The 57,671-nt window shown below is 57.2% G+C and carries 53 protein-coding genes (2 of these 53 only partly in view); 27 read left to right on the top strand and 26 right to left on the bottom strand.

What is annotated here, in order from left to right; translation table 11 throughout:
• The 12 genes from G5306_RS03270 to G5306_RS03215 form a co-directional block, all read left to right on the top strand.
• Positions 1-699, top strand: partial view of a beta-ketoacyl-ACP synthase III gene (locus G5306_RS03270; protein WP_421312377.1) — the 3' portion only. It extends 261 nt beyond the left edge of the window; only the last 699 of its 960 coding nucleotides appear in the window; its start codon lies beyond the left edge, outside the window; it ends in the stop codon at positions 697-699.
• A 71-nt stretch (positions 700-770) separates the two neighbouring features.
• Positions 771-1,706 carry an ACP S-malonyltransferase gene (gene fabD, locus G5306_RS03265; RefSeq protein WP_255912249.1) on the top strand — a complete coding sequence of 312 codons (936 nt, stop codon included), beginning with the start codon at positions 771-773 and terminating at the stop codon, positions 1,704-1,706.
• Positions 1,707-1,719: 13 nt separating this feature from the next.
• Entirely contained in the window at positions 1,720-2,454 is a 735-nt protein-coding gene (gene fabG / locus G5306_RS03260) for a 3-oxoacyl-ACP reductase FabG (RefSeq protein ID WP_005333159.1), read from the top strand.
• A gap of 158 nt (positions 2,455-2,612) precedes the next feature.
• Positions 2,613-2,849, top strand: coding sequence for an acyl carrier protein (gene acpP / locus G5306_RS03255; protein ID WP_005300909.1), 237 nt, complete (start codon positions 2,613-2,615; stop codon positions 2,847-2,849).
• Positions 2,850-2,931: 82 nt separating this feature from the next.
• Positions 2,932-4,173: a beta-ketoacyl-ACP synthase II gene (fabF, locus tag G5306_RS03250; protein ID WP_139459412.1), complete on the top strand. Its 1,242-nt coding sequence runs from the start codon at positions 2,932-2,934 to the stop codon at positions 4,171-4,173.
• Between the two features lie 68 nt (positions 4,174-4,241).
• Entirely contained in the window at positions 4,242-5,048 is an 807-nt protein-coding gene (gene pabC, locus G5306_RS03245) for an aminodeoxychorismate lyase (protein ID WP_421312376.1), read from the top strand.
• Complete coding sequence (mltG, locus tag G5306_RS03240; protein ID WP_162632596.1) at positions 5,038-6,039, top strand: endolytic transglycosylase MltG; 1,002 nt, start codon at positions 5,038-5,040, stop codon at positions 6,037-6,039. The genes pabC and mltG overlap by 11 nt, the downstream gene beginning before the upstream one ends.
• On the top strand, positions 6,039-6,680 hold the full coding sequence (tmk, locus tag G5306_RS03235) for a dTMP kinase (protein ID WP_236280478.1): 642 nt from the start codon (positions 6,039-6,041) through the stop codon (positions 6,678-6,680). The genes mltG and tmk overlap by 1 nt, the downstream gene beginning before the upstream one ends.
• Positions 6,665-7,612 (top strand): DNA polymerase III subunit delta', encoded by a 948-nt coding sequence (gene holB, locus G5306_RS03230; protein WP_421312375.1) that lies wholly within the window; start codon positions 6,665-6,667, stop codon positions 7,610-7,612. Before tmk ends, holB begins: the two co-directional genes overlap by 16 nt.
• Before the next feature lie 25 nt (positions 7,613-7,637).
• Positions 7,638-8,417, top strand: a complete 780-nt coding sequence (locus G5306_RS03225) for a TatD family hydrolase (RefSeq protein ID WP_421312374.1) — start codon at positions 7,638-7,640, stop codon at positions 8,415-8,417.
• Positions 8,418-8,703: 286 nt separating this feature from the next.
• Positions 8,704-9,732, top strand: a complete 1,029-nt coding sequence (locus G5306_RS03220) for a tyrosine-type recombinase/integrase (RefSeq protein ID WP_337072244.1) — start codon at positions 8,704-8,706, stop codon at positions 9,730-9,732.
• 172 nt (positions 9,733-9,904) lie between these two features.
• Positions 9,905-10,177 (top strand): RepB family protein, encoded by a 273-nt coding sequence (locus tag G5306_RS03215; protein WP_323935252.1) that lies wholly within the window; start codon positions 9,905-9,907, stop codon positions 10,175-10,177.
• Positions 10,178-10,403: 226 nt separating this feature from the next.
• Here G5306_RS03215 and rsmF read toward each other — a convergent pair whose 3' ends face one another.
• The 4 genes from rsmF to G5306_RS03195 form a co-directional block, all read right to left on the bottom strand.
• Entirely contained in the window at positions 10,404-11,834 is a 1,431-nt protein-coding gene (rsmF, locus tag G5306_RS03210) for a 16S rRNA (cytosine(1407)-C(5))-methyltransferase RsmF (RefSeq protein ID WP_268011495.1), read from the bottom strand.
• A gap of 146 nt (positions 11,835-11,980) precedes the next feature.
• On the bottom strand, positions 11,981-14,533 hold the full coding sequence (locus G5306_RS03205) for an MlaD family protein (RefSeq protein WP_421221743.1): 2,553 nt from the start codon (positions 14,531-14,533) through the stop codon (positions 11,981-11,983).
• 55 nt (positions 14,534-14,588) lie between these two features.
• Entirely contained in the window at positions 14,589-15,191 is a 603-nt protein-coding gene (locus tag G5306_RS03200; protein WP_421312372.1) for a paraquat-inducible protein A, read from the bottom strand.
• A complete protein-coding gene (locus G5306_RS03195; protein ID WP_069526833.1) occupies positions 15,175-15,801 on the bottom strand; it encodes a paraquat-inducible protein A in 627 nt (208 codons plus the stop codon). The genes G5306_RS03200 and G5306_RS03195 overlap by 17 nt, the downstream gene beginning before the upstream one ends.
• Before the next feature lie 147 nt (positions 15,802-15,948).
• Here G5306_RS03195 and prpB point away from each other — a divergent pair, with 147 nt between their 5' ends.
• The 3 genes from prpB to G5306_RS03180 are packed head-to-tail and all read left to right on the top strand — an operon-like array spanning position 15,949 to position 19,430.
• On the top strand, positions 15,949-16,836 hold the full coding sequence (prpB, locus tag G5306_RS03190) for a methylisocitrate lyase (protein WP_019446406.1): 888 nt from the start codon (positions 15,949-15,951) through the stop codon (positions 16,834-16,836).
• Positions 16,837-16,846: 10 nt separating this feature from the next.
• A complete protein-coding gene (prpC, locus tag G5306_RS03185; protein WP_201914712.1) occupies positions 16,847-17,974 on the top strand; it encodes a bifunctional 2-methylcitrate synthase/citrate synthase in 1,128 nt (375 codons plus the stop codon).
• A gap of 10 nt (positions 17,975-17,984) precedes the next feature.
• Positions 17,985-19,430: a bifunctional 2-methylcitrate dehydratase/aconitate hydratase gene (locus G5306_RS03180; RefSeq protein ID WP_421221746.1), complete on the top strand. Its 1,446-nt coding sequence runs from the start codon at positions 17,985-17,987 to the stop codon at positions 19,428-19,430.
• 99 nt (positions 19,431-19,529) lie between these two features.
• Here the strand turns inward: G5306_RS03180 and G5306_RS03175 are convergent, their stop codons facing one another.
• On the bottom strand, positions 19,530-20,258 hold the full coding sequence (locus tag G5306_RS03175) for an FFLEELY motif protein (protein WP_158112619.1): 729 nt from the start codon (positions 20,256-20,258) through the stop codon (positions 19,530-19,532).
• 259 nt (positions 20,259-20,517) lie between these two features.
• Between G5306_RS03175 and G5306_RS03170 the strand changes: the two genes are divergently transcribed.
• Together G5306_RS03170 and G5306_RS03165 are read left to right on the top strand one after the other, a co-directional pair.
• On the top strand, positions 20,518-20,850 hold the full coding sequence (locus G5306_RS03170) for a polyhydroxyalkanoic acid system family protein (RefSeq protein ID WP_042055042.1): 333 nt from the start codon (positions 20,518-20,520) through the stop codon (positions 20,848-20,850).
• 255 nt (positions 20,851-21,105) lie between these two features.
• Positions 21,106-22,536: a wax ester/triacylglycerol synthase family O-acyltransferase gene (locus G5306_RS03165; RefSeq protein WP_005360484.1), complete on the top strand. Its 1,431-nt coding sequence runs from the start codon at positions 21,106-21,108 to the stop codon at positions 22,534-22,536.
• Positions 22,537-22,651: 115 nt separating this feature from the next.
• Here G5306_RS03165 and G5306_RS03160 read toward each other — a convergent pair whose 3' ends face one another.
• The 4 genes from G5306_RS03160 to G5306_RS03145 all read right to left on the bottom strand — a co-directional run bounded on the left by G5306_RS03160 (position 22,652) and on the right by G5306_RS03145 (position 25,963).
• Positions 22,652-23,440 (bottom strand): hypothetical protein, encoded by a 789-nt coding sequence (locus tag G5306_RS03160; RefSeq protein WP_421312369.1) that lies wholly within the window; start codon positions 23,438-23,440, stop codon positions 22,652-22,654.
• 25 nt (positions 23,441-23,465) lie between these two features.
• On the bottom strand, positions 23,466-24,107 hold the full coding sequence (locus tag G5306_RS03155) for a TetR/AcrR family transcriptional regulator (protein WP_005345492.1): 642 nt from the start codon (positions 24,105-24,107) through the stop codon (positions 23,466-23,468).
• Between the two features lies 1 nt (position 24,108).
• Positions 24,109-25,296 carry a patatin-like phospholipase family protein gene (locus G5306_RS03150; RefSeq protein ID WP_421251660.1) on the bottom strand — a complete coding sequence of 396 codons (1,188 nt, stop codon included), beginning with the start codon at positions 25,294-25,296 and terminating at the stop codon, positions 24,109-24,111.
• 94 nt (positions 25,297-25,390) lie between these two features.
• Entirely contained in the window at positions 25,391-25,963 is a 573-nt protein-coding gene (locus G5306_RS03145) for a phasin family protein (protein ID WP_005333118.1), read from the bottom strand.
• Between the two features lie 248 nt (positions 25,964-26,211).
• On the opposite strand from G5306_RS03145, the gene G5306_RS03140 reads away from it, so the two are divergent.
• On the top strand, positions 26,212-28,185 hold the full coding sequence (locus G5306_RS03140; protein ID WP_421312367.1) for an SDR family oxidoreductase: 1,974 nt from the start codon (positions 26,212-26,214) through the stop codon (positions 28,183-28,185).
• 90 nt (positions 28,186-28,275) lie between these two features.
• Here the strand turns inward: G5306_RS03140 and G5306_RS03135 are convergent, their stop codons facing one another.
• Positions 28,276-29,151 (bottom strand): esterase/lipase family protein, encoded by an 876-nt coding sequence (locus tag G5306_RS03135; protein ID WP_421312365.1) that lies wholly within the window; start codon positions 29,149-29,151, stop codon positions 28,276-28,278.
• Positions 29,152-29,321: 170 nt separating this feature from the next.
• On the opposite strand from G5306_RS03135, the gene G5306_RS03130 reads away from it, so the two are divergent.
• The 4 genes from G5306_RS03130 (at position 29,322) to G5306_RS03115 (ending at position 32,686) form a co-directional block, all read left to right on the top strand.
• Positions 29,322-29,624, top strand: a complete 303-nt coding sequence (locus G5306_RS03130; RefSeq protein ID WP_216962699.1) for a YebG family protein — start codon at positions 29,322-29,324, stop codon at positions 29,622-29,624.
• A gap of 370 nt (positions 29,625-29,994) precedes the next feature.
• Positions 29,995-31,275 (top strand): tyrosine-type recombinase/integrase, encoded by a 1,281-nt coding sequence (locus G5306_RS03125; protein ID WP_421312425.1) that lies wholly within the window; start codon positions 29,995-29,997, stop codon positions 31,273-31,275.
• Positions 31,276-31,475: 200 nt separating this feature from the next.
• The gene (locus G5306_RS03120) at positions 31,476-31,811 is read left to right on the top strand and encodes a hypothetical protein (protein WP_216953580.1); all 336 of its coding nucleotides are present in this window, start codon (positions 31,476-31,478) and stop codon (positions 31,809-31,811) included.
• A gap of 725 nt (positions 31,812-32,536) precedes the next feature.
• A complete protein-coding gene (locus G5306_RS03115) occupies positions 32,537-32,686 on the top strand; it encodes a hypothetical protein (protein ID WP_216953579.1) in 150 nt (49 codons plus the stop codon).
• Between the two features lie 24 nt (positions 32,687-32,710).
• On the opposite strand, the gene G5306_RS03110 is transcribed toward G5306_RS03115, so the two are convergent.
• Positions 32,711-33,142: a hypothetical protein gene (locus tag G5306_RS03110; RefSeq protein ID WP_216953578.1), complete on the bottom strand. Its 432-nt coding sequence runs from the start codon at positions 33,140-33,142 to the stop codon at positions 32,711-32,713.
• Positions 33,143-33,282: 140 nt separating this feature from the next.
• Here G5306_RS03110 and G5306_RS03105 point away from each other — a divergent pair, with 140 nt between their 5' ends.
• On the top strand, positions 33,283-35,259 hold the full coding sequence (locus G5306_RS03105) for a Lon protease family protein (protein WP_421209043.1): 1,977 nt from the start codon (positions 33,283-33,285) through the stop codon (positions 35,257-35,259).
• 76 nt (positions 35,260-35,335) lie between these two features.
• Complete coding sequence (gene fabA, locus G5306_RS03100) at positions 35,336-35,896, top strand: 3-hydroxyacyl-[acyl-carrier-protein] dehydratase FabA (protein WP_033113552.1); 561 nt, start codon at positions 35,336-35,338, stop codon at positions 35,894-35,896.
• An 87-nt stretch (positions 35,897-35,983) separates the two neighbouring features.
• Here the strand turns inward: fabA and rmf are convergent, their stop codons facing one another.
• From rmf to G5306_RS03025, 15 genes are all read right to left on the bottom strand, one after another.
• Positions 35,984-36,163 (bottom strand): ribosome modulation factor, encoded by a 180-nt coding sequence (rmf, locus tag G5306_RS03095; protein ID WP_005315693.1) that lies wholly within the window; start codon positions 36,161-36,163, stop codon positions 35,984-35,986.
• Between the two features lie 158 nt (positions 36,164-36,321).
• The gene (locus tag G5306_RS03090; RefSeq protein ID WP_421312362.1) at positions 36,322-38,232 is read right to left on the bottom strand and encodes an ABC transporter ATP-binding protein; all 1,911 of its coding nucleotides are present in this window, start codon (positions 38,230-38,232) and stop codon (positions 36,322-36,324) included.
• A 73-nt stretch (positions 38,233-38,305) separates the two neighbouring features.
• Positions 38,306-38,536: a glutaredoxin family protein gene (locus G5306_RS03085; protein WP_201951089.1), complete on the bottom strand. Its 231-nt coding sequence runs from the start codon at positions 38,534-38,536 to the stop codon at positions 38,306-38,308.
• Complete coding sequence (gene rlmKL / locus G5306_RS03080; protein WP_421312361.1) at positions 38,536-40,704, bottom strand: bifunctional 23S rRNA (guanine(2069)-N(7))-methyltransferase RlmK/23S rRNA (guanine(2445)-N(2))-methyltransferase RlmL; 2,169 nt, start codon at positions 40,702-40,704, stop codon at positions 38,536-38,538. Before rlmKL ends, G5306_RS03085 begins: the two co-directional genes overlap by 1 nt.
• 139 nt (positions 40,705-40,843) lie before the next feature.
• Positions 40,844-40,969 carry a type B 50S ribosomal protein L36 gene (gene ykgO, locus G5306_RS03075; protein WP_005336596.1) on the bottom strand — a complete coding sequence of 42 codons (126 nt, stop codon included), beginning with the start codon at positions 40,967-40,969 and terminating at the stop codon, positions 40,844-40,846.
• Positions 40,970-41,233 carry a type B 50S ribosomal protein L31 gene (locus G5306_RS03070; RefSeq protein WP_005336598.1) on the bottom strand — a complete coding sequence of 88 codons (264 nt, stop codon included), beginning with the start codon at positions 41,231-41,233 and terminating at the stop codon, positions 40,970-40,972. It lies immediately after the preceding gene.
• A 374-nt stretch (positions 41,234-41,607) separates the two neighbouring features.
• Complete coding sequence (locus tag G5306_RS03065; protein WP_005345444.1) at positions 41,608-42,144, bottom strand: cell division protein ZapC; 537 nt, start codon at positions 42,142-42,144, stop codon at positions 41,608-41,610.
• Positions 42,145-42,234: 90 nt separating this feature from the next.
• Positions 42,235-43,245, bottom strand: a complete 1,011-nt coding sequence (gene pyrD / locus G5306_RS03060; protein ID WP_421312360.1) for a quinone-dependent dihydroorotate dehydrogenase — start codon at positions 43,243-43,245, stop codon at positions 42,235-42,237.
• Between the two features lie 77 nt (positions 43,246-43,322).
• Entirely contained in the window at positions 43,323-48,161 is a 4,839-nt protein-coding gene (locus G5306_RS03055) for an NAD-glutamate dehydrogenase (protein ID WP_421312358.1), read from the bottom strand.
• Between the two features lie 278 nt (positions 48,162-48,439).
• The gene (locus G5306_RS03050; RefSeq protein ID WP_005351919.1) at positions 48,440-48,661 is read right to left on the bottom strand and encodes a DUF2835 family protein; all 222 of its coding nucleotides are present in this window, start codon (positions 48,659-48,661) and stop codon (positions 48,440-48,442) included.
• Positions 48,662-48,728: 67 nt separating this feature from the next.
• Positions 48,729-51,353, bottom strand: a complete 2,625-nt coding sequence (gene pepN / locus G5306_RS03045; RefSeq protein ID WP_421312356.1) for an aminopeptidase N — start codon at positions 51,351-51,353, stop codon at positions 48,729-48,731.
• 144 nt (positions 51,354-51,497) lie between these two features.
• Positions 51,498-53,513 carry a carboxy terminal-processing peptidase gene (gene prc / locus G5306_RS03040; protein ID WP_421312355.1) on the bottom strand — a complete coding sequence of 672 codons (2,016 nt, stop codon included), beginning with the start codon at positions 53,511-53,513 and terminating at the stop codon, positions 51,498-51,500.
• Between the two features lie 8 nt (positions 53,514-53,521).
• Entirely contained in the window at positions 53,522-54,160 is a 639-nt protein-coding gene (gene proQ, locus G5306_RS03035; protein WP_421312353.1) for an RNA chaperone ProQ, read from the bottom strand.
• 102 nt (positions 54,161-54,262) lie between these two features.
• Positions 54,263-54,721 carry a GAF domain-containing protein gene (locus G5306_RS03030; protein ID WP_005360536.1) on the bottom strand — a complete coding sequence of 153 codons (459 nt, stop codon included), beginning with the start codon at positions 54,719-54,721 and terminating at the stop codon, positions 54,263-54,265.
• A gap of 93 nt (positions 54,722-54,814) precedes the next feature.
• Positions 54,815-55,276 carry a hypothetical protein gene (locus G5306_RS03025; protein WP_216953567.1) on the bottom strand — a complete coding sequence of 154 codons (462 nt, stop codon included), beginning with the start codon at positions 55,274-55,276 and terminating at the stop codon, positions 54,815-54,817.
• A gap of 281 nt (positions 55,277-55,557) precedes the next feature.
• Between G5306_RS03025 and ccoN the strand changes: the two genes are divergently transcribed.
• The 3 genes in view from ccoN to G5306_RS03010 are tightly spaced (at most 16 nt apart) and all read left to right on the top strand, a layout consistent with a single transcriptional unit that may run on beyond the window.
• On the top strand, positions 55,558-56,982 hold the full coding sequence (ccoN, locus tag G5306_RS03020; protein WP_005336616.1) for a cytochrome-c oxidase, cbb3-type subunit I: 1,425 nt from the start codon (positions 55,558-55,560) through the stop codon (positions 56,980-56,982).
• Positions 56,983-56,998: 16 nt separating this feature from the next.
• Positions 56,999-57,613 (top strand): cytochrome-c oxidase, cbb3-type subunit II, encoded by a 615-nt coding sequence (ccoO, locus tag G5306_RS03015; protein WP_021230095.1) that lies wholly within the window; start codon positions 56,999-57,001, stop codon positions 57,611-57,613.
• Between the two features lie 10 nt (positions 57,614-57,623).
• On the top strand, positions 57,624-57,671 hold the beginning of the coding sequence (locus tag G5306_RS03010; RefSeq protein WP_005336620.1) for a CcoQ/FixQ family Cbb3-type cytochrome c oxidase assembly chaperone. The gene runs 132 nt beyond the window's last position; only the first 48 of its 180 coding nucleotides appear in the window; it begins with the start codon at positions 57,624-57,626; its stop codon lies off the right edge, out of view.

Below are 57,671 nucleotides of genomic sequence, written 5' to 3'. Positions count from 1 at the left end.
CCGGCTGCCGCGTGCGAGCTGCAGGGGCTGCTCGGCGTTCCGAGCATTCCTGCCTTTGACGTGGCTGCTGCTTGCGCAGGCTTCACCTACGCACTCTCCATTGCCGATCAGTTCGTCAAATCCGGCGCCGCCCGCCATGTGCTGGTCGTCGGGGCCGATGTACTCTCCCGCATGTGCGATCCACAAGATCGCGGCACCATCATCCTGTTTGGTGATGGGGCAGGGGCTGTGATTGTCGGTGCCAGCGAGACGCCGGGTATCCTCTCTACCCATCTTCATGCCGATGGCCGTTATGGCGAGCTGCTCAAGCTGCCGCACCCTCGTCGCGGCATGCCGGGTGCCGAGCTCGAAGCCTACATGTATATGAAGGGCAACGATGTCTTCAAGGTCGCGGTCACCCGTCTGAGCGAGATCGTAACCGAAACGCTGGCCGCTGCTGGCATCGAGCCGAGCGAGCTGGATTGGCTGGTGCCGCATCAGGCCAACTTCCGCATCATCAGCGCCACCGCCAAGAAGTTGGGTATGAGCCTCGATAAAGTGGTGCTGACCCTCGACAAGCACGGCAATACCTCTGCCGCTTCCGTTCCGGTCGCCTTCGATGAAGGGGTGCGGGATGGCCGGATCAAACCGGGTCAGCTGGTTCTGCTGGAAGCCTTTGGCGGCGGTTTTGCCTGGGGCTCTGCGCTGGTTCGCCTCTGATCTTCGGCGGGATGGTGCGCCCATCATCCCGTCATCGATTTCATTTTTGTCTTATCTAAAAGGAATCAATGATGACCCAATTTGCCATTGCCTTCCCGGGACAAGGTTCCCAGTCCGTAGGCATGCTGGCCGAGCTGGCCGAACAACATGCCGTGATCAAGGAGACCTTCGCCGAGGCGAGCCAGGTGCTGGGTTATGACCTGTTTGCCCTGGTGATGGATGGTCCGGTTGAAGATCTGAACAAAACCTGGCGCACCCAGCCTGCGCTGCTGACTGCCTCTGTCGCCCTGTGGCGCCTCTGGCAACAGCTGGGTGGGGCAACGCCTGCCATGATGGCGGGTCACAGCCTGGGTGAGTACTCGGCGCTGGTTTGCAGCGGCGCACTCGATTTTGCCGATGCGGTCAAACTGGTCGAGCTGCGTGGTCTGGCCATGCAGGAAGCGGTACCGGAAGGCACCGGGGCCATGGCGGCTATCATCGGTCTGGATAACGAATCCATCGCCGCCAACTGCGAAAAAGCGGCAGAAGGGCAGGTGGTCTCTCCGGTCAACTTCAACTCCCCGGGCCAGGTGGTTATCGCCGGTCACAAAGAGGCCGTTGAGCGCGCCAACGTGCTGATGAAAGAGTCGGGCGCCAAGCGTGCGCTGCCGCTGCCGGTCTCCGTGCCGTCTCACTGCGCGCTGATGAAACCTGCCGCAGAAAAACTGGCAGCTGCGCTGGACGGGATCGAGATCAAGGTTCCAACCATCGCGGTCATCAATAATGTCGACGTATCCTGTGAACAGGATCCGGCCGCCATCAAGCAAGCACTGGTTCGTCAGCTGTTCAGCCCGGTTCGTTGGACCGAGACTGTCGAGCGGATGGCCAATGAGGGGGTTACCCTCGAGATCGAGATGGGACCGGGCAAAGTGTTGACCGGGCTCGCCAAGCGTATCGACAAGCGCGTGGAAGGTATTCACGCCAACGATGCCGCCTCTTTCGAGCAGGCGCTGGCCCAGATCAAGTAAACAGGAGCAAGTGATGAGCTTTACCGATAAGGTTGTGTTGGTGACCGGTGCCAGTCGTGGCATCGGCCGTGCGATTGCCGAAACATTCGTGGCCCGTGGCGCGAAAGTGGTCGGTACGGCGACCAGCGAGAGCGGTGCCGAGGCGATCAGCGCCTATCTGGGCGAGAATGGTTGTGGCATGGCACTCAACGTGACCAGCCAAGAATCCATCGAAGCCGTCTTCGCCGCCATCAAGGCGCGCTTTGGCGACATCGACATCCTGATCAACAACGCAGGGATCACCCGTGACAACCTGTTGATGCGGATGAAAGATGACGAGTGGAACGAGATCATCGATACCAATCTGACCTCGCTTTACCGTCTGAGCAAACCGGTGTTGCGTGCCATGATGAAGAAACGTCACGGTCGCATCATCAGCATTGGCTCCGTGGTGGGAACCATGGGCAATGCCGGTCAGGTCAACTATGCTGCCGCCAAGGCCGGTCTGGTTGGTTTTACCAAATCGTTGGCGCGGGAAGTGGCATCCCGTGGTATCACAGTGAACGCGGTTGCTCCCGGTTTCATCGAAACCGACATGACCCGTGCCCTGAATGACGATCAACGTGCCGGCATCATGAGTCAGGTGCCTGCCGCCCGTTTGGGTGATCCAAAAGAAATTGCCGCAGCTGTGGTATTCTTGGCTTCTGATGAAGCAGCCTATATCACCGGCGAAACCCTGCATGTTAATGGCGGGATGTACATGGTGTAATCAATTTGTCGTAAGATCTGTTCAAATTTGCGATAGTACGCCGAAGTTTGGCACATTTCGTGGTTTGACCAGCGGCAAGCTACTTGCAAACTCACGTCAATTGAATAAACTACCCCAACCAGACGCAAATAGCGTATTTTTAAAGGAAAATTCAGGTCATGAGCAACATCGAAGAACGCGTAAAGAAAATCATCATCGAACAACTGGGTGTTAAAGAGGAAGACGTTAAGAACGCTGCCTCCTTCGTCGACGACCTGGGCGCTGACTCTTTGGATACCGTTGAACTGGTAATGGCGCTGGAAGAAGAATTCGATACCGAAATTCCTGATGAAGAAGCCGAGAAGATCACCACTGTTCAAGCGGCTATCGACTACATCACCGCTAATCAGGAATAAGTTCCTGTTCTGAAAGAAGCGGCCCAAGGGCCGCTTCTTTTGTATTTGTTCCTTTTCAAAACACCTCTCGGAGACTACCTCAGTGTCAAAACGCAGAGTCGTGGTGACCGGCTTGGGGATGCTTTCCCCGGTGGGTAACACTGCCGAATCCAGCTGGCAAGCACTGCTCAACGGGCAGAGCGGTATTTCCCTTATCGAACACTTTGATGCCAGCGAGTTTGCAACCCGCTTCGCGGGTCTGGTCAAAGATTTCGATCCCGAGCAGTACGGTATCAACCGTAAAGACGCTCGCAAGATGGATCTCTTCATTCAATACGGCATCGCGGCCGGTATGCAGGCGCTGGATGATTCCGGCCTGACCATCAATGAAGAGAATGCCGAACGTGTCGGCGTGGCCATTGGCTCCGGTATCGGCGGTCTGGGTCTGATTGAACAGAACCACGAAAGCTTGGTCAACGGCGGCCCACGCAAGATCAGTCCCTTCTTCGTTCCGTCCACCATCATCAATATGGTGTCCGGTCATCTTTCCATCATGAAAGGTCTGCAAGGGCCGAACATCGCTGTGACCACCGCCTGTACCACTGGTACCCATGCCATCGGTATGGCTGGCCGGATGATCGCTTACGGTGATGCCGATGTGATGGTCGCTGGCGGCGCCGAGAAAGCCTCCACCGCGATGGGGATGGGGGGGTTTGCTGCCGCCAAGGCACTCTCCAACCGCAACGACGAGCCGCAAAAAGCGAGCCGTCCGTGGGATAAGGATCGCGACGGTTTCGTGCTGGGTGACGGTGCCGGTGTACTGGTGCTGGAAGAGTACGAACACGCCAAGGCCCGTGGCGCCAAGATCTACGCCGAGCTGGTCGGTTTTGGCATGAGCGGTGACGCGTACCACATGACTGCGCCTCCTGCAGATGGCAACGGTGGTGCTCGCGCCATGAAAAATGCCATCAAGGATGCCGGCATTGCCCCCGAGCAGATTGGTTACATCAACGCGCACGGTACCTCCACCCCGCTGGGTGATGTGGCTGAACTGCGTGGCATGAAGTCGGTGTTTGGTGAGCACGCCAAATCTTTGATGATCAGTTCTACCAAGTCAATGACCGGTCACCTGCTTGGCGCCGCCGGTGCCATCGAGGCGATCATCACTGTGTTGGCCCTGCGTGATCAGGTGGCTCCGCCCACCATCAACCTCGACAACCCGGATGATGAGTGCGATCTGGATCTGGTACCCCATGTGGCCAAGCCAGGCAGCTTCGAGTTCGCCCTTTCCAACTCGTTTGGTTTTGGCGGCACCAATGGCTCACTGATCTTCAAACGCGTATAATTTGCCGCAGGGCAAAGACACAGGCCCGATACTGCCGGTATCGGGCCTTTTTTATCGGAGGGATCCCTTTGCTTATCAATGGAATGAAGCTTGATACCATCTCGGCCCATGATCGGGGGCTGGCCTATGCTGATGGTCACTTTACCACCATGGCGGTCAGGGAGGGTCGCGTGTTGCAGTGGCCTGCCCATCTGGCACGGTTGCAGCTGGCCAACAACCGGCTGGGGTTGGTTGAACCGGACTGGGAGCTCTTGACCCAGGAGGTTGAAGAGATGGTGGCCGAGCAACCACAATGCGTGGCCAAGGTGATCCTGACCCGCGGCGAGGGGGGGCGGGGCTATGACGGCAGCGGATGTCAGCACACAACCCGGATTGTCACTCTGGCGCCGTTTCCCACTCACTATGGCCAGTGGCAACAGGAGGGGATCGAGATGGTGGTGTGCCGCCAGCGGATCGGCGATGCCCCCATGCTGGCCGGGCTTAAAACCTTGAATCGTCTGGAGCAGGTATTGCTAAAAAGCGAACTTGTCAGCCGAAATGCAGTCGAAGGGATAGTGCTTAACAGTCGCGGTTTTCTCATTGAAGGGGTCAGTGCCAATCTGTTTTGGCGTCGGGGCAAGACGGTGTTTACGCCCGATCTCGCCCGCGGTGGTGTCGATGGCATCATGCGCCGCCAGGTGATGGCGATGTTGAAACAGATGAGTATTGAGTTGCGTGTGGTAGAGGCTCCGCTGGAGTCACTATGGCAGGCGGAAGAGGTGTGGCTCACCAATACCCTGATGGGGGTCGTGCCGGTCAATGGCATCGAGGATATCCATTATCCCCCAGCGGTATTGAGTCGCCGTTTACAGGAGCGTCTGGTCATTGAAGTTTAATCGGCTTTACACCCTGCTCGCGGGGGCGGCACTGACGGTAGCCGCTGCCGGGGGCTATGTACATTACAAATGGCAACAGGTAGAGACGCTCACCAACAAGGGGCCGACCCGGCTCTTTACGGTGGAGAAGGGCGCCCATGCGGCGCGCCTGATCGCTGAACTGGGTGAGGGGGAAACCAGCCCCTGGGCGGTGCGGCTCTGGCTGCGCAGCCATCCCGAACTGGTGGCCATCAAATCGGGCACCTATGAAATCAAGGAAGGGGCCCCTCTCAAGGAGACCCTTTCTCTGTTCGCATCGGGCAAGGAGTTTCACTTCAGCCTCACCTTCGTCGAAGGTTCCCGTTTCGAGGATTGGCAGAAGCAGCTCTCCAGCGCCCCATACCTTGAGCGATTGACTGTTGAGCAATCCGAAGCCGACTTGGCGCAGGAGCTCGGCATCGAGAATGGCAAGCTGGAGGGGTGGTTCCTGCCGGAAACGTACGCTTATACCACCCATGCCAGCGATCTCTCGATCTTGCGCCGCGCCCATCAGGATATGGAGACCTTCCTGCAGCAGAGCTGGGAAAAACGTCAGGCTAACCTGCCTTACAAAACGCCCTATGAGGCGTTGATCATGGCTTCCATCATCGAGAAAGAGACCGGCCAGCCGGACGAGCGGGCGCAGATCGCCTCCGTATTCGTCAACCGTCTGCGTCTGGGCATGAAGTTGCAAACCGATCCCACCGTCATTTACGGGGTGAAGGATCGCTTCGATGGCAACATTCGCCGCAGCGATCTGACCGACAAGAATCCCTACAACACCTATGTGATCGACGGCCTGCCGCCCACGCCTATTGCCATGCCGGGCAAGGCCTCCATCGAAGCTGCGCTTAACCCCAAATCGACCGACTATCTCTATTTTGTCGCCAAGGGGGGCGGTGCCCACTATTTCTCCAAGACCCTCGACGAACATAATCGGGCGGTTCGCGAATACATATTGAAGAAACCCTAATGTCTAAATTTATTGTGATCGAAGGATTGGAAGGGGCAGGGAAGAGCTCGGCCGTGCGTTATGTGACCGAATATCTGCAGCGCCACGGCATCAACCGGATCGAGTGCACCCGCGAGCCGGGTGGTACGCCACTGGCCGAGCGGATGCGGGCCATCGTCAAAGAGGTGCACGACGAGCGCCTCACCATCGAGGCGGAATTGCTGCTGATGTATGCCTCCCGGGTACAACTGGTGGAGACCCGCATCAAACCCGCACTGGCCGACGGTGTCTGGGTGGTGGGGGATCGCCACGATCTCTCCTCCCAGGCCTATCAAGGCGGTGGCCGTGGTATCGATGCCCAGCTTATCGGTGCTATCAAGCAGGCGGTGCTTGGCAACTTCAAGCCGGATCTCACCCTCTATCTAGATATCGATCCTGCCCTTGGCTTGCAGCGCGCTCGCCATCGCGGCGAGCTGGATCGCATCGAACTGGAGCAACTGAGCTTCTTCGAGCGTACCCGAACTCGTTATCTCGAACTGGCCGCCAAGGATGATTCCATTGTGGTGATCGATGCGGCGCGAACGCCGGAACAGGTCAAAACGTCCATTGAGTGTGCATTGGATCACTATCTGTCGAACGAGCCGCTATGTATCCCTGGCTGATCCCCGACTGGCATGCCCTGAGCCAGACGGCCCAGTCCGGTCGTCTCGGCCACGCCTGGTTGTTGCTAGGAGATCCCGGTCTTGGCAAGGAGCAACTGGCCGAGCGGCTGGCGCGTTTACACCTTTGCCAGCAACCGGATCGCGGAGAGCCGTGCGGTCAGTGCCACTCCTGCCAGCTGTTAGACAAGGGCAACCACCCGGATCTCGGCACCATCACCCGCGACAGCAAGACCATCGGGGTCGAGGCCATTCGCGAGATCTGCACCCGGCTGCAGGGCTCTGCCCAGCTTGGCCGTGGCAAGGTGGTGATCATTCCTGATGCGGAGCGGATGACCGAATCGGCGGCAAATGCCCTGCTGAAAACCCTGGAAGAGCCGGCCGGCGACAGCTTGCTGTTGCTGATCGCTTCCCAGGTTTCCCGGCTGCTTCCCACCATTCTCAGTCGCTGTCACAAACATGTCTGTCAGTTGCCTGCAGAAGGGGAGACAGTACGCTGGTTGGCCGAGCAGGGTCATCAGGCCACTCTGGCTCAGGTGCGGATCTGTCAGGGTGCCCCGCTGCGGGTACTCGACTATATCGAGCAGCAACAGGACGGTACTCGCCGCGAATTGCTGGAGCAGTTTGTCGCCCTGAGTCAAAGTCCGGTCAAGGCGACGGCACTGTGCAGCCAGCTGGGTCAGGAGATGCAGGTCAGGTTGCAGTGGTTGCAGCTCTTCTTGTGCGATGCTCTGAAAACCCAGGCCGGATGTGGTCACCATCAACTGGCAATGCCGGATCTGGCTATTTTGAGTCAACGGTTGGCGGAGCAGCACTCCAGCGAAAAACTGCTGGAGGCAGAACAAGATCTGGTTGCCCTGAAAGCGGCATGTCAGCCGGGTCAGCTCTCCAATCCCACCATCCATCTGATGAACTGGCTCAGTCGCTGGTTATAAGTACTGACAAGCAGAAAGGTTTTATATGTTACTCGTTGATTCCCACTGTCATCTCGATCGCCTCAGCTATGGCAGCAAGCAGACCAGCATAGCTGATGTACTGGCCAAGGCCGCGAAACTGGACGTGGGATATTTTCTCTGTGTCAGTGTGACTCAGGCACAGTTCCCGACCATGCTCGAGGCGATCGCGCCCTATCCCCAGGTGTTTGCCTCTTGCGGGGTACACCCGCTCAATCAGGAACGCGGTGTCGATGCCGAGTTGCTGCTCAAGCAAGCTGCCGATCCACGTGTGGTGGCCATCGGTGAGACCGGTCTCGATTACTTTTACTCGCCCGAGAACAAGGAAGTTCAGCAAGCCTCTTTCCGCGAACATATCCGGGTTGCTCGCGCGCTGAACAAGCCGCTGATCATCCACACTCGTGATGCCCAGCAAGATACCTTGCAGATCATGCGTGAAGAGGGCGCGGATCAGGTCGGCGGTGTGCTGCACTGCTTCACCGAATCCCTCGAGATGGCGCAAGCGGCGATGGCGATGGGGTTCTATATCTCAATCTCCGGGATCGCCACCTTCAAAAATGCGTCCGCCCTGCAAGAGGTGGTCAAGGCTCTGCCCCTCGACAGATTGCTGGTCGAGACCGACTCGCCCTATCTTGCCCCCGTACCGCATCGGGGGAGGGAGAACGAACCCGCCTTTGTGCGAGACGTTGCGCAGTTTATTGCTGACCTGCGTCATATTCCGCTCAATGAATTGGCAGAAGCCACCAGCCGGAATTTCTTTGAACTGTTCAAGCTGGCGAAAAAATAATCCCCAAGCCCCGTTATTCGGGGCTTTTTAATTTTCAAATACCAAGCTGATTACCCACCTGAATATCAACACCGAGCTGCGTTATCTCTCACTTCTTCCTTCAAATGTTACTTTTTCGTTTTTGCTAAACCGGGTCGAATGATATTCCTATGTTTCCTTTATTCAGCGTGGTCAATGGGTATTAAAATAGGATGCTCTAAGTATCGATAATATTCATTATCGATACTTGATGTGTGTGGAGGATCCTGTAAGATCCTATCAAACTTCATATGAATCATAGTGTTCCGTGGCATATCCATCCTTATCCAATCCGGCTCATCAGTCACTGCAGACTATTTTCGATGCACAGCTAAATAGTCGGGCACGCCGCTTTTTGCGCAGTGCAAAAGCGGATTCCACCCTCAATGCCTATCAGGCGGATACCCGTATTTTTGTCTTCTGGTGTCAATTACACGGGCTGGATCCGCTGCAAACGACCCATCACGACATCATGAATTTTCTCGCTGATCAAGCCGACGGCGTATTGGCCGACTGGGTATGGCTGGATAAAGAGGAGGGGAAGGGAGAACTGCGTAATGGCGAGCCTCGAAAACCAGCAACCCTGGTGAGACGGCTGGCGGGGATCCGTTATGCCTTCAAGCAGAAAGGCATTCACCCGATGCCGACCGAACATCCCGAAATAAAGGAGATGATGCGCGGTATTGTCAGGTTGGGGGATAACCGCAAGCACAAAACCGGTGCCCTGACGCTGCAGCCTTTGACCCAGGTGCTGGATGGCATCGACACCAGGGAGCTCGCGGGTTTGCGTGATCACACCCTGCTGCTCCTGATGTTCAGTGGTGCTTTGCGCCGCTCGGAAGCAGCCCGGATTGAGGTGAGCGATCTCGATTTTGTGGGGCAGGGGATCCGCCTTCGCCTCAAACCGAGCAAACATCAACTGCATGAAACCGAGATAGCCCTGATCCCGGGCAAGCACTATTGCCCCGTATCGGCACTGCAAAACTGGCTACACAAAAGTCGGATCAGCGAGGGGCCGCTGTTTCGGCGCATGAACCGCTGGGGTCAACTGATGGCCGAGCCACTCGGCCCCCAGGGCATCAATTTGATGATCAAACGCCGAACCGGCCAAACCATCGACGATCTTTACGTCAGTGGCCATAGCCTGCGGCGCGGATTTATCACCTCGGCGGTGACTGCCGGCAAGCCAATGAACAAGATCATCGAGGTAACGCGCCACAAGGATATGCGAACCCTGCAGGAGTACTTCGATGACGCCCATAAATTCTCCGATCATGCCCTTGATGGCTTGCTTTGACACAACTGCGTCACTTAGTTTTTTATGTTAAATGATATCTTGTTGATCTGATGATATATTTGTCGCGCAGCCAACAGCCCAAAGGGGAAGGGCATCTTCCAATGGATAATGGCATGTGATGAGAGATAACAAACTCAGAAATGTAATATCGCAAGGACATATGAGCCAAGAAATGACAGTGCGTGAAGTGCAAGAGGCGGGGCCCCAAAACAATGCCGAGCGGCAGCGCCAACATGTAAAACGCAAGCAGGAGACCCATACCCGGCTGCAATGCTGGATCAGCAATCGCCACGCCGAACGATTGGCCGCACTGGGTCTTCATCTCGAAGACAGTCAGGCATCACTCATCGAGCAGGCGATCGATCTGCTCTACCAACATGAGCTGGGTAGAGAACCTCCGTTTGAAAACAGAGTCGCCACACAGGTCGAAGAGACCGTCGAATAGAGCCAAGAGTGAAGTAACAGCGATACGTGAAGAGATAAAAAAAGCCAGGTACGAATTCCTTGTACCTGGCATAGGGGAATTGGCTCCTTGCAGAGCCGTGCGCTAACTGGTGTTCGGATTGCCTTAAGCTTAGACAAGGCTCAAGGCTTTTCAAGATCCGAAGAAAAGTTCAACCAGAGTGTGGGTATTTCAGACTCGTTCAAGTGCTGATGCACCGAACAACCCACTACGCATTGAACAGATTGTTGTCACGCACCAGCTCGCGGGGGAGGGCATTCTTGACCCGACTCCCCACCCATTTCCCCATGCCCAGGGTATGCCCCTGATAGCGGACGATCACCTCGCCAGTGCCCGCATCCTGTTCTGGCCAGACATCCCGCCCCATCATGAATTCCCGCGCATTGGCGCTATCCAGCTCGACCACGCCCTTGCTCGCTTTATCGCCATAGGCCAATGCCCACTCATGAGTGAGGCGATAACCTTTCTTGAAGGTCTCGGCCAACTTGATGCCGATGCGATCGAAGCGCAACTTGCCCTGCACCTGATCAAACCGCTGGGGGAAGAGCCAGATCTCGTCATTGCGGCCAAACAGCAGACCCTGTGGTGCCACCCCGAAGTTGGCTTCAATCTCGCGCAACATGGGTTCCGCCTCTTTGGTAGGAAGCGGCGCAAAGGGGAATTTACCCAGCTTGCCCGGCTTGAACATGGTGTTGGGAACCGAGTGATGCTTGCGCAATCTGGCGACGAAAAAGCCTTCACTGTCGAAGATCTGGGGCCAAACGTGCAGGTATCCCTCGGATGTGCAGGCCTGCTCTGCATGAGGGAACAGGTCTGCCAGCGAGTCAAAACTCAAGGCATCGCCAAACTTGTCCAGCAAGGATTGGCAAACCGCTTGGTTCTCCTGCTCACTCAAGGTGCAAGTGGAGTAGACCAGCACCCCCCCCGGTTTCAAGGCATGGAAGGCGCTCTCCAGCAACCCTTGTTGCACCGTCGCAATCTCGTCGATGCTCTCGATGCTCCAGTTGCGCAGCGCATCTTCATCCTTACGCACCGTACCTTCACCGGAGCAGGGGGCATCGAGCAGGATGGCATCGAAGGTCTCCGGCAACCACTGGCCAAATACCTTGGCATCAAAATGGGTCATCCCCACATTGGTCACGCCACAGCGCTGGATATTGGCGCTAAGCACTTTCAACCGGCTGCTGGAAAACTCGTTGGCAACCAGCATTCCCTGGTTGTTCATCAGGGCGGCTATCTGGGTGGTCTTGGAGCCGGGGGCCGCTGCAGCATCCAGCAACATGCCATCCGCTTTGATCTTGTCGCTGGCAAAGAGTGCCGTCACCGGCAGCATGGAGCTCGCTTCCTGAATGTAGAAGAGCCCGCTCAAGTGCTCGGCGGTATTGCCAAGGGGGACGGTTTCATCGCTGCGGGTCAGCCAGAAGCCGGTATCACACCAGGGGACAGGGTCAAGCTGCCAACCCAGTGGCTCCATCAGGGCGACGAAATCCGAGACGGCGATCTTCAAGGTATTGACCCGAATGCTGCGGCGCAGCGGACGTCGACAACTGGCCACAAACTCATCCATCGAGAGATGGGCCGGCATGATGGCCGCAATGTGGCGTAAAAAGTAATCGGGAAGGAAGGTGTTGTCGTGCACTGTGCCGTCTCGTTGACCGAAAAAGAGGGGCGATATCCTACCACAAGGCTAAGAATATTCTGAATCTGAACCCTATCAACAGGCACCGGAATATAAAAAAGCCCGGCACTGTGCCGGGCTTGGATGAGGTACGTAAAGGGAAGAGATCAGGGCTGGATACGAGGGCTCCACTCCAGCCACTCTTTCTCGGCCTTGCCGTAGAGCGGATAGCTGTGTCCTGCCTTGACGGTTGGCCCCATCTCTTTCTCCGGCGTATTGAAAGCAATGCCGCCGGCCAGCAGGCTCTGTACTGTCTCGACCTCTATGGTACCCCCGGTCAGGCCGATATCCGCCTTGACCCCGGAGACATTCCAGAAACGGGAGTTGGCCCGCACCAAATGGGCATACTCCTGATCCACGTTAACGTCGATCACCACCTCGCTACCATCCCGAGCCAGCGCCACCTTGGTGACACTGCCCACCACCATCTTGCGAAACAGTAGCGGACTGCCAATGCTCAGGCCATTGACGGAGGGGCTCTTGAGGGTCAGGGCCAGACCCACCGGGCCGACCTGACTCAAGGGGAAGCGATCTTTGCCTGCGCCTTTACCGGGTTGTGCTTCTACAAACGCCCCCTTGATCAGGGTATCGAGGTGCGCAACCCCGCCTAATCCCAGCTTGGCTTGCACCAGAGTAAAGCGGGCGCCGGACTGCAGGAAACGCTCGGCATAGTGGCCATCGAGTTCCGCCTTGAAGATCACCTGACCCAGAGACGGCTCCAGCTCGATCTCTTCAATTTTGCCGATATCGACCCCACGATAGCGGATCGGGCTGCCAATCCCGAGCCCCGGATTACTCTCTGCTACCAGTGACAGCTGGCGCACCTTGGCCTTGGCTTGCTCCCTGGAGTCGAACAGTTGATGACTGCTACGGCCATTGGCCAACCGATCGAACTCGATGGCACCGCGCAGCAGGGTAGCGAGGTTACCCACCTTGACTTGCACCCCATCGACCCGCACCTTGGTGTCGATGGCCGGTTTTTTCCAGAATTGGGGTTGTTGGGCGAGGAGGGGAGCATAGACTCCATCAATCTCGAGTTCGATCTCGACCCCCTCTTTGGCGGCGCGCAGCTGTTTGACCATGCCCGCTTCCAGCCCCAGATAGAGCACAGGCGAGCCAATGCCAATGCCATCGGCCTGATCTGCCTTGAGCAACCAGCGCTGGGGCTTGGCATCACGGGTACCGAGCAGTGCCAGCTCCTGACTGGGGTAGAGACGGTTAATCCGCTCGCCACTGCTGGCTTGTACCAGCTTGATCCCGCCCCCCAACCAGGCACTGGCCGGACTGGTTTCTACTTTGATGCCGCTCAGATCGGCATCGATCTGCAACGGGGTGGCGCGATAGAAGCGGGCACGGTTGAGCAGATGACCATAGTTCGGCGCCATCACCAGCTCGACGCTGGCATTGCCGCGCGCATCCAGGGTGAGCTGGCTGATACGGCCCACCTGCAATCCCTTGTACCAGACAGGTGCATCCTGATTGAGCCCCGCCAGATCGTCAGCCTGCAGCGTCACCTTGGTGCCGCTCTGGGGCGCGCGATCGGTCAGGGTCATCTTCTGTACCGGTTTGCCCGCTACATAGTCGAGGCGAATGGCCGGGCCGGAGAGCAGGCGATCTGCATGCTGCACGCCGGTCGCGGAGAGGGAGACGCTCTCCCACACCAGTTGACTCTTGTCGGTAATGCGATAAGCCTGCTCCGGGTTGATCAGCGCTGTGACCACACGGCCTTTGTCGGTGAGGCGAATGGGGTCGATACGACCGATCTCGATCCCCTCATAGAGGATGGGCATCCCCTCCTTGACCGGGAGATCACCAGCCGCAATGTCGATACGCGCACCGCGCGCTGCTTCCGCCAGCCCTTTATAGAGGACGAAAGTCTGTCCCTTCTCCGGCTCCGGTGAATCTTTGGGCGAGTCAAAGGCAATGCCGCCGCTCAGAATGGAGGTGAGGCTGCCGGCCTCCACGCTGACGCCAGCCAGACTGAAGGAGCCCTTGATGCCACTGATGTTCCAGAAGCGGGTATCGGCTTTGACCAGATGTTCGAAACGCGGCTCGATCACCAGATCCAGAATGACGTTCTGGTTGTCCTGACCCAGGCGCGTATTGATGACGCTGCCAACCTCGATACCGCGGAAATAGAGCTTGGCGCCAATCCCCACCGACCCCAGCGAATCGGCGGTCAGGTGCAGCATGCGACCCTGAGCCTGATAGCCGGGAGGAGGGCCCTCCAGTGCATCGAAGGTCTCCTCCAGCGGATTGCTTTCACGCCCCGGTTGCAGGTTTATGTAGTTGCCGGAGACCAGGGTATCAAGGCCGGAGATCTCGGTGAGCGACGCCTTGGGGCTCACCAGCCAGAAGTCGGATCCCTTGCGGATCAGCGGTCTGGCACGGCTGTCAATCTTGGCCATCACCGCAATCTTGCGGCCATCTTCAGCCAGCTCCAGCTCTTGCACCACGCCGATGGCCACCCCCTGATAACGAATCTGGGTTTTGCCCGGCAAGATGCCGTTGCCCTGGGCGAAGTTGATCTGGATAAGCTGGCCACGGCTCAATACCTGCTGATAGAGAAAGCCACCTGCCAGCAGCAGGGCTATCAGGGGTAACAGCCAGACCGGCGATAACCAGCGACGCTTTTCGATGACGGGTTCAGCCCCGATCATAGTGACTCCTTATTGGCTGGATTAAACAGCACATCAGACAAAAACAGAGAAATCATCAACGGGCCGCCTTGTCCCACAGTAAACGGGTATCGAGCATGCGGGCCGACATCATGGTCAGCACCACCACACCGGCAAAGGCGGTGGCCCCCGGGCCTGCGCGGACACTCAGCAGCACACCCCGATCGACCAGTGCCACCATCAGCGAAATCACGAACAAGTCCAGCATTGACCAGCGACCGATAAAATCGATCACCCGATACATCACTAGCTGGCGCTTGCGCCGCACCGGCTTGGCCCGCTGCAACTGCCAGCAGATCCAGCCCAACCCCAATATCTTGCCCACGGGTACCAGTATGCTGGCGGTGAGGACTATGGTGGCAATCACGCTCATCTTGCTGCGATAGAGCATCATGATACCGCTGAAGATGGTATCTGACTGCAGTAACCCCTTGTTGTAGAAATGGGTAATGGGCAACAGATTGGCAGGCAGCAACATGAAGGTGGCGAGCGCCAGCAAGCCCCACGACCAGGCGAGGGAGCGGGGAATTCGCACCTGCAATTTGCTGCTGCAACGGGGGCAGACTGCCCCGGCTTGATAGCGCACCAACAAACCACAGGTATGGCAGCGGCAGAGTCCCATCTCACGGGCGCTGGTCATGTTCCGGCTCCTTTAACGGGATCCGCGCCCAGTAGGGGGCGGGGTCAAACAGGATCAGCAGGGTCATGTTGAGCAGCATCAAAATACCGAGGCTGAGCAACCCGCCACCGAGGCGCACATCGGCGATGTCGATCAGTTTGAACAGGGCAACCAGCAGGCTGACGATATAGACCTCCAGCATGGCCCAGTGGCGAAACACCTCGACCAGCTTCAAGGTGACGGGAAGAATGTGCCAACGTTTGGCCAGACCCGAAGCCAGCACAAAGATCCCCGCCAATAATCCTACCGGTGCCAGTACGGCGCACCAAAGCACCAAAGAGGCCACCCAAAACTCACTTTCGCCAAACAGCACCAGGATACCGCGCAGCAGGTCGGCGTCGGTGTTGACCCCAGCCAGCCGCAGATAGATCAGCGGTTCAAAAAAGGCGGAGGGTAGCAGCAGAAATCCGGTGATGGTCAGGGCCATCAACTGGGAGGGACGAAAGGCATAACGGCCATAGAGATGTTGGTGACAACGCGGGCAGTGGGCATGGCGACGCAGCGGCAGTGCTTTGCGCTGGATCAGCAAGTCGCACGCCGGACAGACAATTACGGAACCGGGCTCCATCATACAATTCAACCTGTTGAAGGAATTGGTGAAATTTACCCTAAAACCGGTTTCCTGTCTTGCCTGCAGCCGGAATGTTACGAAAGTATAATTGACGTTAACGTAAACGTGATATTAGATAGCCAGACTAGACAGGTGAAAGGAGTCATGATGTCCAGTTTGTCCCCCTCGGCAGGCCTGCGCTTTCGCACCGCTCTTGCCAATGAACATCCCCTGCAGATCGTCGGCACCATCAATGCCTACATGGCGCTGATGGCCGAACGCAGCGGCTTTCAAGCTCTTTATCTCTCCGGCGCCGGAGTAGCCAATGCCTCCTATGGCTTGCCGGATCTCGGTATGACCTCCCTCAACGACGTGCTGATCGATGCCGAACGGATCACAGCGGCGACCCGTGTGCCGCTGCTGGTCGATATCGACACCGGCTGGGGCGGGGCATTCAATATCGCCCGCACCATTCGCGCGTTCGAGCGGGCCGGGGTTGCCGCCGTCCATATGGAAGATCAGGTGGCTCAGAAGCGTTGTGGTCATCGCCCCAACAAGGCGGTGGTCACGCTTGAGGAGATGTGCGATCGCATCAAGGCAGCGGTGGATGCCCGCGAGAATAGCGAGTTCGTCATCATGGCCCGCACCGATGCACTGGCGGTGGAGGGGATGGAGTCTGCTCTTGAGCGCACCGCCGCCTATGTGGCCGCCGGTGCCGACATGATCTTCGCCGAGGCGGTGACCGAACTGGCCCAGTACGACCAGTTCAAGCAGGCGGCCAAAGTGCCGATCCTCGCCAACATGACCGAGTTCGGCAAAACCGAACTGTTTGACAAAGAGCAACTGGCCGCCCACGGGGTCGACATGGTGCTCTACCCCTTGAGTGCCAACCGGGCCGCCAATCAGGCCGCCCTCAACGTCTATCAACATATTCGCCAGGATGGCCATCAGCGCGCTGTCGTGGAGACCATGCAGACCCGGGAGTCACTCTACGACTTCCTCGGATATCACCACTACGAGCAGACACTGGATCGTCTGTTTACAGCCAAGGAATAGGAGGCAGCTTATGGGACAGCAAAAACCGTTGGGCGGGGCCGGTCTGCGCGGCCAAAGCGCAGGGGAGACCAGTATCTGCACCGTGGGCAAGAGTGGCACCGGTCTTACCTATCGCGGTTACGACATCAAGGAGCTGGCCGATAGCGCCCAGTTCGAGGAGGTCGCCTATCTGCTGCTCAAGGGGGAGTTGCCCGGTGAGCAGCAGCTTGACGCCTACAAGCGCGAGCTGCGTCGCCTGCGCACCTTGCCCCAGCCGCTATTGGAGGTACTGGAGCGCATTCCCGCCGATGCCCACCCCATGGATGTGCTGCGCACCGGCTGCTCCATGCTCGGCGATCTGGAGCCGGAAGATGGCTTCGAGCATGAACATGAAGTGGCGGATCGGCTGCTGGCCGCCTTCCCGGGCATTCTGATCTACTGGTACAAGTTCAGTCACGAGGGAATTCGCATCGCCCTCGATACCGATGAAGAGTGTATCGGTGGCCATTTCCTCGCACTGCTGCACCAGAAAGCGCCGAGCGAGCTGGAGCGCCGAGTGATGCATGTCTCCCTCATCCTCTACGCCGAGCATGAGTTCAACGCCTCCACCTTTGCTGCGCGAGTCTGCGCCTCGACCCTTTCCGATATGTTCTCCTGTATCACTGCCGCCATCGGCACCTTGCGCGGCCCGCTCCACGGCGGCGCCAACGAGGCGGCCATGGCGATGATCGAACATTGGCAAGACGAGACGCAGGCAAGGCGCGAACTGCTGGCAAAGCTGGCGGCCAAGGAGAAGATCATGGGCTTTGGCCACGCAATCTACCGCACGTCTGATCCGCGCAACGTCATCATCAAGGAGTGGTCGGCCAAGCTCGCCGAGGCTGTGGGCGATGATCGCCTCTACCGCGTCTCCTGCGAGGCGGAGAAGGTGATGTGGGAGGAGAAAGAGCTCTTTCCCAACGCCGACTTCTTCCATGCCAGCGCCTATCACTACATGGGGATCCCGACCAAGCTGTTCACCCCCATCTTCGTCTGCTCGCGGGTCACCGGCTGGTGCGCCCACGTGATGGAGCAGCGCGAGCACAACCGGATCATCCGTCCGAGCGCCGATTATGTCGGCCCGGCCCCCCGTCACTTTGTCTCTCTACAACAACGATAAGGAAGTCACGATGTCCGCCAACGTCGACGTCAACCACAGACCAGACCCCGATCAGGTGCTGGTCGATATTGCCGATTATGTCTGCAACCACCCCATTACCAGCGAGGCGGCTCTCGACACCGCCCGCTACTGCCTGATGGATACGCTGGGCTGTGGCCTCTTGGCCCTGCGCTTTCCCGAGTGCACCAAACACCTTGGCCCCATCGTACCCGGCACCCTCGTACCCCACGGCGCCCGGGTGCCCGGTACCCAGCTCTGCCTCGATCCGGTCAAGGCGGCCTGGGATATCGGCGCCATCATACGTTGGCTCGACTACAACGACACCTGGCTGGCCGCCGAGTGGGGTCACCCATCCGACAATCTGGGCGGCATTCTGGCCACCGCCGACTGGCTCTCCCGTACTCGCGTGGCAGAGGGCAAGGCACCGCTCACCATGAGCGATGTGCTGATGGCCATGGTCAAAGCCCACGAAATTCAGGGGGTGCTGGCGCTGGAGAACTCCTTCAACCGGGTCGGTCTCGATCACGTGGTGCTGGTCAAGGTCGCCAGCACCGCCGTGGTGACTCACATGCTGGGTGGCACCCGTGATCAGGTGATCGATGCGGTCTCCCAGGCCTGGGTCGATGGCCAGAGCCTGCGCACCTACCGTCATGCCCCCAATGCAGGGTCGCGCAAGAGCTGGGCGGCAGGGGATGCCACCTCTCGCGCAGTGCGCCTCGCCCTTATCACCATGAGCGGCGAGATGGGCTATCCCGGCGTACTGAGCGCCCCCAAGTGGGGCTTCTACGATGTGCTGTTCAAGGGCAACCAGTTCGCCCTGCATCAGGGGTACGGCAGCTATGTGATGGAGAACGTGCTGTTCAAGATCTCCTATCCCGCCGAGTTCCATGCCCAGACCGCGGTTGAGTGCGCCATGAAGCTACATGGGCAGGTGAAGGGGCGGCTCGACGAAATCGACCGTATCGAGCTCACCACCCATGAGTCGGCCATTCGCATCATCAGCAAGGTCGGCGCCCTCAACAACCCGGCCGATCGGGATCACTGCCTGCAGTACATGGTGGCGGTGCCACTCATCTTCGGTCGCCTTATCGCCGAGGATTACGAGGATGACGTGGCTGCCGACCCTCGCATCGACGCGCTACGCGACAAGATGGTGGTACAGGAGGACAAACGCTACAGCCGCGAATATCTGGAGGCGGACAAGCGCTCCATTGCCAACGCCATCCAGATCTTCTTCAAGGACGGCACTCATACCGCCAAGGTGGAGGTGGAGTACCCGGTCGGCCATCGTCGCCGTCGGGAGGAGGGGATCCCGCTGCTGGTGGAAAAATTCCAGCACAATCTGGCGACTCGCTTCCCGGCCAAACGGGTCAACGATATTCTGGCCCTCTGTCAGGATGGGCCGCGCCTTGCCGCCACCCCGGTACACGCCTTTATGGATCTGCTGGTGATCTGACCGGTCTTGTATTGGGCTACATATCGGCAAACAGTGATAAACGAAAAGCGGGCTCATCGGCCCGCTTTGTTATTCTGGCGGCTTATCCCTCGATAAGCCTTACCCCAGCGCACTGCTGTCGCCGTTAAAGAGCGCCGTCATGATGGCCGTCTCACGACTGGCGATGGTCTCGAGAAACTCGTTGGCACGCCCCATCTGATGGCAGACCCGATAACCCCGCTCGACAAAGGAGAAAAGCTCGCCAAGCCCCGCCAGATGGGCGGGACCTGACACCAGTTTGAGGGTTGCCCCCAGCAGCGGTTTTCTCGCCAGCCTGTCCAGCGTCATCCCAAGCTCGCTCACCAGCGCAATCTGATGTTCCCGGCGCGCCTGTTCACCCACGGCACGATAGGCGATGGTGTAGTGGTCTGGCGTGATGGGATCAATGCCATCAATGCGCCGCAGCGCCACCACCATCAGGTAGTCCAGCTCTTCGGAGAGGGCATCAAGCTCGATCGCCTGCGCCAGCACCTTGAGGCCGGACTCCGGCAACAGCCGCTCGGCGGTTGGCATCACCCGCATCACGTCCGCATCGCGGCGGGCGCAATCCCCGGGGCCATAGAGATCTGTCAGGAAAAACTCGGCCGCCGGACCGTAGCGGTCACTCTCCAGCAGATCTCGATGGGTTCGCCCCAACCGGTCGGCCTGCCACTGGCGTAGCCGATCCCGATCCTGCTGATCTTCCGGGTGGGCACGCATCTGCTCGCGCAAGGCTGCAACCCGCTTGAGCTGGCGGTAGAGCCGACCCAGGGTGCTATCGTCGTCGTGGGCATGTTCTTGATGCGTCATCTACAGCTCTCTGGCCTTGGGCCCATTGATGGGGATTCGGTGATACGAAGATACAAGTGAATGAAAAACAAGCAGCTTTTGCTGACCGTTCCGTGACAAGTGTAGCGCGCACGGGGGAGGGAATAAATGCCATGTCCCGCTGATGGCCTGCATCCCTCTCGACTCTGTTAAGTGAGTCCCATTTATGTGAACCATCCTTTCATTTGTTGTGAACATGTGTTTAATATCAATAACTAACTTATGACCCAGAGTAACGACCATGTTCTTCAACTCGCTCGCTGGCAGCAGCGCACTCTCTACCATCCAGATCAGCCGTCAGCATCCGCTGGGATTGGCAGCCGCCCGGATCGCGGCCGAAGCCATCGCTGCGGACATGAGCGAGAGCTATCAACTCGATTGCGAATGGGCAGATGAAGAGGAGACCGAGCTTCGTTTTCGCGGCACAGGGGTACATGGCACTCTCACCCTGGACGAAGATACCCTGGAACTGGAAGTGCATCTTGGTTTGATGCTGTTGCCGGTACGCAGCGTACTGGAGCAAGAGATCCTCGATTATGTCGACAATCGCTTACCTTGCCCCAAACGTGTTTGAAACTCTTCGTTGCACTGGTTTTAAATAAACCAGCTGTAAACGATGGCTGTTTGAAATAAGTTGGCAAGCCATATGGTTTGTCAGATTTATTATCCGGCGAGGCCTTGATTCTATTTGTCAGTAATCTTTCATCTTTATTTCATATTTTCGAGTCGGCACTCATTAAAGTCATTCTTATTGCATCAAGTCTTCATCCGGATATGAGGACAGGAGCAATTTGCCGTCTCGGTAAATTCATTTTGTAGGGAAACAACCATGCCACTGAGTGAATTTATCTCCTGCGTCGATACCGCCTGGTTACGCATGGACAGACCCAACAACCTGATGCAGATCATCGGTGTCCTGATGTTTGAAGGGGAGCTTGATGAAGCGCGTCTGCGGGCCGGATTGCGCCATACCATTTCGGTGCAACCCCGCTTTCATCAGCGGGCCGTGCTGGAGGGGGGCTCCTACTACTGGCGCCATGATCCCGATTTCGATCTCGATCAGCACCTCAAGCGTGTGATCCTGCCGGGTGAAGCGGGCAAGCTGGAGCTGGAGAAGCTGGTGGCCGATCTCGCCTCGACGCCGCTCAACCACCAGCGCCCCCTGTGGGATATGCACCTGACCGACACGTCGCTGGGTGGGCAAGCGCTGGTGGTGCGCATTCACCACGCCATGGGCGACGGCTTCTCGCTGGTGCGGGCCATGCTGACCATGATGGATAACACCCCGGAAGGGGCGCCGCGACCACCGTCACCGGAGCCACTGGATGACAGCGATGACGAGGATGATGAGGATTGCCACCAGGGCAGCCGTCTGGTGCGGGCCGGCCTCAAGCTGACCGGTAGCCTCTGGTCCAAATATGTCGAAGTGGTCACCCATCCCACCAAGGCGGTGGATTACCTCAAGACCGGGCGGGATGTGGCGAGCGAGCTGTGCAATATCGCCACCCTCGGTGATGATTCTCCCTGCCGCCTGCGTGGCAAGACCACCAGCACCAAGCGGGTGGCCTGGTCGGAACAAATTGATCTGCCGGATATCAAGGCTGTGGGCAAGGTACTGGGCTGCTCGGTCAACGATCTGCTGATCGCCGCCACCGCAGGGGCGTTTCGCCACTACCTGCAGGAGAAGGGGGATGATGCCAACAAGGTCAAGATCCGCGCCCTGGTGCCGGTCAATATGCGTGCACCGGACGATGAGGGGGCACTTGGCAACCGCTTCGGGCTGGTGGCCCTGGACTTGCCACTGGATGTTGAACACCCGTTGCAGCGGCTCTATACCGTACGTGACCGGATGCAGGCGCTGCGCACCTCGCTGCAACCCGTGGTGGTGCTCAACCTGTTACATGCCCTTGGCATGGCACCCAATGCGGTGCAGCAGCAGGCAGTCGAGCTGCTCACAGCCAAGGCCAGTGCAGTGATCACCAATGTACCCGGCCCGCAGCAGACCCTCTATCTGGCCGGTGCAAAACTACGCCAACCACTGTTCTGGGTGCCGCAATCGGGGGATATCGGCGTCGGCGTCTCCATCCTCTCTTACGATCACAAGGTGCAGCTGGGCCTTATCACCGACAAGAAGCTGGTTCCGGATCCGGATCGGGTGGTCGAACGGTTTGCAGTGGAGTTCGAGCAACTGCTGTTGCTGGTGCTGATGGAGCCGGAGCTGTTGTTTGACCCCAACGGACTGGATGCGCTGCTCGGTTGAGCGAGCATTTGAAAGACTGATGGCGGCGTAGCCAACCGATCAGCCCCCATCATAAAAGAGGCCAACCCGCGGGTTGGCCTCTTGTTTTGTTATCTATCCGTGGCAAGAGTGGCGGTTAATCCTCCAACTCTTCCCGCGCCGCTTCCACATCGAGGCGCTCCATGGCATCCATCGGTTCGCACTCGGCCGCTTCGGCATAGAGGGCTTCTGCAGCTTTCAGGCGGCTCTTGCCGTGCAGCATCACCTGAGCGTTGGCGTACTCCATGCGGGCGATAGCCGATTCGGGGATCAGCGCCAGCGCCTCCTTGAAGTGACGCTCGGACTCCTCCTTCTTGGCGCCATAGGTGAGGCCGCCGATCATGGCCCCCAGCTTGTCGACGATCTCCGCGTGCCAGGCGCCAAAGGCAATATGGGCCTCGGCGTGATCTGGCGCCAGCTCCAGAGTCTTCTCAAGGCTTGCCTTGATCTTGTCGCCAATTCCTTGCGAGAGGGCCTTGGAGATGGAAATGACCTGACTGTAGCGACCGAGGGCCAGCGCGTGGAAATACCAGGCGTTGGCGTTCTTGGGTTGGCGCTTTTGCAGCTTCTCGGCATGGCTGGCCGCCCGCTCGAAGGCGGCGCGCTTGGCATACTTGTCCTCCAGCAGGTAGCTGGCGTGGATCACCAGTGCCTTGTTTGCCACATTGAGGCCAGCCTCACCGGCCGCTTCGCCAAGGGCGACGGCCCGGGCAAAATCCCCGGCATGATAGGCCCGCCAGGCATCCTGTACCTGTTCATCCTCGGGCCAGGGTTCGGCATCCCCCTGATGGAGTCGATCCCAGTTGTCCGCCAGCTTCTGGCCGGCATAGTCATAGGCCGCATCCGCGTAGGGGAAGGGGACAAATTCGAGTTGTGAAGTGGTCATGCTTGTTCTCCCTGTAGCATGTGAATCAAACCTTGTCGGTGTAGTGGTGGGCGAGGGCGCCCAGATGAGCGCGGGCATCGGCCCGCAAATAGGGTGCGACCAGCTGCATCACCTGAAAGACGCCGAGGGCAATATCGGCGTCCGCCTTGGGGTGCAATGCCCGCTGATAAGAGATCCAGAATGTGCCCACCAGCGCCACATTGGCTGCCAGCGTGCGCATCTGTTGCGCCGTGCCCTCCATCAGCCCGACCGTTTGCAGATGGTTGCAAATGGCGATGGCAGTCTGCTCCTTGCGGCGCAGCAGGGCGGAAAAGCGCTGTTCCACCTGATGATAACCACTCATCAGGGTCGCGATATCGTAGTAGAGGAAACGGTACTGCCAGATGGCTTCAAACATCAGGTGGAGAAAGAGCCAGATATCTTCTGGCTCATCGGACGGGGTGCTGACCGCCTCCAGCAGGCGATCCATCTGCTGTTCAAATTCGCAGAACAGGGCGTTGACGATCTCCTCCTTGTTGTGGAAGTGGTAGTAGAGATTGCCCTGGCTGATCTCCATCTCGGCCGCAATGGCCGAGGTGGTGACGCTGGGTTCCCCTTGTCGATTGAAGCAGGCGAGGGCAGTGGTCAGGATCCGCTCCCGGGTACGACGTTTGGGTTTGCGATCCATGCTACTCCTTTGGTGATGAACGGCGCACGCCGTGGCGATAGCGTTTGGCAAGCCAGTGCTGCAACTGCTCCAGCGACTTGTCGAGGGCGGCGACCGAGCCAATGCCGGGGGCCAGCAAGGTGCGATCTTCATCGGCCAGCGCGGCCAGATTGAGCTCGAGGCCATGCTTGGCCAGCACCGGTGCCAGCTCGTCACGACGCTGCCAGAGATCGCGACGGGTATGCTGGTAAGCGTGCTCGCAGAGGCGACGACGATCCCGGTAACTGAACACATTGGTGAAGAACATCTCGCCATCGGCAGAAGAGGGCTCAAACAGCAATGCGTCAGCATCGGGATATTGGTGCTTGTAGCGATCCATCCCCACATGCATGCGGGAGTGGATGATGGCGCGAAAAGTCTGGGCCAGTACCACCGGCAGACCGCTGTCCACCAGATTGGTCGGCGCGCCGGCGGCCATGTCCGCATCATAGGGCACCAGCGGATTGATGCAGAACACCAGATCCGCCCCCTCTTCCAGCGCTACCGAAGCGTGCAGAGTCTTGATCAGCGCCCCGTCCACATAGTAACGCCCGTTAATCAATGAAGGGGGAAAGAGACCGGGCAGGGCGGCTGACGCCTGTACCGCCGCCGAGATGGGCACATCATCGAGCCCCGAGCTTCCGAAGGCGACCGGATGACCGGTGTCGAGTTCGGTGGCTACCACAAACAGTCGACTGCGCAACTGGCGGAAATCGTTGCTGCGGCCGGGACGAGAGAAAAACTGGGTCAGGGTGCGATCCACCCCGCGGTTGTCGAACAGTCCGGTCGGAATGGCCTTGGAGAGCCCCTGCAGCGATTCAAACAGGCTGCGCTTCCAGGGCGCCGCCAGATAGTAGGTCAGGCTCTGCCACGCCAGTGGCGGGATCGAGGTCAGGCGGTCGGCATATTCACGAAAGGCGGGGCGCAGCAAGGTGGCCGGGTCAAACATCTCCCCCGAATCATCGCTGAGCAGGATCCGCACCAGCTTAGCCGGCGAGATGCCGTTGGCCAGCGCCGATGCCACCACAGCCCCCGAACTGACGCCGACATAGATATCGGCATGGTCAAGGCGCAGGCCGTTGATGCTGTCAGAGAGGGCTGCGCAGGCACCGATCTCGTAGATGCCGCCGAGCGGCCCGCCGCCAGCAAGGGCAATTGCGATGGTACTCATAGCGTCGCCTCTCTATCCATGACATTCACCATGACAAGACCGGCCCAGCGCAGGGCATGGGCCGGTATCAATCACCTTCCGTCACCGCGAGGGATCAGGGCAGGACGCTCTCTGCTTTGGCTTTCACCTCTTTCACCGCATCTTCAGCGGCGGAGAGGAGATCGGCGGCCTGCTCAACCACGGCCTCTTTAGCCTTGGCTACCGGCGCCTTCTTTACCGGAGGCTTGCGGGCAGCGGGCTTTTTGGCGGCAGCCGGTTTGGCTTCAGCGGCAGGGGCTTCCTCTTCCTGCGCATCCAGCAGTTGCTGGACTACATCGGTCAGCTCGGCCATGCGCTTGGAGAGCTTGTCGATATCCTTGCGGGTCGGAATGCCGAGGCTGGCCACAGCGCGGGCCACGCGATCTTCAAACACCTGCTCCAGACGACCCCAGGTATTGGCGGTCTTGTCGGTCACAGCGGCAATCTTCTCATCTGCGCTCTGACGGGTTTTGGCCTGCAATGCTTCCCCTTCCTGCACCAGGGCTTCAAAGATCTTGCCACCCTCTTCCTGCGCCTTGGCATAGGCACCCAGACCCGCCAACCAGATCTGCTGGGTGGACTCCTTGATGGTGGAGGTGAGTTGGTTGTCGGTCACTGACCCTGCCAGCGCTTTCAATTTCTTAGCCATGATCTTCTCCTTGAATAACGACAGTTAAATGTAATGGCGACAACGAAACTGCAATCGGGTTGTGGCATTACTGATTTTTCGACTTCAGTCTAGGGACAAAAAATAGAGGGTTCTACCTAATAACGGAACAGGCACACCACCGAAATTAGGGTTTGCTCACGAACCGACAATCAAATTGCAGATTCCCATATGAATCGTGATATATCTAACAACCTAGTAACACCCTAATCAGTAGCAGGATTCTCTTTATGAACTATTTCATTACTGGCGGTAGTGGTTTTATCGGGCGTCGATTGATCAAAAAGTTATTCCAACAGCATCCCGACTGTACCGTCTATTTTCTGATGCGCGCCTCTCATCAGGAGAAATTGCCAGAGCTGTTCTCATTCTGGAATGTGGATGAATCGCGCGCAGTCCCGGTTTTTGGCGACATGACACAACCGCTGCTGGGGGTATCGGTCGAGATGCAGGAGCAGTTGATCGGCAAGATCGACCACTTCTTCCATCTGGCTGCCATCTATGATCTCAACGCCAAGGCGGGGATCCAGCAGCAGGTCAACACCGAAGGGACCCGTCAGGCTGTTCAACTTGCCGAGCGGCTGGGGGCGGGGCAGTTCCACCACTGCAGCTCCATCGCTGCAGCGGGCCTGTTTGACGGTCTGTTTCGCGAGGACATGTTCGATGAGGCCGAACACCTCGACATGCCTTACTTCCAGACCAAGCACGAAGCGGAAGGGATTGTGCGAAACGAGTGCACCATTCCGTGGCGAGTCTATCGACCGGGGATCGTTGTAGGTGACTCCAATACCGGCGAGATGGACAAGATTGACGGCCCTTACTACTTCTTCAAGACCATCCAGAAGCTGCGTCGCCTGCTGCCGCCCTGGATGCCCGCCATCGGGGTTGAGGGCGGGCGCATCAACATAGTGCCTGTCAACTTTGTGGTCGATGCCATGGTGCATATCGCCCATCAGGAGGGAGAGGAGAACAAAACCTTCCATCTGACCGACCCCAACCCGATGCGGGTTGGCGACATGCTGAGCACCTTCTCCCGCGCCGCCCATGCGCCAGAGCCTGCGATCCGCATCAATGCCTCTCTCTTTAATTTCATTCCCCGCCACCTGACCGCCATGCTGATGACCATGGCGCCGGTGCGCCGCATCCGCGATGCCGCCATCGCCGATCTGGGTCTGCCCAAGGATGTGTTCCGCCTTATCAGTTATCCCACCCGTTTCGACAGTCGCGAAACCCAGCGAGTACTGAAAGGGACAGGCATCGAAGTGCCACCACTGCACAGCTACGCCTGGCGGCTGTGGGATTACTGGGAGCGTCACCTCGACCCGGAGCTCTTCATCGACCGCACCCTGCGTGGTCGGGTAGAGGGCAAGGTGGTGCTGGTGACCGGGGCCACCTCAGGCATTGGCCGTGCAACCGCGCGCAAGCTGGCGGGGGCGGGGGCCAACGTCGTTACCATCGCCCGTGACGAGCAGAAGATTGCCGAGACTAAAGCCGAGTTTGCCGAGCTGGGGCTGACCATCGAGATCTATCAGGGGGATCTCTCCAATCTGGCGCAAGCCGAGGAGATCACCGCTCGCATCGTGGCCGATCACGGCGGCGTCGATATTCTGGTCAACAATGCCGGACGCTCCATCCGCCGCTCCATCGAGGACTCCTTCGATCGCTTCCACGATCTGGAGCGCACCATGCAGCTCAACTACTTCGGTGCGCTCAAGGTGATCATGGGGGTGCTACCCACCATGATTGAGAAGAAAAAAGGGCACATCATCAACATCTCCTCCATCGGGGTGTTGACCAATGCGCCGCGCTTCTCCGCCTATGTTGCCTCCAAGTCGGCCCTCGATGCCTGGGTGCGTACCGCCGCCTCCGAGTTTGCCGATAAAGGGGTCAGCTTCTCCATCATCAATATGCCGCTGGTGAAAACGCCGATGGTCGCGCCGACCAAGGTCTATGAGCAGGTGCCGATGATGACGCCGGAAGAGGCGGCCGATCTGGTGTGCGATACCATCATCAACAAGCACGTTCGTCTGGCTACTCGTCTCGGGGTATTTGGCCAGGTGGTGCATGCCCTGGCGCCGCGCGTCGCGCAGGTGATCATGAACACCAGCTTCCGCACCTTTGCCGATCCCAAGGATGGCGACAAATCCAAAGCCACCGCCGATCAGGTTGCCGTCTCGACCCTGATCAAGGGGATACACTTCTAACCGGATGATGGGATAAAGAGATCAACAGGGGCCTGAGCAATCAGGCCCCTGTTTTATTTGGAATAACAGTTGATGGACGAATAAGGAGGATCAGACTCGGGACAGCAGATCAAGCAGCAGATCTGTCGTGCGACGGGAGTAGAGCAGAGAGAGATGGCCAATGGCGGGCAACTCGATATCTTCCATTCCCACCAATCGTTGCCGCTCCTGCGGCATCACCACATTGTCGTGACTGGTGCGCACTGAGATGCCGGGCACGCAAAGCGGCACCGAAGCGAAACGCTGCAACCAGCCGGAACCGGGCTCCATCTCGCGGGCATTGGCCCCAAGCCCAAGGGCGGCAAGCTGACTCCCCTGATGAGGCGTAGCCAGCGTGATCAGGCGTGCGACCTTGTCACCACCATGGATAGCCAGATAGTCGCGGCAGACCAACCCGCCCATACTGTGACCGACCAGCACCAGCTTGTCAGCCCCGGTCTGCGCCAGCACATCGTCAATCCGGGTAGCCAGCAGCGGCACCATCTCATCGATATGACCAAATGGTGGCATCAAGGTAATGGTGGCGACCACATGGCCTGCGGTCTCCAGTCGGGCGCGCTGGGTGCGCCAGATCCCGCGACTGCAACCGTAACCATGCACCAGCAATATGGGACGCTGGCATGGACGCAGCCGATCGGGTGCCATCAGCAAAGGCTCGAACGGTAGCAACAAGGTGAAGGTATAGAGGTAGGCCAGCATCTCCTGCGCCATCATCTTCACCCTGCGCCAAGGGCCGATAGCCGGGGAGGGGTAGAAGCGGGTAAACAGCCAGCTGCCGAGCACCACCAGACAACGCAACCCAAGCAGGGCAAACACTACAAACAGCAGGGTCAGCAACCAAGAGAGTCCCACGACCAAGTGGGCGATACTCCCGAGGAGCAGCACCTCTACCATCAGCAGGATAAACAGGTGTCGTACGATCGTCATAAGGCCATGATCCGACCAGTCAGGCGTGGAAGTCAAATGGCACTTTGAGACAGCTTGATCCAGCGCGGCTTTTGTCGCTAAACACCGGCGAACTCTTTTCCGGTGAGGTTATTTGCAATGCTGTATATCCATACATATACTTTATCCATCATCACCAAGAGGAGGCCATCATGGCTGTCGAGATCAAATATGTGGTTGTTCGCGGGGGAGTGGAAAAAATGACCTTTGCCAGCAAAAAAGAGGCCGATGCCTATGACAAGCTGCTGGATACGGCCGATGAGTTGATGACCCTGTTGGCTGGCGCCCCGATCGAGCTGGCACCAGAGCAGCAAGAGAGTCTGGCATTCTACTTGGCAGAACAGCGCGATGTGCTGCAAACCCTGCTGCGCGGCGGCAAGGTTCAGGCAGGCACGAAAGAGGAAGATGCCCCAGCAGCCAAGCGCAAGGAGAAGCCACTCAAGCAGGTGGCCTGATTGCACAGACCTTATTTCTCGGGATAAACAGCTCAACGCATTCACTTTATTTGCATTTAAAACCATTTTCACAGCTATTTACCCCGAGAATTTTTTAACCATGCTGCATATCCCATGCATAACTGAATAGCGTGCACCACTGAGCGACACCAGCCAGATCTATGAGGGAATAATGAGCAGACAGTGGAGAGAACGTTATCCAGATCGCTCACGGTTACCTTAATCAGTAACAACAAGAGGCAGTACCAATCCCAATAGAAGCCGCATTCACGCATCACGAGCCCTTTTCTATCAACTCGGCTCATATCGATTCATCTCAGCATCAACAAGCAACACCATGACTCAACAACCATTATCCTTGCCGCCAGCCATGCCGCTGTTTGACAGCCTTATCTATCTGGAAGCCGGTAACCCACAGGTCAATCAGTACCTTGCCAACCTCAGCCTCAACGATGTACCCGATGCCGGTCTGGTTTACGAACTGGCGGTCGATTGGCTGCTGGAACAGCGCAACAGCGAAAACAACTACAAAACCTATCGCAGCGAACTGACCACTTTTTTTCACTGGTGCTTTCACGAGGCGGCCATCAGCCCGAAAGATCTCACTCGCCGCATCATGATCCGCTATCTCGACTACTGTCAGTCGCCCCCTGACGAGTTGATCGCCTATCGCAACGTGGCGCAGTTTGTCCTCGACAAGGAGTGGGGAGAGCGGTTGCCCAACCCGCAATGGCGACCGTTTCTCGGCAAGCGGGAGCTGGGCCGCACCTTGCCCTATCGCCTGAGCGAGCAGGCGATGAAGACCAAGCTCGCCATCTTGTCGGCCTTCTTCCAGTTCCTGATCCAGGAGGAGTACATGGACAGGAATCCCGCTCTGCTACTGCAGCGGGTCAAACGGCCGCAACAGTTGGAGGCCAATGATCAGGTGCAGGTCTTCAGCGAGTTGCAGTGGTCATACGTGATGCAGGCCGCCGATACCCTTGCCAACGACCATCCGGAGCAGCACGAGCGCAGCCGTTTTCTCATCATTCTGATGTATGCCTGCTATCTGCGGATCTCTGAGGTGGCGGCCCGGCCGGGCTTTACCCCTGTGATGGGGCAGTTCAGGCGGGATCGCAAAACCGGCGTCTGGGGCTACTTTATTCCGCAAAGCAAAGGGGGCAAACGGCGTACCGTAGCGGTATCCCAAGCGCTGCTGGCGGCACTCGAGCGCTACCGCCGTTTCCTCGGTCTCTCTCCCTTGCCGACACCGGATGAACAGACGCCACTGTTCGTTCGTCATAAAGCGGCAGCCCACGGCCGCGAGCAGGGGGAGATCAACGCCAACCTCGGCATTCGCCAGTTACGGGATTTGATCATGGTGATCATCGGTAAAGGGGCAGAATTGGCAGAGCAGGATGGATTTGCCCAGGATGCAGCCGAAATGCGGCAACTATCTCCCCATGCGATCCGCCATACCGGGATCACCCATGACATCAATCTGCACGGGCGGCCGCTCTCCCACGTACAGGCCGATGCAGGACATGACAGCATCGACACCACTTCGAAATACCTGCACACCAGCAACAGTGAACGACATGAGAGCGCGCAACAAAAACCGCTAGACAGATTGAGCCAACAAACGAGAGATAATCGTTCAAAGGACGGGTGAGCATCGTGACCTAAAAAAGTGATTCATTAAGGTCTCATTCAAGCTGGTGCCGTTATTTTGTACTTCTCTGGATAGCAACCGGTTCAGGGAACAGCAGGGCTGTTAAGAACGAGCAGGTAGCCATCCGCGGGATCAATATTTATTCCGTATCAGAGAGAAAAATAACCAAATCGCTTGCTCAAACATCGAGACAACCCCCTATGCCGATAGACATTATCAAGAAGACCTACAAGATTGTCGGACAAGGCGATCTGATGGCGCAATTTACCCTTATCCCCTCAGGCACGTTGAATATCTGGTTTCCCGAAACAGGATTGCAGATGGAGGCACCCTGTAGCCAACTTCGTTTTGAAAATGACACCCTGCTCTATACCAACGGCATGCACTACAGCCAGGCGAGAGCATTCTGGTCGTTAACACTTCACTCTGTCGATATGAATGAACTGAAGAGGTTAATCATGGATATGTGCAGCAATGTCCACATATCCCATCCGCGAACGCCCATACCCAAACGCAAACATTGGCTAATAGCCTGATCAGCCGGAATGAAAGAACAAGACCCGTCTCGCAAAAGGCGGGTCTTTTTCATTCTCTCTGTGGAGTGCATTGAGGTCTAAAAAGGTGATTTGATGACTTATACGAATGGTCATCGTCGTGGGCTACCGAAAACTCTCAGGAGCCAGACGCCACCTAACGTAAATATATGAATGGTTACGTTAAATTCACCATTATAAAAGTCACGGAAACCAAGAGGGAAGGGAGCGCTTATTGCATCAAGGGCATTGATGATCCGGCACTGTTGTAAGTGTGAACTATTCAATACGGGAAATTTGCATTTTTAGCATTTTGAGTAAGGGCAGGGGATCTGTCCACCCATTAAGGCGACTACTTTAACTAGGTCAAGACAGCCTCTAATAGTGGACTCTTGTCTCAAGATGGGACATTTGTGGTTTCAGAATATCGACTAAGGGGAGGGGACATGGTCCCAAGACATGTTCGGGTACAGCTAAATGAGCAGTTGGTGAACTAGCCAATTCTATTGCCAACGCTATGGCACCAAGCACGATGCATTGCCTGCTTTAGGTGAGGTTCTTCTGCATTTGGCTGCAAGGTATCAAGATGGTTCTTCATCATGGATCGCATTGACCGGAGTTGTGTCGCCGTAGTGGTTAAATTCACTCAATGTTATCTCTCACAGAGATGCCGATAAATGGGGTTATCGGCATAATTTGTAAAGACTCTGTTATTTTTGACCTTCAACATGTCTCACCCAGAAATGACCGAGATCATCAGCGTCCTGCAAACCGGCAGCGCCTGGCCTGTGGATGTGGTGCGGCGCATCAGCCCAGGGGAAATGTCCGACGAGCTCCATGCTGCACGCCGCGAGGTCGCGCCAATCGATCATGCCTGAGCCATTCAACCCGGTGAGCAATGTTTAGGGCTGGCCTATAGCACTAGCGTTCACCGACAGGCCACGGGCGCGGGCCTCCCGCAGGCAGCGCTGCCAAAAGTACCTGCCACTGGGCGAATCCCATTTAACCTGGTAACGACTGGATAGCCAACAAATCGCCTCCAGCGGCAGATGGGCAAAATCCTGTTGATGGGTGTACCAAAAGGCCCGCCAGTCGTGGATAACCGCCACACGGTTGACCAACTGCCAGCGGCAGATCCACAACGGGGTGTCCTTATGAATCAACACCAACGCACCGGCCAACGGGAACACGTCGAACCACAGCAACTGGTGGTCATCGGGCACACTGATATCTAGCTGCCGAAACCGATGGCGCCGCAGTGGTGTCAACAGATCGACACCGGCGGTTAATGCATCCAGCAAGAGTCGATCCTGTGGGCGACGGCTGTGTTTCATCGGAAATAACTCCAAAACGTAGAACCCCATCACTGCGCATAATGCATATTATGTTAAATATAGTATCTTGTTTCCTGTCACCGCTTATTGAACTGTGTATAATGGCAACAATTGATCCTATCTTCGACCGGATGTCTTAAGTGGCTGAATTAACATCAGAACAATTAAAACCCGCTTTTGCGATTGAACAGTTCCCCAGGCTTTGTGAGCTTGAGCCCATCCCCTTTGCCGCTCTGCAACCCAGAGCAATCTCCGGTATCAAACGTCTGGCCAGTTTTGATGGTGATTGCCCGGTTATGCTGCTCAACGGTTTCCCCGGTGCCGATTATGAAGATGTGTGCCGCACTCTGATTGCCGACTCCAATGGTAAGGATGGCGATCTGTTCGACCTCTGCTATACCGAGAATCTCAACAACCCGTTCAAACCTATCTGGCTGCGACTGCAACCCGGTACTGGCGTTGAGTTTTGCGAAATGGTTGGCGAGCTACTCAAGTTGCTTAGCCACCATCTCGATGCCGAGCGAATCGTAACCCGCATCATGCGCAAGCAAAACAACGATCCAAAGATCGATGACTTTCTCTCGGATCTGGCGGCCCATGTGGCATTGGGACTGGAGTTTCAGCATCCGGTGCTGATCAACCTGCTTATTCATCACGAAGAACAGGAAGCACCGGTAATTTACGGTCGTGATCTCAACTGGGATACCCTGTTTGGTTCCATCAACTATCAGACAGAACAGGGTTCTGTCTACGCGAATCAGCACTTGCTGGAACCAGGTTTGCTACGTCAGGCCAATGGTGGCTACCTTATTCTTCAACTGGATGAGCTGCTCGACCAGCCTCATCTTTGGTTTAAGCTCAAAAATGCTATGCAAAAAGGCGAGCTGGACTGGAACGCCTATCAGGAAGGCAAGACACTAACCCCCTTCTTTGCACCTGAAGCGACCCCCATCAAGCTCAAGCTGATCTTGGTGGGTGACCGACTGGACGTGGCTGAGTTCCAGATGCTGGATCGTGACATGTCAGAGCGTATATTCCTGCGCGCCGACCTAGTATCCGAAGTAAACATAGAGGAAGACCTGCAGGAGTTTCTGCAGTATCTGGCCTGGTTACGTGAACGCTGGAACTTGCTGGATTTCACACCGGCAGCCCTTGTCGCACTCTGTCGCCATGCCAGCAGACTCTGTGATCACCAGGAGTGGCTCTCTCTCTCCGCGGTACAACTCTCCGCCATCATGAGGATGGCTGACAGTCTGGCACGGGAGCTGGAAGCGGAAGAGGTCACCGACGAGCACATTCGTGGTGCGCTGGAGGAGCAGGATTATCGCCTCAACTATCTGGTTGAGCAGTCCGATCAGGGGGTTATCGACGGCCAGATCCTGCTGCAGACTGATGGTGAAGAGATTGGCCAAATTAATGGTCTCTCCGTCATTCAGGTCTCCGGTCACCCATATGACTTTGGCGAACCGGTACGCCTGACCGCCACTGTTCACTTGGGTGATGGCGACGTGGCGGATATCGAGCGCAAGGCTGAACTGGCTGGCCATATTCATGCCAAGGCGATGATGATCATTCACGGCTACCTCTCCAACAAGTTCGGTGCCGAGAACCCCTCCCCTCTGTCGGCCAATCTGGTATTCGAGCAGTCTTACCACGAAATCGATGGTGACAGTGCCTCCCTGACCGGCCTGTGTGCCCTGCTCTCTGCCCTCGCCCGCCAGCCTATTTACCAGCACTTCGCGGTAACGGGTGCGGTCGACCAGTTTGGCAATGTGCAGGCCGTTGGCGGCGTCAACGAGAAGATCGAAGGCTTCTTCCGGGTGTGCAAGATCCACGGTCTGACTGGCAAACAAGGCATCCTGCTGCCCGGCACCAACGCCCAGCAACTCAACCTCTCTGATGAGGTGATCGCCGCAGTTGAAGCGGGACAGTTCCATATCCACCCTGTAGATCATGTGGAAGAGGCTATCGAGCTCTTGACTGGCTGTGTGGCGGGTGAGCCTGACATGCCCGATACCCTGTTCGGCCGCATTCAGGAGCGACTGGATGAGCTGAACGGCAGCACGGCGAAAGTCGGGCTGCTGCGCGCCCTTCTTGATCGGCTGTTTGGCCGCTAATGAAGTGATCGGAGTTGTTTAGCGCACATCTGTACGCTAAATTGGCGCAGCTTTACTCATTTGAAGGAAACTCAGCGTGACCGTAGACAATTCGACCCTGGAAGCCCGCCTTTCTCTGTGTGAACAGGGCAAGAACTCTTTTACCCGTGAAGAGCTGCTGGCTTGCAGCCGTGGCGAACTCTTTGGTGAGGGTAACAGTCAGCTGCCCGCCCCTAACATGTTGATGATGGATCGCATCGTCAAGATCAATGACAACGGTGGCGAGCACGGTAAGGGCGAGATCCTGGCAGAGCTCGACATTACCCCCGATCTCTGGTTCTTCGATTGCCACTTCCCGGGTGATCCCGTGATGCCGGGCTGTCTCGGTCTGGATGCCATGTGGCAGCTGGTTGGCTTCTTCCTCGGCTGGAAAGGCGGCCCGGGCAAAGGCCGTGCGCTGGGTGTCGGTGAAGTGAAATTTACCGGCCAGATCCTGCCGACCGCCAAGAAAGTGACCTACAAGATCACCTTCAAGCGAGTCATCAATCGCAAACTGGTGATGGGCATTGCCGATGGTGTCGTTGAAGTTGACGGCCGCCCCATCTATAGCGCAACCGACCTGAAAGTGGGCCTGTTCCAGGACACTACCGCATTCTGATTGATGCGAACCTGAATGTGGCGAAAGCCACAACGCAAAGGGGCCACAACGGCCCCTTTCCTTTTGTAATGAGTGATGAAGTACCTGCTACTTCATGAAGAGGCCTGAGCCCCGCCCTTCCATGGCGTCACGCCAACCACCAAGCCAATGCCCACGGGCATCCAGGCATTGATACGGACACGCTTCTTTCTGTTTGCCGACCACGCCAGCCTGATAACCACGAGCACGAGCTCTTTCCAGACGGTCCCGCTTCTGTCTCTTCATCATCTACGACCCTCTTCGTGGAACAAAAAAAGCGACCAAATTCTCATCGGTCGCTTTCATCTTTACTCCTGCGAGCGCACTCGGTCAAACAAAAACTTCCACCCTAACCGGGCTATGTGACACAAGGCACTGAACTGGATTAAGTTTTAATTACAGGGAACTCACTCCTGATTTTTGAGTCCTTCCAGCTCTTCCCAACGAGCAAATGCCTCCTCCAGCGCCGTCTCGGCGGCACTCAATGCGGCCAGTTTGGGCTGGGTCTGCTCGCTTGGCAGGGAGAAGAAACCGTGCTGGTTGATCTCGCTTTGCAGCGCATCCAGCTCGGCTTCCAGCTGCTCAAGACGCGCCGGCAGACCATCCAGTTCAAGCTGTAGCTTGTAGGAGAGTTTTTTGCCTTTCTTCGGCGCTTCGCTCACTGTGGCTACCGGCTCGGGAGCCTTCACAGGCGTGCTCTTGGCCTGTTGCTGAGCACGCTGCTGCTCGCGGGTCGCCATCATGTCGGCATAGCCGCCCACGTAGTCGCTGATGCGGCCATCCCCCTCAAACAGCCAGCAACCGGTTACCGTATTGTCGATGAAGCGACGATCGTGACTGACCAGCAGCAGAGTGCCTGGATAGTCCGCCAGCAGCTCTTCCAGCAGCTCCAGAGTCTCGACGTCGAGGTCGTTGGTCGGTTCGTCGAGGATCAGCAGGTTGCTGGGTTTAAGGAACAGCTTGGCCAGCAGCAAACGGTTTTTCTCACCGCCAGAAAGCGCCTTGACCGGCGTTCTGGCCCTCTTGGGTTCAAACAGGAAGTCCTGCAGATAGCCGAGGATATGGCGGGAGCGACCGCGCACCATCACTTCCTGCTTGCCCTCCCCGACGTTGTCCACCACCGTCTGCTCGGGATCGAGCTGTTCGCGGTACTGATCGAAGTAGGCCACTTCCAGATTGGTACCCTGACGCACCGAACCACGAGTGGCATCTAGCTGACCCAGCAGCAGCTTGATCAGGGTCGACTTGCCGCAACCGTTGGGGCCGACCAGCGCAATCTTGTCCCCACGCAGCACCTGCAGATTGAGCTCCTCGAACAGGGTGCGATCACCAAAGTCGAGTCCCAACCCTTCAGCTTCAAATACCAGCTTGCCGGAGCGGCTCGCCTCGTCGAGTTGCAGCTTGGCTTTGCCCTGCAGTTCGCGACGCTGGGTACGCTCCATGCGCATCGCCTTGAGGGCGCGCACTCGCCCCTCGTTACGGGTACGGCGCGCCTTGATCCCCTGGCGTACCCACACCTCCTCCTGCGCCAGCTTGCGATCAAACTCAGCATTTTTCAGCTCTTCGACCCGCAGCCACTCCTCTTTGCCCTGCTGGTACTCGTCATAGTTGCCGGGCCAGGAGGTGATCACGCCGCGATCGAGATCGATGATCCGGGTCGCCAGCTTGTGGATGAACTCACGGTCGTGGGAGATGAAAACGATGGCGCCACGGAAATCCTTGAGGAACTCTTCCAGCCAGTTGATGGCCTCGATATCCAGGTGGTTGGTCGGCTCATCGAGCAGCAGCAGATCGGGATCGCATGCCAGTGCACGGGCCAGCGCTACCTTGCGCAGCCAGCCACCGGAGAGACTGTCGAGGGTCACGTCAGGATCAAGACCAAGCAGGGTCAGCACCTGATTGATGCGGGTCTCGTACTGCCAGCCATTCTGATAATCGAGCTGCTCCTGCAGCTGGCTCATCTTGCGAATGTTGGCATCGGACGGGTCACTCGCCAGCGCCATGGAGACGTGGTGATACTGCTTGAGCAGCTCACCGACTCCGGCCAGCCCTTCGGCGGCGTAATCAAACACGGTGAGCTCGCTCGAGGTGGGCGGATCCTGCTCAAGACGAGTCACTTTCAAGTCCTGCTGCAACACCAGACGGCCATCATCGAGGGGCAATTCACCGGCAATTACCTTCATCAGGGTGGACTTGCCCGCCCCGTTGCGGCCCACCAGACAGAGGCGCTCGCCTCGCTCTATGGTCAGCTCGGCCTTGTCGAGCAACGGAAAATCACTGAACGACAGACACGCGCCGTGCAATGTTAAAAGAGCCATGTTCGTTCCTTATCTCATATGAAAAAACGGGCAACAGACTGGGTCTGATCCCGTTTCATCGTCAAATCACAAATCAACCCTGACGAGCGAGCCAGCCTTTGAGCTCCACCAGCGTGAAGGGCCAGCCCAGCTCGCGGCCAGCCTCGTCCCGCAGCACCGGAATACGCACCCGATAGGCCTCAAGCCAGCTGGCATCGTCCATGATGTCGCAGCGGCGGGTCACATCGCTTGCCCCCGCCTCCTCCACCAGCGCCCAAGCTTGCTCACACAGGTGGCAACCGTCGGTGTGAAACAGGGTCAGCATCAAGCCTCAGCCTCCGCATGGGTGATGATCCAGCAGTTGTGGATGTGCTGGTTGCGCTCGAAATCCTTGGGCCGGGTCTTGCCGGTGATGTTCTGCGCTTTGAGACCGATGGCCTCGAGACCGGCCAGATCCATCTTGAAGTGGCGCTTGTTGTTGGAGAACACCAAGGTGCCACCAGCAGCCAGCAACCGCTTCAGGTGCTGCATGAGCAGCAGGTGATCGCGCTGCACATCGAAGCTCTCATCCATCCGCTTGGAGTTGGAGAAGGTGGGCGGATCGATGAAGATGAGGTCGTACTGCTCATCGGCTTCAGACAACCACTTCAGGCAATCTGCCTGGACAAACTTGTGCTCACGGCCCACCAGCGAGTTGAGGCGCATGTTGTCCTGCGCCCAGTTCAGGTAGGTGCGCGACATATCCACCGTGGTGGTTTCGCTAGCACCGCCAAGACCTGCGTGCACGGTGGCACTGCCGGTATAGGCAAAGAGGTTCAGGAAGCGCTTGCCATGGGCCATCTGACCCAACATGCGGCGGGTCTGGCGGTGATCCAGGAACAGGCCGGTATCCAGATAGTCGTAGAGATTGACCCACAGACGGGCACCGTACTCCTGCACTTCCATCCGGTGCTGCTCTTCAGAGAGCTTCTGGTACTGCTGCTTGCCCTCCTGACGCTCGCGCACTTTCAGGATCACCTTCTCGCCGTCCATGCCGGTCACCTTGATGGCGGCTTGAACCATGTCGAGCAGACGCTGACGGGTCTTCTGGGCAGGGATATCCTTGGGCGCCGCGTACTCCTGCACCACCAGATAGTCCTGATAGCGGTCGATGGCGGCGTTGTACTCCGGCAAGTCGGCATCGTAGATGCGATAGCAATCGATGCCCTCTTTGTTGGCCCACTTCTCGAGGTTTTTCAGATTCTTGCGCAGACGGTTGGCAAAGTCCTGTGCCACCTCTTTTTGGGAAGCCACGGAGTCGAGAGCGATCTGGTAGTTGCGCAGCTGACACTCGAGCGCCCCGTTAAACAGACGATATTGCTTGTCGGCGCGCAGGCGCAGACAGCTGAGCAGTTCGGGGGATGCGGAAAGAATGGAGACTTTCCAACCCTGGAAGCTGCGACGCAGGGCATCGCCGAGGGCCTGATGCACTTCCAGCAGGGCCGGAAACTCGCCGAGACGTTCGCCGTAGGGCGGGTTGGAGATCAGCATACCGACCTGACGGGCCTCCCCTTCCGCCGCCATCGGCAGCGGGTTTTCCAGAGCGGTCGCATCGGCCTGCTTGAAGGTGATGAGATGGGCCACGCCAGCGGCCTTGGCGTTATCACGGGCTTTGAGCAGCACACGCTGGTCGGCATCGCAACCAAACAGCTTCACTTCACAGCGCTGCATGCCCCGTTTGGCACGCACTTGCGCCTCCATCATCAGGCTCTGCCACAGCTCGCTATCGTGCTGCAGCCAGCGATCGAAACCGAAGCGCTCGCGACGCAGCGCCGGCGCCATGTCGGCGGCGATAAAGGCCGCTTCAATCAGCAGCGTACCGGAGCCGCACATCGGGTCCATCATGGGCTCGCCGGCCCAACCGCTACGAGCAATCATGGCGACCGCCAGGTTCTCTTTGAGCGGTGCTTCACCTGTGCCTTGACGATAGAAACGCTGGTGCAGCGCCGGGCCTGACAAGTCCAGCGTGATATTGGCCTTGCCTTTGCCCAGGTGCGCCATGATGCGGATATCCGGCGACTTTTTGTCCACGTCCGGACGCACGTGACCGCGCTTGGTGAAGCGGTCGACGATGGCATCCTTGATTTTCAGCGCGCCATATTGGGTATTGCGAATGGCAGGGTTGGTACCGGTAAAGTCCACCGCGATGGTAGAGGTACCGGAGAAGTGCTCTTCCCAGGGTATGGTGTGGGCGCCCAGATAGAGATCCAGATCATCGTTCATCTGGAATTCGGAGAGCACCAGCACGATACGGGAGGCAAAACGGCTCCACAGGCAGGCCTTGTAGCCAATCGCCAGTTCGCCTTTGAAATGGACGCCAGCCACGGTCTCACGGACCTGCTCTGCGCCAAGATTGGTCAGCTCATCGGCCAACAGGTTTTCCAGCCCCTTGGGGCAGGTTGCAAAAAATTCTTTCATCACGCTCACGGGGAACCCATAAAAATAGTGCCGCATTATACCTCATCAGGCGGGCTGGAGCATGCAAAAGTCGGCGCAAACAGCAGGATGGAAACAGATTGATAGGTGGCGAAAAGGTAAAAGGCCCCATGACTATCCGATGGCGAGAGCATGGGGCCAAACATCATTTAGCGGATCACTTCATACGAGCCTTGAAACGGGGATTGCTTTTGCAAATCACGAACAATTTTCCCCGACGACGCACCAACTGACAATCGGGATGACGTGCCCGTGCGGATTTGAGTGAACAGACGACCTGCATTCAGGACTCCTTCTTGCTTGAAAATGCGCCAAAGCGCTTGTTGAAACGGGCCACACTCCCCTCGCTCGATACCTGCTTCTGCTTGCCGGTATAGAACGAGTGCGACTGGCTGGAAACATCGAGCGACACATAGGGATACTCCTTCCCGTCTTGCCACGTATAGCGGCGATCGCTTTTGATGGTTGAACCGACCAGGAAAAAGGCATCTGCCGCCGTGTCATGGAACAGCACCAAACGATAATCCGGGTGAATATGAGGTTTCATAGCAACTCCATTTTGTTATGTTATAACAAAATGTAAGTGAGAATAGCTCTCGTTTCAAGCATGAAATGTCGTATGAAGAAAATCGCAGCAGTGAGTGATGTGTTGATAGCGAGGTGGAGGCACTACGCAAGCAGAGCGAAACAAGAGGGAGACACCATGCTTGCAGCACGGAAGACCAAGATACTGCGTGGGTCAGAACACAAGGTGCAAGTGGATGTAATAAGCCTCAGGAGAGGCTGAATCATAACCATCAATGAGAATGGGCAAGATGTTCGCGGATCAATGAAGTATCAGAAACGAGGCGCGATTGAGGTGACCACAGTAAAAACAGGCAGCGGTGTAATCACAGAGATAAAACGATTGATGAAAATATATCAACTGACCTGACGATATTGCTCGGTCACGGTAATACGCGGTTTCATCCGGTTATTCATCACCTTGATCACCCCGAAACGCGGCAAGGTTTTACTGGTGGTCAATACCAGATCGGCTGTGAGGTTCAAACAGACGCTAGCCTGATCCCCTGCCTCAATGACCATAAATTCGCCGTTGCCATGAGGTGTATTCATCAGGACCAGATCACCGTTTTGCGGGATCACTTGCGGATGCTGTTCACTAAAAAACCAGCTTTGCGGCATCAGGGGTTTATAAAAACGACTGACCGCGATGGCATTAAGCACCAACTGAACCTGATGCGGAATACTCCACTCAAGTTCGGCTGCTTTATCCATCAACTGGTAATAGAGGGCGGCATCATCGACGCAAAAAGGCTGGGTTGCAAACGAGCTAGGCACCAATTGTCGCCCTTTATACTCGGTCGCAAATAACATGTTATCAGACAGGTCCAACATCAGACGGTCACTCTGGGCATCATAGTGCCATTGCCAGCTATCGGTCGGTTGGATAAACATGTTGGAGCCCTTACTTGATAATTACCAGTTGACTTTATTCCATATGCAGGAAATCAGCAACGTCAAATAAAGGGCTCCGCCATCTATTTCTTAAATATTAGTCACAATCTCTTTGACCAGCCCCGGCCCTTTATAAATAAAGCCGCTATAAATTTGTACCAGACTGGCACCGGCGGCCAATTTTTCACGGGCGGCCATGGCACTATCAATACCACCCACCCCGATAATTGGCAGAGCACCATTGAGCGCCTTGGCCAGATGGCGGATCACCTCGGTACTCTTGTGTTGCAGCGGACGACCACTCAGGCCACCCGCCTCACCGGCGTGGGGCATGTCATAAATCATCTCGCGCTCGAGGGTGGTATTGGTGGCGATAACCCCATCAATACCATTCCGTACCAGCGAAGCGGCCACCTGATCTATTTCTTCAAAGCTTAAATCCGGGGCGATTTTAACTGCCAGCGGCACATACTTTTTATATTGGGCGGCCAGCTCTTGCTGACGCACCTTGAGGGCGGCCAGCAATTCATCCAGCGCCTCGCCATATTGCAGTGAACGCAAACCTGGGGTGTTGGGGGAAGAGATATTGACGGCAATATAACCGGCATGATCATAAACCTTGTCCATACAGAGCAGGTAATCATCCTTGCCCTGTTCGATGGGAGTGTCTTTGTTTTTGCCGATATTAATGCCGATGACTCCCTGATATTTGGCCTCTTTTACCTTGGCCACCAGATGATCCACCCCCTTGTTGTTGAATCCCATCCGGTTGATGATCCCCTCTGCCGGAATAACCCGGAACAGGCGCGGCTTGTCATTGCCGCTCTGGGGTCTGGGGGTGACGGTACCGACTTCGATAAAGCCAAATCCCATGGCGCCCAGCGCGTCAATGCACTCACCATCTTTATCCAGACCGGCTGCCAATCCCACCGGATTGGCAAAAGAAAGCCCCATGACAGTGACGGGGCGTTTCGGCAAATTCTGGCGGAAGAAACAATCGAGTGGCGTACCGAGAAGGCGGGGCAAATACTTCATGGAGAGATCGTGAGCCTGTTCCGGATTGAGTTTGAACAGGAAATGCCTGGCGATGGGGTACAACATCTTTGCTCCTTAAAGAAAGCCCCGGCAACTGGCCGGGGCTTTGGGTGTAATGTCGGTGTCATGCCTTAATCTGGCAATTAAAGTGCCCGACAATTCAACTGGAGCAGGTTCAACTCTCGCAAGGCCACCGAGAACTTGGCGAACTCGTGGGTACTGGTGGTCTTGAAGTCGGCCAACATGTGGGTCCAACGGGACAAGAGTTGCTCATGCTCCGAAATCCAGTCGGCCAGTATGGTAGCGCATTCTCCCTGATCTTTGCACCCTTCCAGTACCACAGAAGTGAGACTGCGTTGCTGCCAGTCAAGATCTTCGCGGAAGGAGGCTCGCGCCATCGCCTGCCAGTGGTTGCCGACCGGCTGATGGTTGATCTGGTCGAGGAACCAGTGCAGATCCAGTTTGGCTCCGAGGCGATAGTAAACGTTGGCGGCACGCAGGATATCGGTCTTGTGCTCCGCGGCAATTTGCGCCAGATCCAGGCTTGAGAAGAGGCTGCTCATATGGGCGACCTGACGGGCAATGGCCTCAGGCACCTGTTTCTCCATCCACTTGGCAACAGCCTGACGATGCTCGGCCACTTCGCTCTCATCCATCACCTCGTAGAGGTGCTTCCCTAAGGTCTCGAACGCCGGACGGAAGAAGGCGATGTTCTCGCTAATGCTCCAGCTGCGATTGCGGGCACGCAGGAACCAGCGGGTGGCACGGCGCACAATCCGGCGGCTGTAGAACATCAGCTCGAGCTGAGTCTGGGCATCCACCAGATTGTCGCACCCTTCGATATCGCGCCAAAGCTGGTTCATGCCAAACACTTCGCGGGCCATGGCAAAGCAGCAGGCCACTTCGGCGACCGAGGCTCCGGTCTCGTCCTTCATCCGGCTGGCGAAGTTGAGCCCCATGTCGTTAACCAGCATGTTGGCCACCCGGGTAGCGATTATCTCGCCGCGTAGCGGGTGATCGGCCAGCTGGGCACCAAACTGCTGCTGCACCTTGGCCGGGAAGCTGGTGACCAGCATGTTGGCGAGGAAGGGCTCGTCGGTCACTTCCGGGCAGTTGAGCTGCTCTTTCAGCACCATCTTGCCGTAGGCCACCAACACCGCCAGTTCGGGGCGGGTCAGTCCCTGCCCTGCCGCCATCCGTTCGGAGAGCTCCTCGTCAGAGGGGAGGAACTCCAGCGCACGGTCCAGCTTGCCTTCCCGCTCCAGTCCCTGAATAAAGCGCTGCTGCTCTTTCAGTTGTTCAGAGCCGCGGAAGCTGGTGACCGAGATAGACTGGGACTGGCGATAGGCGTTGGTGATCACGATCTGCGCCACGTCGTCGGTCATCTCATACAGCATCTGGTTACGCTGCTTGAGGGTCAGATCCCCTGCCGCCACCAACTGGTTCAGCAGGATCTTGATGTTCACCTCGTTGTCGGAGCAATCCACCCCGCCCACGTTGTCGGTAAAATCGGTATTGATGCGACCGCCCTGACTGGCGTACTCCACCCGGCCGAGCTGGGTAAAGCCGAGGTTGCCCCCCTCACCCACAATGCGGGCCCGCAGATCGCGACCATTGACTCGCAGTGCGTCATTGCTGCGATCGCCCACTTCCCCATCGCTCTCGCGAGCGCTCTTCACATAGGTGCCGATGCCGCCGTTCCACAGCAGGTCGACATTGAGGCAAAGCAGTGCCTTGATGAGCTCGTTCGGCGCCATGCTGGCCTTGTCGGTGCCGAGTAGTGTCTGCATCTCGGGGCTGAGCTTGATGGATTTGGCCGAGCGCAGGAAGATGCCGCCCCCTTGTGATATCAGCTCGCGGTTGTAGTCATCCCAGCTGGAGCCCGGCAGATCGAACAGGCGCTGGCGCTCGACAAAACTCTTGGCCGCATCCGGAGTGGGGTCGACGAAGATGTGCATGTGGTTGAACGCGCCCACCAGCCGGGTGTGCTCGGAGAGCAACATGCCGTTGCCGAACACGTCGCCGGCCATGTCCCCAATCCCCACGCAAGTGAAGTCGGTGGTCTGGCAGTTGACGCCAATTTCACGAAAATGCCGCTTGACCGACTCCCAGGCACCACGGGCGGTGATGCCCATCTTCTTGTGGTCGTAACCGACCGAGCCGCCGGAGGCGAATGCATCGCCGAGCCAGTGACCGTATTCGAGGCTGATCTCGTTGGCAATATCCGAGAAGGTGGCTGTGCCCTTGTCTGCGGCGACTACCAGGTAGTAGTCATCCTCATCGTGACGCACCACGGATTTGGGCGGGATCACCTCGCCGCCGATGATGTTGTCGGTCACATCGAGCAGGCCACGAATAAACAGGCGATAACAGGCCTTACCCTCCTCCTGGATGACAGCACGGGGCGCCCCCACCGGCATCTGTTTGCAGTAGAAGCCGCCTTTTGCCCCCACCGGCACAATGACGGTGTTCTTCACCTGCTGGGCTTTCACCAGACCCAGCACTTCGGTGCGGAAGTCCTCTTTGCGATCTGACCAACGCAGACCGCCACGAGCCACTTTACCCCAGCGCAGATGCACCCCTTCCACCCTCGGCGAGTAGACAAAGATCTCGAACTTGGGTAGCGGCAGCGGCATGTCGGTGATGCTGGACGGCGCCAACTTGAAGGAGATGTAGGGCTTGATGTTGCCCGCCTTGTCCAGCTGGTAGTAGTTGGTGCGCAGGGTAGCGTCAATCATCTCCACATAGCGGCGAATGATGCGATCGTCATCGAGGTTAGCAACCTGATCCAGCTTGGCGGCAAGCTCCTCGTGCAGCTTGGCCTGTACCTTTGCGTCCTGCTTGCCGGCAGGATCCAGGCGCTGTTCGAACAGGGTAAACAGCAGTTGGGCGATATCGGGGTAGCGGGTCAGGGTCTCTTCGATATAGGACTGGCTGAAGGAGACGCCGGTCTGGCGCATGTATTTGGCATAGGCTCGCAGCACAGAGACCTGACGGCCGGTGAGACCCGCCCCCAATACCAGCCGGTTGAAGCCATCATCTTCCAGCTGCTTGTTCCAGATGGCGGCAAACGCCTGCTGGAAGCGCTGCTGGCTCTGGGCCAGATCAAAGGGCTGCTCGCCATGCAGCAGCATGGAGAAGTCGAGGATCCAGAACAGATCGCCGCCCGGAGTGCGAACCTGATACGGAGTCTCGCCGATCACCCGCAGTCCCATGTTCTCCAGCATCGGCAGCACGTCGGAGAGGTGAATGGGCTCGGTGCGGTGGAACAGCTTGAGCCGTACCCGACGATCGTTCTCCTCCTCCTGCGCGCGGTAGAACAGCATGCCCAGCGGCTCGGCTTCGCTCAGGTTATCGAGCGCCATGATGTCGGCCACGGCAGAGCCAGGCAGCACATCTTCCTTGTAAGCACGGGGGAAGGCGGTACTGAAACGGCGACGCAGCTCGTTGCCACGGGCCTCGCCATAGTGGGAAAGCAGCACGGAGTCGAGTCTGTCGTCCCAGCTGCGGGCCGCTTCAATCAGGTTGTTCTGTACTTCGTTCACATCCACATCCACGTTGTTGTTGTTGACCCGCACTATGTAGTGGGTCCGCGCCAGCACGCCTTCGGTGAAGTAGACGTTGAACTCCACCTCTTCATTGCTGCCAAAATATTTCTGCAAAATTTGCTGAGTTTTGATCCGCAGCGCCGTGTTGTAGCGCTCCTTGGTGACATAGACCATGCAGGAGAAGAAGCGACCATAGACATCGCGGCGCACGAACAGTCGCAGCATGTCCCGCTCCTGCATCTCCAGCACCCCAAGACCGGTGGCCAGCAGCTCCTCTTCACGAGCCTGGATCAACTCATCGCGGGGATAGGTTTCCAATACGTTCAGCAGCGCCTTGTAGGCGTGGGAGCCCTTCTCGTGACCGGAGGCGGCCATGATGCGCTCGAGACGATGGCTGATGAGCGGGATCTGGGTCGCGCTGGTGTTGTAGATGGAAGAGGCGTAGAGGCCGATGAAGCGATCTTCCCCGATCACCTTGCCATGCTCGTCAAAGCGCTTGATGCCGATGTAATCCACATAAGCCGGACGGTGCACCCGGGACTTGCTGTTGGATTTGGTGAGGATCAGCAGGTCAGAACTCAGAGCGGCGTGACGGGCGCTGGCCGGCATATTGCCAAGGCGCTGACCCACCTCCTTGATGGAGTTTTTCATCAGCCCAAGGCTGGAGCTCGCCTGCGGCAGGATCTCGTGATCCCCCTCCACTGCCTTGACGTCGTAACGGCGATACCCCATCAGGGTGAAGTTGTGGGCAGCCACCCATTTGAGGAAGGCAACGCAGGAGGCCACCTCCTCCTTGCTGACCGGGTGTTTGCGCTTGGGCAGTTCGTCAATGATCTCATTGAGCTTGGCCAGCATGGGCTGCCAGTCGCCCACTGCCAGCGCCACTTCACCAGCCACCGAGTTGAGCTCGGCAGCCAGCGCGGCCATCTGCTCCTCGCTGGTGAGGTGATCGATCTCGATAAGGAAGGCCGTTTCAACCGAGGTCTGCCCATCGGTGTTGTCGAGCGCCAGAATGGCGTCAATCTTGCCATCCGCTCCACGAATGAGGTGCAGCGGTTGGTGCAGCATCATGTGGGCGGTGATATTGAGCCGCTTGAGCGCCATCCGGATGGAGTCCACCAGGAAGGGCGAGTCCTGCAGGATCACCTCGACGATGGTATGGGGCGATTGCCAGCCGTGACGGGTCAGCTCGGGATTGTAGACCCGGATGTAGGGATCGGTACCGCTGCGCTGATTGAGGGCATTCCACAGGCTCAGGGCCGCGCCGTAGAGATCGCTGTCATTGCGATCGTGCAGATCGGAGCTCGCCATGTTGCCGTAGAACTTGGCAACGAAGCGCTCGACCAGAGAGGCACTGTTTTTTGGCAACTTCTGATGGATCAGGCTGAGAACGTTTTCGAGCAGAACTGAGGTAGGGGCGTCTTTCAATGCCATTTTTATATTCCTTATCGGACGACATTAACCACCGACGCAGAGGCAACCACCCTGGTTACCCGCTGGTGCAGAGTTGTTGCGAAGTGTAATGGCTTGGCTAAGGGAAGGCGAGGAAAGGTGCTAACGAGATGTTAAAAACAAGGTGCAGATCACGGCTTAAACTGTGAGAAATTTTGTAAATAACCAAAAATACAGAAATTCCCACTACCTTTGTGCCAGTTTACCGGATAGATAGTGACATAAAGCAGATAAACAGTCGGTAATCTGTTCTATTTTTGTTAATTTATGCGTTCGAGGCTGATAAAGCGGTAATCATCCTGGGTTTTCAGCCGAAAATAGCCATGCACACCATTGATGGCGACAAAGGGCCGTATTTTTTCTATGCCAAGCTCCAGGGTCAATCCCTGTTCGCTGCGCACCACCAGCCGTCTGGCATGGCCCTGATACATCAGCATCACCTCATCGCTATTCAATGAGAGCCGAAAAGTAAATTGCTTCACGCTTGCTCCTGATCACACGGCACATCAATGTGGGGCAGGCGCGTTAACGCCCCTGCCCCGACGATACTTACTGCTGTAGCGCCTTGCTGACCTTCTCGAACAGATCCCGTGCCAGCCCCTCAAGGTTGGCAAGACGGGTCAGCTCGGCGCGGATCAGCGCCTTGCGCACCTCATCCAGTCGCTTGAACTGGATAAGCGGGGTAATGAGGCGGGAGGCCACCTGCGGATTCACCTCGTTGAGCTCGATCAGCAGATCGGTCAGGAAGCGGTAACCACTGCCATCCACCGCATGGAACTGCACCTGATTGCTCATGGCGAAGCTGCCGATCAGCGCCCGCAGCCGATTCGGATTGCGAATGCTGAAAGTGGGGTGACTCATCGCCTGTTTCACTTCACTCAGCACATCGGCAGCCGGTTTGCTGCCAATCAGCCGCAGCCAGTTGTCCAGCACCAGTCCATCCTTGGCCCACTTGCCCTCGAAATCGGCCAGCAGCGCGGCGCGGCATGGCAACAGATAGCCGTTGGCCACCTGCAGTGCCGCCAGGGTGTCGGTCATGTTGTCGGCAGTGGCATACTGCTCGCGCACCAGCGCATCGGCATGCTCCGCATCCAGTGCCGCCAGATAGCCGAGCACTACCCCTTTGAGGGCCCGTTTGGCCATGTCGGCGTGCACCACCTGATAACCATTCAGACGCAGGCTCTGATAGGTTGCCGCCAAGCGCGCACCAAAGGCCTCGGCAAGACGGGTATGGATCGCGTCGCGCACCTGATGGATGGCATCGATATCGGCCACCTCGAACAGCTCGGCCAGGGTCGCCTCACCGGGCAGCGCCAGGATCTCCGCCTTGAGGGCCAAATCGAGATCGCTGTCGTCAAGAATGGCGACGAAGGCGGCCAGCAGGGTTTGGGAGAGTTCAACCCCCTGCCCGTGCTGGACCCGCGCCACCCCGTCGATGACCGCTTTGTTGATCAGCATCTGGGCCGCATCCCAGCGGGCAAACTCGTTGCGGGCAAAGCGCATCAGAAAGGCGAGCGCTTCGTCGCTGTAGTCATAGTGCAGCTTGACCGGCGCAGAGAAGTCCCGAAGCAGAGAAGGAACCGGTTTGACCGGCACTTGATCGAATTCGAAGGTCTGCTCCGCTTCCAGCACGTCGAGCACGTTGCCGATGGCCTTGCCCTGATACTGCAGCGCAATGACGGCACCCTGCTCGTCATAGAGCTCGATATCGAGGGGGATATGCAGCGGCAGCTTCTGCGGTTGATCCTGAGTCGGCGGCGTGTGCTGGCTCACATGGAGGCGATAGATACCGCTGGCGGCATCGTACTCGTCGGTCACGGTCAACTCGGGGGTGCCGGACTGGCTATACCAGCGACGGAAACGACCGAGATCGACACCGGAAGCATCCTCCATCGCCTGCACGAAATCATCGCAAGTAGCGGCCGAGCCGTCGTGACGCTCGAAGTAGAGACGCATACCAGCCTGGAAGGCATCTTCCCCCAGCAGGGTGTGCATCATGCGGATCACTTCCGACCCCTTCTCGTAGACGGTCAGGGTGTAGAAGTTGTTCATCTCGATCACCACATCCGGGCGGATCGGGTGCGCCATGGGGCCAGCATCTTCGGCAAACTGCGGGCCGCGGACGGTACGCACGTTGTTGATGCGGTTGACGCCACGGGAGCCCAGATCGGAGGAGAACTCCTGATCCCGGAACACTGTCAGCCCCTCTTTCAGGCTGAGCTGGAACCAGTCACGACAGGTGACGCGGTTGCCGGTCCAGTTGTGAAAATATTCGTGACCGATCACCCGTTCGATACCGTGGTAGTCGCCATCGGTAGCGGTGGCCGGATTGGCCAGCACGAACTTGGAGTTGAAGATGTTGAGCCCCTTGTTCTCCATGGCGCCCATATTGAAGAAGTCCACCGCAACGATCATGTAGATGTCGAGATCATACTCGAGGCCAAAACGGTGTTCGTCCCAGCGCATGGAGTTGATGAGACTCTCCATGGCAAAACCGGCGCGATCGAGGTTGCCCTTGTCGACGAAGATCTCGAGGGCCACCTTGCGGCCGCTCTTGGTGGTGTAGTGGCTGCGCTCCACATCGAAATCACCGGCCACCAGCGCAAACAGGTAGCTGGGTTTGGGGAAAGGATCCTGCCACTGCACGAAGTGACGGCCGCCATCCAGATCACCGCTATCGACCTTGTTGCCGTTGGAGAGCAAGAAGGGGAACTGGGCTTTGTCGGCGGTAATGCGGGTGCTGTAACGCGCCAGAATGTCGGGGCGGTCCAGATAATAGGTGATGCGGCGAAACCCTTCGGCTTCGCACTGGGTGCAGTAGGCATCACCAGACTTGTAAAGCCCTTCCAGCGCGGTGTTGGCGGCCGGATCCAGCAGGGTGACAATGGTCAGCACACATTCGGCCGGCAGGTTGAACAGGGTCAGACTGCTCTCGCCTTGCTCGTAGTGGTCACAGGGAATGCCATCAATGGCAACGCTTTTGAGGGTCAGCTGCTCACCATCGAGGACGAGCGGCGCATTGTGCTCGCCGTTGCGACGAATGCGAGTGATGGCGGTGACCTGGGTCAGCGGCTCCTGCAGTTGGAAATCGAGGTCGATGGTGTCGATCCAGTAGAGCGGCGCCTGATAATCCTGGCGATATTTGGCCGTCATGGCCTGGGGGTGATCGGTCATTATTGTCTGCTTCCACGCTTGTTAAAGGCGAGAAAGAGGCTGTCACAACCAACTGGCGGGGTCAAACAATTTGCATTACGTCAGATATGCCAGACAAAAAGAAAGGGCGACCGCAGTCGCCCTTGTGCATTGGAGGCCGCTTTGTCAGCTGCGTTTGCTGACCTTGGCCAGATCTGCCGTGATATTGGCCGCTTCGATGAGATACTCATCGGGCGCTTCGAAATCAGCGGGCAGTTCATCCAGACTCTTCACCGCCGGCTTGCCAAGACGTGCCAGACGCTCGTTGGTACGTTTGAGCGCTTTCTCATCCTGTTTCGCCTGCTCTGCAACACGCTCCGCCTCGTTGAGGGAGACCGACTTCTTCTCTTTCTCCTCCTTGTAGTCGGCGATGTCCTGCATCACATAGGCAAACTCGGGATCCTTGGCGATCCGGGCATCGTGCGCCGCCTGCAACTTGGGCAGTACACTGGCGAAGTTGCCGAGTTTCTCGTAGTTGGCGGAGGCAATCTTGTCCCACGGCAACGCATTGAACTCACGGCTTTCGCCCGTCTCTTCCGGAGCAACCGGTGTCGGGAAGCTGATATCCGGCGCAACGCCCTTGTTCTGGGTGCTGCCACCGTCGATCCGGTAGAACTTGGCGATGGTGTACTGCACGTGACCGAGCGGCTGCTCGTAGAAGTCATAGACCTTGGCGAGGCTGCGATGCTGCTGCACTGTCCCCTTGCCGAACGAGTTTTCACCCAGGATCAGGGCTCGACCATAATCCTGCATGGCGGCAGCGAAGATCTCGGAGGCCGAGGCACTGTATCTGTCGATCAGCACCGACATGGGACCGCCGTAATAGACGTTGCCATCGTCGTCACCGTTGACCGTGATACGACCCATATGATCACGGATCTGAACAACAGGACCGCTGCCAAAGAAGAGACCACTCAGGGCGGAGGCTTCGGTCAGGGCGCCACCGCCGTTACCGCGCAGATCGATGATCAGACCATCGATCTTCTTCTTGTTCAGGCTGGAGAGCTCCTTGATCACGTCGTCGTGCAGATTGACGTAGAAACTCGGGATCTCGATGACGCCAATCTTCTTGCCTTCGGCGTTAACCACCTTGGACTTGGCTGCCCGGTCTTCAAGGCGCACCTTGTCGCGGGTCAGCTCGATCTGCTCGGTCTTGGCAGTTGCGCCCTTGCCGCGCTGGATCTCCAGCTTGACCTTGCTCCCCTTGGGCCCCTTGATAAGCTCGACCACGTCATCAAGACGCCAGCCGATCACATCGACAATCTTGCCATCTTCCTGCCCTACCCCGGTGATCTTGTCATCGGGCTTGAGGTGGTTGGATTTGGCAGCCGGGCCACCGGGCACCAGAGAACGGATGACGGTAAAGTCATCTTCCGCCTGCAACACGGCCCCAATCCCCTCTAGCGAGAGGTTCATCTCGGTGTTGAAACGATCGGCACTGCGCGGTGAGAGGTAACTGGTGTGCGGTTCGATGGCACGAGCGAAGGAGTTCATGAAGAGCTGGAAGACATCTTCGCTCTCGGTCTGGGACATCCGCTTGATGGCGTTGTTGTAACGCTTGCCAAGCAGCTCCTTGATCTCGGGCCACTCCTTGCCGCTGAGCTTGAGACTCAGGGCATCGAACTTGACCCGCTGACGCCACAGCTCGTTGAGCTCTGCTTCATCTTTGGGCCAAGCCGCCCCTTCCCGATCAAACACATAGTTGTCGGTCTGGGTAAAATCGAAAGGAGTATCAAGCAGTTTGAGGGCGTATTCGAACCGCTCATAACGCCGCTGCTGACTCAGGTTGAACATCTCGTAGGCGGGAGCCAGACGGCCTCTTTCGAGGTCGGTGTCAAAACCGTTACGGTACTTTTCAAAACGGCTGATATCAGAGGCCAAAAACAGGTTGCGGCTGTAGTCCAGATTCTCCAGATATTTATCGAAAATCACGGAGGAAAAGGCATCGTCCAGCTTGAACTGTTTGTAGTGCGAGCGGGTAAACAGATTGGTAATTCGCTTGCTGGCCGTAGCATGTTGGCTCTCTTGAGCCAACACAGGCAAATCACTCTCCTTGAGCACCGGCTCGATGGCCTGTGCAAGCCCGGCAAGAGCCAGGCTACAGGCAACGAGGGAAAAACGAATTACGCCATGCTTCAACATTTGTCTCCTTAGAGAACCAAGTGCTCTGATTTGACCCGCACCATCATGCCGGTCTGCAGTTGGACCTGTACATCGTCCTTGGTTACTTCCTTGATGGTTGCCGGAACCGGGAATTTACCCATAACGACGCGCACATCCTGGCCCACTTTCAGCGTAGCGGCATCCACTTTAACCAGCGGAGCGTCAGCGACCGGTGCCTTGGCGGCAGCTTTCGGCTTGGCAGCTACATCAGCTTTCTCGGTTTTGCGCACAGCAGGACGACGTGGCTTCTTGACCTTCTCATCCTTCTCTTTGGTATTGGTACGACGGCTGGCGAATACGCGCTCTTTGCTCTCTTTCAGAGCTTGCTTGGCGTGCTCGATGTGCTCTTCGGTCAGCAGTTCGCCCGGGTTGCCATCCAGATCAACGCGAGCCTGGCCAGCTTTGAGACCGTGCAGGTAGCGCCAGCTGGAGGTGTATTGACGCAGTGCGGAACGCAGCATGGTCTTGGAGACTCTGGCATCGTCAGCAAGACGCTCGGCCAAATCCTGGAAGATGCCAATCTTGAGCGGCTTGGCCTCTCCTTCAGCAACGAAGCAGGCCGGGAATTTCTCGACCAGGTAGGCAACGATCTCTTTACTGTTCTTCAGCTTCTCAGTGTTTTCCATGTATAACCTTGGCTTTCATATAAACGCACGGGCACGTCCCGAGCACAACAAAGGCCCCATTATAGAGAGCTTGGGGCCTTTTGCGAACCATCTAGCAATGACTTAGAGCATGCTTTCCAAAATTTGCACCGTTTCTTCGAGGCCAATCCGGTCTTGCTGGTCGAAACGGTTAAAAATCGGACTGTCGATATCGAGTACCCCGATGATCTCGCCACCACGGCGCACCGGGATCACGATTTCCGAGTTGCTCGCGCCATCACAAGCGATATGACCATCGAACTGGTGGACATCGTCAATGAGCTGGGTTCTCCCCTCTGCCACTGCCGTACCACACACCCCACGGCCGACCGGGATCCGCACGCAGGCCGGTTTGCCCTGAAATGGCCCCAATACCAGGGTCTCGCCCTGCAACAGATAAAAACCGACCCAGTTGATCTCCGCCAGCTCCTGATTCAGCAGTGCGGAGAGGTTGGCCAGATTGGCAATCAGATCGGTTTCCCCCTCCAGCAGCGCCTTGGCCTGCTGGTTGAGGGTGCGATAAAATGGTTGTTTTTCAATCATGATTAAATAAACTTCACTCCCTGATGGTTTGGGGAAGGTAACGCCTGGCCGGGAAATTTCAAATATTTTTTCCACTCCCCGCTCCTTGCGCCGTTATTCCCGGGCAACGGAAAGCGCCAATTGCTGGCGTTGACCATTACTCCACTCGATATTTAACAACCAGATCATGACGGGTGATGTACAACTCCCCACCTGGGTTACCCCCTGCCACTGTCCGTCTATTTCTTCAAAGCTCACCGGAATGGTGCCCATAAACATATCTTTGCCTTCGAGTGTCGCTTTCACCGGTTTGATGGCCGGATCGCCGCCGGTAATAGCGATGGCAAAGTCATGTTCGGCGCGCAGCGGTAATTCCTTGATGGCGACCGTCAGCGACTTGTCACCAATCAGCGCGCTGCAAGGGGTGTGGGAAAGATCACAAATCTGATCTTTTTTCTGGTCAGCAGAGACGCTGTTATCGGCCGAAAACCAGGTGCGATAAGCCATCAGCGCCAATAACAGCGCCAATACCAGTACGAGGTGCAAAACTTTACGTGCGGTAAGTCTCTCTTTCATCAAAAACAGCCCGATTAAGATGCAATTAAAATAGTTTTTTGTGATCTCGAACAAGGTAAAAAACTGCCATATCGAGACCGGACGGAGCCAAATATATCACTGTTTATACTGTTATTTTACCTGTCACTTCAGTATCATTCCCATGCAGTTTTCATTTAGCCATCTTTTGCTTTTCCTTTCGTTAACAGATGTTAACAACTGGTCGGCGGTGGCTGATGAAGCCAGTCCGGTCCTCCGGATACAAAACCAAACAACAGCAGCATCGGAAGCGGAATATAACGATGAGCCATACAACTAACCATCCTGAGTACAACTACACCGTTGTTCGCCAGTTTACCGTCATGACGATTGTCTGGGGAATTGTCGGCATGTCGGTTGGCGTACTGATCGCAGCCCAGTTGATCTGGCCTGCCCTCAACTTCGAGACCCCGTGGCTGACTTACAGTCGTCTGCGGCCCCTCCATACCAACGCAGTGATCTTCGCCTTCGGCGTCAGTGCACTGATGGCCACCTCGTTTTACGTGGTGCAGCGCACCTGTCAAACCAGACTGTTTGGTGGCCCGCTGGCTACTTTCGTCTTCTGGGGCTGGCAAGCAATCATTCTCTCTGCCGCCATCTCTCTGCCGCTGGGTTACACCTCCGCCAAAGAGTATGCCGAGCTGGAGTGGCCGATTGATATCGCCATCACAGTGGTATGGGTCGCCTATGCCATCGTCTTCTTCGGCACCCTGATGAAGCGCACCACCTCCCACATCTATGTGGCGAACTGGTTCTTCGGCGCCTTCATCATCACCGTTGCGGTGCTGCACATTGTCAACAACATGGAAGTGCCGCTCTCCGGCATGAAGTCCTACTCCATGTACTCCGGCGCCATGGACGCCATGGTGCAGTGGTGGTATGGCCACAACGCGGTAGGCTTCCTGCTGACCGCCGGTTTTCTGGGGATGATGTACTACTTCGTGCCCAAGCAGGCCGGTCGTCCGGTTTACTCCTATCGCCTCTCCATCGTGCACTTCTGGGCGCTGATCTCCCTCTATATCTGGGCCGGTCCGCACCACCTGCACTACACCGCACTGCCTGACTGGGCACAGTCCCTCGGCATGGTGATGTCCCTGATCCTGTTCGTACCTTCCTGGGGCGGCATGATCAACGGCATCATGACCCTCTCCGGTGCCTGGCACAAACTGCGTTATGACCCCATCCTGCGCTTCCTGATCGTCTCCCTCTCTTTCTACGGCATGTCGACCTTCGAAGGCCCGATGATGGCGATCAAAACCGTCAACGCCCTCTCCCACTACACCGACTGGACCGTTGGTCACGTTCACTCCGGTGCGCTGGGTTGGGTTGCCATGGTCTCCATCGGTGCGGTCTATCACCTGATCCCGAACCTGTTCGGCCAGGGCCGGATGTACAGCGTCAAGCTGATCAACGTTCACTTCTGGCTGGCGACCGTGGGCACCGTGCTCTACATCGTTGCCATGTGGATTTCCGGCGTGATGCAGGGCCTGATGTGGCGTGCAGTCAACGAAGACGGCACCCTGACCTACAGCTTCGTTGAAGCGCTGCAGGCATCCTATCCCTTCTATTTCGTGCGCTTCCTGGGTGGCTGCTTCTTCGTCACCGGCATGTTGCTGATGGCTTACAACGCCTATCGCACCATCACTGCGCCCAAAGGTTCTCTGGAACCTGTCGCCCAGCCAGCATGATTGAAGAGGTCAACCCATGAGCAACAATAACCGTCACGAAATATTTGAAAAAAGCGTTCCCATGCTGGTGGTCGGCATCATCTTCGCCATCAGTCTGGGGGGCCTGGTTGAAATCACTCCGCTGTTCTTCCAAAAGCAAACCACCGAGCCGGTGGAGGGCCTCAAGCCCTACACCGCTCTGCAGATGGAAGGACGCGACATCTTCATTCGCGAAGGCTGCACCAACTGCCACAGCCAGATGATCCGTCCGTTCCGTGCCGAAACCGAGCGTTACGGTCACTACTCGGTCGCCGGTGAGAGCGTCTGGGAACACCCCTTCCTGTGGGGTTCCAAGCGTACAGGTCCGGATCTGGCCCGTGTCGGTGGCCGGTACTCCGACGAGTGGCACAAGGTTCACCTGATCAACCCGCGCGATGTGGTACCGGAATCCAACATGCCCGCCTATCCCTGGCTTGATACCAATGTGCTGACTGGCGAGATGACCGGCAAAAAACTGGCGCTGTTCCGCGATCACTTCGGTGTGCCCTATACCGACGCCGATATTCAGGGTGCTGGCGAAGCCGTCAAGGGCAAAACCGAGCTGGATGCGCTGGTGGCCTATCTGCAATCACTGGGTCATGCCCTGAAATAAGGAGGCGAAAATGGACTACGGCACATTTCGCGGTCTGTATACCTTGCTGTTGATGGCC

This window comes from Aeromonas sp. 603404 (genome assembly GCF_049171775.1).
In the GTDB taxonomy this organism is placed as follows: Bacteria; Pseudomonadota; Gammaproteobacteria; order Enterobacterales; family Aeromonadaceae; genus Aeromonas; species Aeromonas veronii_A.
This window is presented reverse-complemented; position numbering and strand designations above follow the sequence as displayed.

Excerpts from the sequence above, each read along its gene's own strand:
- G5306_RS03170 (WP_042055042.1), top strand. The coding sequence starts at position 20,518 with ATGTTCTTCAACTCGCTCGCTGGCAGCAGCGCACTCTCTACCATCCAG.
- G5306_RS03155 (WP_005345492.1), bottom strand. The coding sequence starts at position 24,107 with ATGGATCGCAAACCCAAACGTCGTACCCGGGAGCGGATCCTGACCACT.
- pepN (WP_421312356.1), bottom strand. The coding sequence starts at position 51,353 with ATGACCGATCACCCCCAGGCCATGACGGCCAAATATCGCCAGGATTAT.
- G5306_RS03135 (WP_421312365.1), bottom strand. The coding sequence starts at position 29,151 with ATGACGATCGTACGACACCTGTTTATCCTGCTGATGGTAGAGGTGCTG.
- holB (WP_421312375.1), top strand. The coding sequence starts at position 6,665 with ATGTATCCCTGGCTGATCCCCGACTGGCATGCCCTGAGCCAGACGGCC.
- G5306_RS03140 (WP_421312367.1), top strand. The coding sequence starts at position 26,212 with ATGAACTATTTCATTACTGGCGGTAGTGGTTTTATCGGGCGTCGATTG.
- G5306_RS03125 (WP_421312425.1), top strand. The coding sequence starts at position 29,995 with ATGCCGCTGTTTGACAGCCTTATCTATCTGGAAGCCGGTAACCCACAG.
- pyrD (WP_421312360.1), bottom strand. The coding sequence starts at position 43,245 with ATGTTGTACCCCATCGCCAGGCATTTCCTGTTCAAACTCAATCCGGAA.
- tmk (WP_236280478.1), top strand. The coding sequence starts at position 6,039 with ATGTCTAAATTTATTGTGATCGAAGGATTGGAAGGGGCAGGGAAGAGC.
- G5306_RS03200 (WP_421312372.1), bottom strand. The coding sequence starts at position 15,191 with ATGACCAGCGCCCGTGAGATGGGACTCTGCCGCTGCCATACCTGTGGT.
- G5306_RS03070 (WP_005336598.1), bottom strand. The coding sequence starts at position 41,233 with ATGAAACCTCATATTCACCCGGATTATCGTTTGGTGCTGTTCCATGAC.
- G5306_RS03115 (WP_216953579.1), top strand. The coding sequence starts at position 32,537 with ATGTCTCACCCAGAAATGACCGAGATCATCAGCGTCCTGCAAACCGGC.
- ccoN (WP_005336616.1), top strand. The coding sequence starts at position 55,558 with ATGAGCCATACAACTAACCATCCTGAGTACAACTACACCGTTGTTCGC.
- prc (WP_421312355.1), bottom strand. The coding sequence starts at position 53,513 with ATGTTGAAGCATGGCGTAATTCGTTTTTCCCTCGTTGCCTGTAGCCTG.
- rlmKL (WP_421312361.1), bottom strand. The coding sequence starts at position 40,704 with ATGCGGCACTATTTTTATGGGTTCCCCGTGAGCGTGATGAAAGAATTT.
- G5306_RS03065 (WP_005345444.1), bottom strand. The coding sequence starts at position 42,144 with ATGTTTATCCAACCGACCGATAGCTGGCAATGGCACTATGATGCCCAG.
- acpP (WP_005300909.1), top strand. The coding sequence starts at position 2,613 with ATGAGCAACATCGAAGAACGCGTAAAGAAAATCATCATCGAACAACTG.
- G5306_RS03085 (WP_201951089.1), bottom strand. The coding sequence starts at position 38,536 with ATGCTGACCCTGTTTCACACCGACGGTTGCCACCTGTGTGAGCAAGCT.
- G5306_RS03090 (WP_421312362.1), bottom strand. The coding sequence starts at position 38,232 with ATGGCTCTTTTAACATTGCACGGCGCGTGTCTGTCGTTCAGTGATTTT.
- G5306_RS03110 (WP_216953578.1), bottom strand. The coding sequence starts at position 33,142 with ATGAAACACAGCCGTCGCCCACAGGATCGACTCTTGCTGGATGCATTA.
- G5306_RS03175 (WP_158112619.1), bottom strand. The coding sequence starts at position 20,258 with ATGACGCATCAAGAACATGCCCACGACGACGATAGCACCCTGGGTCGG.
- fabD (WP_255912249.1), top strand. The coding sequence starts at position 771 with ATGACCCAATTTGCCATTGCCTTCCCGGGACAAGGTTCCCAGTCCGTA.
- G5306_RS03160 (WP_421312369.1), bottom strand. The coding sequence starts at position 23,440 with ATGACCACTTCACAACTCGAATTTGTCCCCTTCCCCTACGCGGATGCG.
- G5306_RS03030 (WP_005360536.1), bottom strand. The coding sequence starts at position 54,721 with ATGATTGAAAAACAACCATTTTATCGCACCCTCAACCAGCAGGCCAAG.
- G5306_RS03180 (WP_421221746.1), top strand. The coding sequence starts at position 17,985 with ATGTCCGCCAACGTCGACGTCAACCACAGACCAGACCCCGATCAGGTG.
- G5306_RS03130 (WP_216962699.1), top strand. The coding sequence starts at position 29,322 with ATGGCTGTCGAGATCAAATATGTGGTTGTTCGCGGGGGAGTGGAAAAA.
- G5306_RS03225 (WP_421312374.1), top strand. The coding sequence starts at position 7,638 with ATGTTACTCGTTGATTCCCACTGTCATCTCGATCGCCTCAGCTATGGC.
- proQ (WP_421312353.1), bottom strand. The coding sequence starts at position 54,160 with ATGGAAAACACTGAGAAGCTGAAGAACAGTAAAGAGATCGTTGCCTAC.
- G5306_RS03150 (WP_421251660.1), bottom strand. The coding sequence starts at position 25,296 with ATGAGTACCATCGCAATTGCCCTTGCTGGCGGCGGGCCGCTCGGCGGC.
- ccoO (WP_021230095.1), top strand. The coding sequence starts at position 56,999 with ATGAGCAACAATAACCGTCACGAAATATTTGAAAAAAGCGTTCCCATG.
- prpC (WP_201914712.1), top strand. The coding sequence starts at position 16,847 with ATGGGACAGCAAAAACCGTTGGGCGGGGCCGGTCTGCGCGGCCAAAGC.
- G5306_RS03205 (WP_421221743.1), bottom strand. The coding sequence starts at position 14,533 with ATGATCGGGGCTGAACCCGTCATCGAAAAGCGTCGCTGGTTATCGCCG.
- fabG (WP_005333159.1), top strand. The coding sequence starts at position 1,720 with ATGAGCTTTACCGATAAGGTTGTGTTGGTGACCGGTGCCAGTCGTGGC.
- prpB (WP_019446406.1), top strand. The coding sequence starts at position 15,949 with ATGTCCAGTTTGTCCCCCTCGGCAGGCCTGCGCTTTCGCACCGCTCTT.
- G5306_RS03145 (WP_005333118.1), bottom strand. The coding sequence starts at position 25,963 with ATGGCTAAGAAATTGAAAGCGCTGGCAGGGTCAGTGACCGACAACCAA.
- ykgO (WP_005336596.1), bottom strand. The coding sequence starts at position 40,969 with ATGCAGGTCGTCTGTTCACTCAAATCCGCACGGGCACGTCATCCCGAT.
- G5306_RS03195 (WP_069526833.1), bottom strand. The coding sequence starts at position 15,801 with ATGATGGAGCCCGGTTCCGTAATTGTCTGTCCGGCGTGCGACTTGCTG.
- G5306_RS03165 (WP_005360484.1), top strand. The coding sequence starts at position 21,106 with ATGCCACTGAGTGAATTTATCTCCTGCGTCGATACCGCCTGGTTACGC.
- G5306_RS03120 (WP_216953580.1), top strand. The coding sequence starts at position 31,476 with ATGCCGATAGACATTATCAAGAAGACCTACAAGATTGTCGGACAAGGC.
- G5306_RS03215 (WP_323935252.1), top strand. The coding sequence starts at position 9,905 with ATGACAGTGCGTGAAGTGCAAGAGGCGGGGCCCCAAAACAATGCCGAG.
- G5306_RS03025 (WP_216953567.1), bottom strand. The coding sequence starts at position 55,276 with ATGAAAGAGAGACTTACCGCACGTAAAGTTTTGCACCTCGTACTGGTA.
- rmf (WP_005315693.1), bottom strand. The coding sequence starts at position 36,163 with ATGATGAAGAGACAGAAGCGGGACCGTCTGGAAAGAGCTCGTGCTCGT.
- G5306_RS03055 (WP_421312358.1), bottom strand. The coding sequence starts at position 48,161 with ATGGCATTGAAAGACGCCCCTACCTCAGTTCTGCTCGAAAACGTTCTC.